The 54527-nt window shown below is 66.3% G+C and carries 56 protein-coding genes and 1 pseudogene (1 of these 57 running past the window's edge); 30 read left to right on the top strand and 27 right to left on the bottom strand.

The window, feature by feature from the left end:
• The 3 genes from FAZ79_RS06545 to FAZ79_RS06535 form a co-directional block, all read left to right on the top strand.
• Positions 1 to 1030, top strand: the 3' portion of a protein-coding gene (locus FAZ79_RS06545) for a PqqD family protein (protein ID WP_136867176.1). It extends 200 nt beyond the left edge of the window; only the last 1030 of its 1230 coding nucleotides appear in the window; its start codon lies off the left edge, out of view; the stop codon is at positions 1028 to 1030.
• Between the two features lie 110 nt (positions 1031 to 1140).
• On the top strand, positions 1141 to 1776 hold the full coding sequence (locus FAZ79_RS06540; RefSeq protein ID WP_247709513.1) for a DUF2459 domain-containing protein: 636 nt from the start codon (positions 1141 to 1143) through the stop codon (positions 1774 to 1776).
• A 192-nt stretch (positions 1777 to 1968) separates the two neighbouring features.
• Positions 1969 to 3096: a histone deacetylase gene (locus FAZ79_RS06535; protein ID WP_136867175.1), complete on the top strand. Its 1128-nt coding sequence runs from the start codon at positions 1969 to 1971 to the stop codon at positions 3094 to 3096.
• Between the two features lie 152 nt (positions 3097 to 3248).
• Here FAZ79_RS06535 and FAZ79_RS06530 read toward each other — a convergent pair whose 3' ends face one another.
• From FAZ79_RS06530 to FAZ79_RS06485, 10 genes are all read right to left on the bottom strand, one after another.
• Positions 3249 to 4709: a helicase HerA-like domain-containing protein gene (locus tag FAZ79_RS06530; protein ID WP_136867174.1), complete on the bottom strand. Its 1461-nt coding sequence runs from the start codon at positions 4707 to 4709 to the stop codon at positions 3249 to 3251.
• A gap of 305 nt (positions 4710 to 5014) precedes the next feature.
• On the bottom strand, positions 5015 to 5608 hold the full coding sequence (locus FAZ79_RS06525; RefSeq protein ID WP_247709512.1) for an SCO family protein: 594 nt from the start codon (positions 5606 to 5608) through the stop codon (positions 5015 to 5017).
• Positions 5609 to 5612: 4 nt separating this feature from the next.
• Positions 5613 to 6476, bottom strand: a complete 864-nt coding sequence (locus FAZ79_RS06520; protein ID WP_136867173.1) for a cytochrome c oxidase assembly protein — start codon at positions 6474 to 6476, stop codon at positions 5613 to 5615.
• A gap of 26 nt (positions 6477 to 6502) precedes the next feature.
• Positions 6503 to 7429 (bottom strand): heme o synthase, encoded by a 927-nt coding sequence (gene cyoE, locus FAZ79_RS06515; RefSeq protein WP_136867172.1) that lies wholly within the window; start codon positions 7427 to 7429, stop codon positions 6503 to 6505.
• The gene (locus FAZ79_RS06510) at positions 7426 to 8478 is read right to left on the bottom strand and encodes a COX15/CtaA family protein (protein WP_136867171.1); all 1053 of its coding nucleotides are present in this window, start codon (positions 8476 to 8478) and stop codon (positions 7426 to 7428) included. The genes cyoE and FAZ79_RS06510 overlap by 4 nt, the downstream gene beginning before the upstream one ends.
• Positions 8479 to 8482: 4 nt before the next feature.
• A complete protein-coding gene (locus tag FAZ79_RS06505) occupies positions 8483 to 9043 on the bottom strand; it encodes a hypothetical protein (protein ID WP_136867170.1) in 561 nt (186 codons plus the stop codon).
• Positions 9043 to 9837: an SURF1 family protein gene (locus tag FAZ79_RS06500; RefSeq protein WP_169303623.1), complete on the bottom strand. Its 795-nt coding sequence runs from the start codon at positions 9835 to 9837 to the stop codon at positions 9043 to 9045. Before FAZ79_RS06500 ends, FAZ79_RS06505 begins: the two co-directional genes overlap by 1 nt.
• A 96-nt stretch (positions 9838 to 9933) precedes the next feature.
• Positions 9934 to 11565: a cytochrome c oxidase subunit I gene (gene ctaD, locus FAZ79_RS06495; RefSeq protein WP_136867168.1), complete on the bottom strand. Its 1632-nt coding sequence runs from the start codon at positions 11563 to 11565 to the stop codon at positions 9934 to 9936.
• Complete coding sequence (coxB, locus tag FAZ79_RS06490) at positions 11562 to 12701, bottom strand: cytochrome c oxidase subunit II (protein ID WP_211238808.1); 1140 nt, start codon at positions 12699 to 12701, stop codon at positions 11562 to 11564. The genes ctaD and coxB overlap by 4 nt, the downstream gene beginning before the upstream one ends.
• Positions 12702 to 13594: 893 nt before the next feature.
• A complete protein-coding gene (locus FAZ79_RS06485) occupies positions 13595 to 13792 on the bottom strand; it encodes a CsbD family protein (protein WP_136867166.1) in 198 nt (65 codons plus the stop codon).
• A gap of 197 nt (positions 13793 to 13989) precedes the next feature.
• Here FAZ79_RS06485 and FAZ79_RS06480 point away from each other — a divergent pair, with 197 nt between their 5' ends.
• The 3 genes from FAZ79_RS06480 (at position 13990) to FAZ79_RS06470 (ending at position 16058) form a co-directional block, all read left to right on the top strand.
• The gene (locus tag FAZ79_RS06480; RefSeq protein ID WP_136867165.1) at positions 13990 to 14307 is read left to right on the top strand and encodes a cupin domain-containing protein; all 318 of its coding nucleotides are present in this window, start codon (positions 13990 to 13992) and stop codon (positions 14305 to 14307) included.
• A gap of 32 nt (positions 14308 to 14339) precedes the next feature.
• Entirely contained in the window at positions 14340 to 14900 is a 561-nt protein-coding gene (locus tag FAZ79_RS06475; protein ID WP_247709511.1) for an N-acetyltransferase, read from the top strand.
• 240 nt (positions 14901 to 15140) lie between these two features.
• Positions 15141 to 16058, top strand: a complete 918-nt coding sequence (locus FAZ79_RS06470) for a formylmethanofuran dehydrogenase subunit E family protein (RefSeq protein WP_136867164.1) — start codon at positions 15141 to 15143, stop codon at positions 16056 to 16058.
• Between the two features lie 15 nt (positions 16059 to 16073).
• On the opposite strand, the gene FAZ79_RS06465 is transcribed toward FAZ79_RS06470, so the two are convergent.
• Positions 16074 to 16925 carry an HD-GYP domain-containing protein gene (locus FAZ79_RS06465; protein WP_136867163.1) on the bottom strand — a complete coding sequence of 284 codons (852 nt, stop codon included), beginning with the start codon at positions 16923 to 16925 and terminating at the stop codon, positions 16074 to 16076.
• A 156-nt stretch (positions 16926 to 17081) separates the two neighbouring features.
• On the opposite strand from FAZ79_RS06465, the gene FAZ79_RS06460 reads away from it, so the two are divergent.
• The gene (locus FAZ79_RS06460) at positions 17082 to 18008 is read left to right on the top strand and encodes a DUF808 domain-containing protein (protein WP_136867162.1); all 927 of its coding nucleotides are present in this window, start codon (positions 17082 to 17084) and stop codon (positions 18006 to 18008) included.
• An 80-nt stretch (positions 18009 to 18088) separates the two neighbouring features.
• Here FAZ79_RS06460 and FAZ79_RS06455 read toward each other — a convergent pair whose 3' ends face one another.
• Positions 18089 to 18649 carry an SgcJ/EcaC family oxidoreductase gene (locus FAZ79_RS06455; RefSeq protein ID WP_136867161.1) on the bottom strand — a complete coding sequence of 187 codons (561 nt, stop codon included), beginning with the start codon at positions 18647 to 18649 and terminating at the stop codon, positions 18089 to 18091.
• A 372-nt stretch (positions 18650 to 19021) separates the two neighbouring features.
• Here FAZ79_RS06455 and FAZ79_RS06450 point away from each other — a divergent pair, with 372 nt between their 5' ends.
• Complete coding sequence (locus FAZ79_RS06450; protein ID WP_136867160.1) at positions 19022 to 19258, top strand: hypothetical protein; 237 nt, start codon at positions 19022 to 19024, stop codon at positions 19256 to 19258.
• Between the two features lie 106 nt (positions 19259 to 19364).
• Here the strand turns inward: FAZ79_RS06450 and FAZ79_RS06445 are convergent, their stop codons facing one another.
• Entirely contained in the window at positions 19365 to 19916 is a 552-nt protein-coding gene (locus tag FAZ79_RS06445) for an NUDIX hydrolase (protein ID WP_136867159.1), read from the bottom strand.
• Between the two features lie 4 nt (positions 19917 to 19920).
• A complete protein-coding gene (locus tag FAZ79_RS06440; protein WP_136867158.1) occupies positions 19921 to 20535 on the bottom strand; it encodes a BMC domain-containing protein in 615 nt (204 codons plus the stop codon).
• A 251-nt stretch (positions 20536 to 20786) separates the two neighbouring features.
• On the opposite strand from FAZ79_RS06440, the gene FAZ79_RS06435 reads away from it, so the two are divergent.
• From FAZ79_RS06435 to FAZ79_RS06420, 4 genes are all read left to right on the top strand, one after another.
• Positions 20787 to 21758: a sensor domain-containing diguanylate cyclase gene (locus tag FAZ79_RS06435; RefSeq protein ID WP_136867157.1), complete on the top strand. Its 972-nt coding sequence runs from the start codon at positions 20787 to 20789 to the stop codon at positions 21756 to 21758.
• A gap of 17 nt (positions 21759 to 21775) precedes the next feature.
• Positions 21776 to 22387 (top strand): arylesterase, encoded by a 612-nt coding sequence (locus FAZ79_RS06430; RefSeq protein ID WP_211238807.1) that lies wholly within the window; start codon positions 21776 to 21778, stop codon positions 22385 to 22387.
• An 89-nt stretch (positions 22388 to 22476) separates the two neighbouring features.
• On the top strand, positions 22477 to 22620 hold the full coding sequence (locus FAZ79_RS06425) for a DUF3096 domain-containing protein (RefSeq protein WP_136867155.1): 144 nt from the start codon (positions 22477 to 22479) through the stop codon (positions 22618 to 22620).
• A 15-nt stretch (positions 22621 to 22635) separates the two neighbouring features.
• A complete protein-coding gene (locus FAZ79_RS06420; RefSeq protein ID WP_169303622.1) occupies positions 22636 to 22905 on the top strand; it encodes an SHOCT domain-containing protein in 270 nt (89 codons plus the stop codon).
• A gap of 95 nt (positions 22906 to 23000) precedes the next feature.
• Here FAZ79_RS06420 and FAZ79_RS06415 read toward each other — a convergent pair whose 3' ends face one another.
• Positions 23001 to 23675, bottom strand: coding sequence for a periplasmic heavy metal sensor (locus FAZ79_RS06415; RefSeq protein WP_169303621.1), 675 nt, complete (start codon positions 23673 to 23675; stop codon positions 23001 to 23003).
• A 446-nt stretch (positions 23676 to 24121) separates the two neighbouring features.
• On the opposite strand from FAZ79_RS06415, the gene FAZ79_RS06410 reads away from it, so the two are divergent.
• Genes FAZ79_RS06410 through FAZ79_RS06400 form a run of 3 tightly spaced genes read left to right on the top strand, consistent with a single transcriptional unit; the run spans position 24122 to position 27284 of the window.
• On the top strand, positions 24122 to 24802 hold the full coding sequence (locus tag FAZ79_RS06410; protein WP_136867153.1) for a phosphoribosyltransferase family protein: 681 nt from the start codon (positions 24122 to 24124) through the stop codon (positions 24800 to 24802).
• Positions 24792 to 25439: an alpha/beta family hydrolase gene (locus FAZ79_RS06405; protein WP_136867152.1), complete on the top strand. Its 648-nt coding sequence runs from the start codon at positions 24792 to 24794 to the stop codon at positions 25437 to 25439. The genes FAZ79_RS06410 and FAZ79_RS06405 overlap by 11 nt, the downstream gene beginning before the upstream one ends.
• Positions 25440 to 25457: 18 nt before the next feature.
• Positions 25458 to 27284 (top strand): adenosylcobalamin-dependent ribonucleoside-diphosphate reductase, encoded by a 1827-nt coding sequence (locus FAZ79_RS06400; protein WP_136867151.1) that lies wholly within the window; start codon positions 25458 to 25460, stop codon positions 27282 to 27284.
• Between the two features lie 8 nt (positions 27285 to 27292).
• On the opposite strand, the gene FAZ79_RS06395 is transcribed toward FAZ79_RS06400, so the two are convergent.
• Positions 27293 to 28420, bottom strand: coding sequence for a CapA family protein (locus tag FAZ79_RS06395; RefSeq protein ID WP_136867150.1), 1128 nt, complete (start codon positions 28418 to 28420; stop codon positions 27293 to 27295).
• A 126-nt stretch (positions 28421 to 28546) separates the two neighbouring features.
• Positions 28547 to 29146: an NAD(P)H:quinone oxidoreductase gene (gene wrbA, locus FAZ79_RS06390; RefSeq protein ID WP_136867149.1), complete on the bottom strand. Its 600-nt coding sequence runs from the start codon at positions 29144 to 29146 to the stop codon at positions 28547 to 28549.
• Between the two features lie 225 nt (positions 29147 to 29371).
• Here wrbA and FAZ79_RS06385 point away from each other — a divergent pair, with 225 nt between their 5' ends.
• Positions 29372 to 30751: a GGDEF domain-containing protein gene (locus FAZ79_RS06385; protein WP_136867148.1), complete on the top strand. Its 1380-nt coding sequence runs from the start codon at positions 29372 to 29374 to the stop codon at positions 30749 to 30751.
• A gap of 384 nt (positions 30752 to 31135) precedes the next feature.
• Here FAZ79_RS06385 and FAZ79_RS06380 read toward each other — a convergent pair whose 3' ends face one another.
• Entirely contained in the window at positions 31136 to 31699 is a 564-nt protein-coding gene (locus tag FAZ79_RS06380) for a phosphate-starvation-inducible PsiE family protein (protein ID WP_136867147.1), read from the bottom strand.
• Between the two features lie 134 nt (positions 31700 to 31833).
• Here FAZ79_RS06380 and FAZ79_RS06375 point away from each other — a divergent pair, with 134 nt between their 5' ends.
• The gene (locus tag FAZ79_RS06375; RefSeq protein ID WP_136867146.1) at positions 31834 to 32565 is read left to right on the top strand and encodes a DUF72 domain-containing protein; all 732 of its coding nucleotides are present in this window, start codon (positions 31834 to 31836) and stop codon (positions 32563 to 32565) included.
• 8 nt (positions 32566 to 32573) lie between these two features.
• On the opposite strand, the gene FAZ79_RS06370 is transcribed toward FAZ79_RS06375, so the two are convergent.
• Positions 32574 to 33374 carry a class I SAM-dependent methyltransferase gene (locus FAZ79_RS06370; RefSeq protein WP_136867145.1) on the bottom strand — a complete coding sequence of 267 codons (801 nt, stop codon included), beginning with the start codon at positions 33372 to 33374 and terminating at the stop codon, positions 32574 to 32576.
• Between the two features lie 120 nt (positions 33375 to 33494).
• Between FAZ79_RS06370 and FAZ79_RS06365 the strand changes: the two genes are divergently transcribed.
• From FAZ79_RS06365 to FAZ79_RS06355, 3 genes are read left to right on the top strand one after another with little or no spacing between them, the layout of a single operon-like run.
• Entirely contained in the window at positions 33495 to 33875 is a 381-nt protein-coding gene (locus tag FAZ79_RS06365) for a DUF2173 family protein (protein WP_136867144.1), read from the top strand.
• A gap of 37 nt (positions 33876 to 33912) precedes the next feature.
• Positions 33913 to 34251, top strand: a complete 339-nt coding sequence (locus FAZ79_RS06360; RefSeq protein WP_136867143.1) for a DUF2173 family protein — start codon at positions 33913 to 33915, stop codon at positions 34249 to 34251.
• Between the two features lie 10 nt (positions 34252 to 34261).
• On the top strand, positions 34262 to 34600 hold the full coding sequence (locus tag FAZ79_RS06355) for a DUF2173 family protein (RefSeq protein ID WP_169303620.1): 339 nt from the start codon (positions 34262 to 34264) through the stop codon (positions 34598 to 34600).
• 131 nt (positions 34601 to 34731) lie between these two features.
• Here FAZ79_RS06355 and FAZ79_RS06350 read toward each other — a convergent pair whose 3' ends face one another.
• The 3 genes from FAZ79_RS06350 to FAZ79_RS06340 all read right to left on the bottom strand — a co-directional run bounded on the left by FAZ79_RS06350 (position 34732) and on the right by FAZ79_RS06340 (position 39138).
• Entirely contained in the window at positions 34732 to 35652 is a 921-nt protein-coding gene (locus FAZ79_RS06350) for a TIM44-like domain-containing protein (protein WP_136867141.1), read from the bottom strand.
• Positions 35653 to 35797: 145 nt separating this feature from the next.
• Complete coding sequence (locus FAZ79_RS06345; RefSeq protein WP_136867140.1) at positions 35798 to 36742, bottom strand: universal stress protein; 945 nt, start codon at positions 36740 to 36742, stop codon at positions 35798 to 35800.
• Positions 36739 to 39138 carry an ATP-binding protein gene (locus FAZ79_RS06340; RefSeq protein WP_136867139.1) on the bottom strand — a complete coding sequence of 800 codons (2400 nt, stop codon included), beginning with the start codon at positions 39136 to 39138 and terminating at the stop codon, positions 36739 to 36741. Before FAZ79_RS06340 ends, FAZ79_RS06345 begins: the two co-directional genes overlap by 4 nt.
• A 184-nt stretch (positions 39139 to 39322) precedes the next feature.
• Here FAZ79_RS06340 and FAZ79_RS06335 point away from each other — a divergent pair, with 184 nt between their 5' ends.
• The 5 genes from FAZ79_RS06335 (at position 39323) to FAZ79_RS06315 (ending at position 46665) form a co-directional block, all read left to right on the top strand.
• Positions 39323 to 40684, top strand: coding sequence for a sodium:alanine symporter family protein (locus FAZ79_RS06335; protein ID WP_136867138.1), 1362 nt, complete (start codon positions 39323 to 39325; stop codon positions 40682 to 40684).
• Positions 40681 to 40974 (top strand): hypothetical protein, encoded by a 294-nt coding sequence (locus FAZ79_RS06330; protein WP_136867137.1) that lies wholly within the window; start codon positions 40681 to 40683, stop codon positions 40972 to 40974. Before FAZ79_RS06335 ends, FAZ79_RS06330 begins: the two co-directional genes overlap by 4 nt.
• A gap of 409 nt (positions 40975 to 41383) precedes the next feature.
• Positions 41384 to 43903 carry an outer membrane beta-barrel protein gene (locus tag FAZ79_RS06325; protein ID WP_282097230.1) on the top strand — a complete coding sequence of 840 codons (2520 nt, stop codon included), beginning with the start codon at positions 41384 to 41386 and terminating at the stop codon, positions 43901 to 43903.
• 301 nt (positions 43904 to 44204) lie between these two features.
• On the top strand, positions 44205 to 45392 hold the full coding sequence (locus FAZ79_RS06320; RefSeq protein WP_136867135.1) for a hypothetical protein: 1188 nt from the start codon (positions 44205 to 44207) through the stop codon (positions 45390 to 45392).
• 127 nt (positions 45393 to 45519) lie between these two features.
• Positions 45520 to 46665, top strand: coding sequence for a hypothetical protein (locus FAZ79_RS06315; protein ID WP_136867134.1), 1146 nt, complete (start codon positions 45520 to 45522; stop codon positions 46663 to 46665).
• Between the two features lie 99 nt (positions 46666 to 46764).
• On the opposite strand, the gene FAZ79_RS06310 is transcribed toward FAZ79_RS06315, so the two are convergent.
• Positions 46765 to 47769, bottom strand: coding sequence for a M48 family metallopeptidase (locus FAZ79_RS06310; RefSeq protein WP_136867133.1), 1005 nt, complete (start codon positions 47767 to 47769; stop codon positions 46765 to 46767).
• Between the two features lie 11 nt (positions 47770 to 47780).
• The gene (locus FAZ79_RS06305; protein WP_136867132.1) at positions 47781 to 48377 is read right to left on the bottom strand and encodes a LemA family protein; all 597 of its coding nucleotides are present in this window, start codon (positions 48375 to 48377) and stop codon (positions 47781 to 47783) included.
• 233 nt (positions 48378 to 48610) lie between these two features.
• Between FAZ79_RS06305 and djlA the strand changes: the two genes are divergently transcribed.
• From djlA to FAZ79_RS06290, 3 genes are all read left to right on the top strand, one after another.
• Entirely contained in the window at positions 48611 to 49393 is a 783-nt protein-coding gene (gene djlA, locus FAZ79_RS06300) for a co-chaperone DjlA (protein WP_136867131.1), read from the top strand.
• A 31-nt stretch (positions 49394 to 49424) separates the two neighbouring features.
• Entirely contained in the window at positions 49425 to 49877 is a 453-nt protein-coding gene (locus FAZ79_RS06295; protein WP_136867130.1) for a CopD family protein, read from the top strand.
• A 392-nt stretch (positions 49878 to 50269) separates the two neighbouring features.
• Complete coding sequence (locus FAZ79_RS06290; protein WP_211238811.1) at positions 50270 to 51310, top strand: class I fructose-bisphosphate aldolase; 1041 nt, start codon at positions 50270 to 50272, stop codon at positions 51308 to 51310.
• 96 nt (positions 51311 to 51406) lie between these two features.
• Here FAZ79_RS06290 and FAZ79_RS06285 read toward each other — a convergent pair whose 3' ends face one another.
• Positions 51407 to 52303 (bottom strand): DMT family transporter, encoded by an 897-nt coding sequence (locus tag FAZ79_RS06285; protein ID WP_136867128.1) that lies wholly within the window; start codon positions 52301 to 52303, stop codon positions 51407 to 51409.
• Positions 52304 to 52538: 235 nt separating this feature from the next.
• Between FAZ79_RS06285 and FAZ79_RS06280 the strand changes: the two genes are divergently transcribed.
• The gene (locus tag FAZ79_RS06280) at positions 52539 to 52886 is read left to right on the top strand and encodes a 4a-hydroxytetrahydrobiopterin dehydratase (protein WP_136867127.1); all 348 of its coding nucleotides are present in this window, start codon (positions 52539 to 52541) and stop codon (positions 52884 to 52886) included.
• Positions 52887 to 52969: 83 nt separating this feature from the next.
• On the opposite strand, the gene FAZ79_RS06275 is transcribed toward FAZ79_RS06280, so the two are convergent.
• Positions 52970 to 53176 (bottom strand): dodecin family protein, encoded by a 207-nt coding sequence (locus tag FAZ79_RS06275; RefSeq protein ID WP_231505741.1) that lies wholly within the window; start codon positions 53174 to 53176, stop codon positions 52970 to 52972.
• A gap of 180 nt (positions 53177 to 53356) precedes the next feature.
• Between FAZ79_RS06275 and FAZ79_RS06270 the strand changes: the two genes are divergently transcribed.
• Positions 53357 to 54193 (top strand): ZIP family metal transporter, encoded by an 837-nt coding sequence (locus FAZ79_RS06270; RefSeq protein WP_211238806.1) that lies wholly within the window; start codon positions 53357 to 53359, stop codon positions 54191 to 54193.
• A 202-nt stretch (positions 54194 to 54395) separates the two neighbouring features.
• Here FAZ79_RS06270 and FAZ79_RS06265 read toward each other — a convergent pair.
• Positions 54396 to 54527: pseudogene (locus FAZ79_RS06265) on the bottom strand (IS481 family transposase); the annotation flags it as partial.

Below are 54527 nucleotides of genomic sequence, written 5' to 3'. Positions count from 1 at the left end.
CTCGCCGTCCTACCCCCGGGGGCTGACCCACCAGTCGCCGGTGTCGGCGGCCTGCGCCGTCGTCGCCGACGTCATCGAGCGTTTCCTCGAGCTCAACCCGCAATGGGTCGGGCTGCATTGCGCCTCGGTGGAGTTGAACGGGCGGCTGGTCCTGTTCCCGGAGACCCACCGGGCGGGCAAGAGCACCCTGGTGGCCGCGTTGGCCGGCGGGGGATTGCGGGTATTCGGCGACGACGTGCTGGTGCTCGACGACGAGGGGCCGGGCCGTACGCGGGGGATGGCGATGGGCGTGGCCCCGCGGTTGCGCCTGCCGCTGCCCATGCCGCCGGCGGTGGACGTGAGCCTGCTGCAGTACGCCGAGACGCACGCGGGGCCGGAGGACGACCGGTATCGCTACCTCGACCTGCCCGAGGGACAGCTCGCCGAGCACGGCGAGGCCCTGCCGCTCGGGGCGGTGGTGCTGCTCGAACGTGACGAGCGACTGACCGAGGCCGAGCTGGTGCCGCTCGCGCCGGGCGACGGATTGACGCGGCTGTTGCGCCAGCACTTTGCCCACGACCTGCCCAGCGAGGCCCTGATGGCGCGCTTCCTGCCGTTGATGCAGTCGCTGCCGTGCCGGTTGCTGCGCTACCCCGAGCCGCTGGCCGCGACGCGACGTCTGCTTGCCGCGATGCCCGGCGTGATCGACGGCGTGGAAGAGGCCTCTCCGGCGGCGGCCGGGGTTTCCGGTCCCCGGCGGCAAACCGCCGCCGTGGACGCCGACGATCGCTGGCAGGCCGCCACCGCCGTGCGCGAGTACGAGCTGGAGGCCGATCGCTTCCTGATCCATGTGCCCAGCGGGGCGATCTACCGCCTGAACGCCACCGGTCAGCTGGTGTGGGGCCTGCTCAAGGAAGAGGCCATCAGTGGCCGGGAGATCGCCGGGCTATTGGGCGAGCTGCACACCACCGTCCCGTCGAGCCAGATCCGGGTGGACGTGCAGGCGCTGCTGGCCGACCTGGTCCATGCGGAGCTGGTCGTGCCCGCGTGAGTTTGGCGGGGAGATGGGGTCAGAACTATTTTTTGATGCGCGATTTCCTATCACGATCAACCGGGTGGCCTACGCTGTCGTCTATCCGCACACATCGGTAACGAGTGGACATGGCACGACATCCCCGGCGTGGTTCCTGGCGGTCGGCTTGCCTCGCCCTGTTGGGTGGGGTGGCGTTGTTGATGGGCGGATGCACGACAACCATCGTGGCGCCTGCGTCGGTGGAGCGTCCGCAATCGGTGTTCGTGCTGGACCACGGTCGTCATTCGAGCCTGGTGCTGCCGCACCCGCAGGGTTTCGTTCGCTATGCCTACGGTGACTGGGCCTGGTATGCCGAGGTGGATACCGGATGGATGCAGGCCATTGATGCAGTGCTGTTTCCGTCACGTGCCGGTCTGGGGCGACGCCAGACCGACCGGCCAGCGACCCGAGAGGGACTGCGTGAGGGGTCGCGGGTCGGTATCCAGGCGATCCACGAGGTCGAGGTGGATGCCGACCGGGTGACCGCGTTGCGGGATTCGCTCGAAACCCATCACCAAGAGAACCTCGCAAGCGTGAAGGAGAACCCCACCTACGATCTCGCCTTCGTCGAGTACCCGGAGCCCTACGCGTTCTGGCACAACTCCAACCACAAGGTGGCCGATTGGTTGCGTCGGCTGGGATGCACCATCGAGGGTACGGCGTTCTGGGCACAGTGGCGGGTGATCAGGGCCGAGGATGGGCGAGGGCGAGTCCTCGGCGACTGAGCGGGTCGCAACGGTATCGTCGGCGGGGTCGGTGAGGCGCGACGGGGCCGCTTTCGTGCTACGGCCTCGTTGGCTCTCGGTCGGTCTTTAGTCAGTCCGACACCATCGCCCGTCCCGGCCGGTGAAAACCCGCTACGCTCTGTGATCGGGACGCCGCCGGCCGTTCCCTGCTCGGAGCGTCGAGGTGTGGCAATGGGAAGACGGGTGCTGATCTACTACGACGCGCGGATGCTGGGTCACGACCCGGCCGGCTGGGACGTCGAGCACCCCGAGTGGAGCGAGGCGGTCAAGGCGATGATCGCGCACCAGTACCCCGATGCCAGCTTGGATACCTACCGTTATCCCGAGGGCCCCAGGCGGTTGACCGCGATCATCGATGCCCTCGAGGACCAGCCACTGGGCGGGCTCGACTGGCGGCCGGTCACGGCCGCCTCCACGACGCAGTTGCAGCGCGTGCACGCCGGCCCGTATCTCTCCTACATCGATTCGCTCGTGGGCCAATCGGGTTGGCTGGCCCAGGACACCACGGCCGTCTCGCCCGATAGCGTGGCTGCCGCACGCCTTGCGGCGGGCGCCGGCGTGGGGGCCTGCGAGGCGGTTGCCGCGGGGGAAGGCCGGTACGCCTTCTGCATCGTCCGCCCGCCGGGGCATCACGCCCTGGTGGACCGCCCGATGGGCTTCTGCCTGTACAACAACATCGCCGTGGCCGCCGCCCACGCCCGGGCCTCGCTGGGCTACCAGCGGGTGATGATCTGGGACTGGGACATGCACCACGGCAACGGCACCCAGGCATTGTTCTACGACGACCCCGCGGTCCTGGTGATCGACAGTCATGTCGAGGCGCCGTTCTATCCCGGGACGGGCCACATCGAGGAGATCGGCGCGGGGGCCGGCCACGGCTACCACCTGAACGTGCCGCTGCCGCGGGGTTGCGGCAATGCAGCCCTGCTGGACGTGTTCGAGCACGTTGTACGGCCGGCGGCACGAGCGTACCGGCCAGAGCTGATCCTGATCTCGGCGGGGTTCGATTGCCATTATCTCGACCAGACCTGCGCGATGGACGAGACCGGCTATGCCGCGCTCGCCGCGCGGGTCAGCGCGCTGGCGGAAGAGTGCTGTGACGGGCGTCTGGTGATGATGCTCGAGGGCGGTTACAGCCCCGAGGGACTCTCGTCGAGCGTCTACGCGGTGATCGATGCCCTGGCCGGGCATGCCGTCGATACCGTCAACGTCCTGCCCGAGGACCTGGGTTGCGCCGCCGTCGCCCGGGCGGCGCGTTTCCATGCCGACACCATTGCGGCTATCGCGCGTCATCCGTAAACGGGGTCAGAACCCTTTCGGGGCGGGCCGTTGATCGACCGACGCCCCACGGCCCGCTAGAGGAGATCATCGCGGTGCCGGCAGGCGAGCGCGAAGCGATGGGAGAACACGACCCTTGCTCGGTGCCGTGATGCCGGGGCGTGGGTGGTGGGTCAGCGCTTGCCCGATAACGCCCCGAGCAGGCCGCGCACCAGGTGCCGACCGAGCTGGGTGCCGAAGCTGCGTGCGGCGCTCTTGAGGAAGGCTACGCCGGCCGAGTCGCCTCGGGAGGTGGATTTCCCCTTGGTCGTCGGCTGGGCGTCGGCCTGCTCGTCCAGGGCCTTCTGGCGTGCCTCGGTGCGCCGTGCCAGCTCCTCGTAGGCCGAATCCCGGTCATTGACCGTGTCGTACTGCCCGGCCAGTGGCGAGCGCGACAGCAGCTCGGCGCGTTCCGCGGCCGACAGGGGCCCCATGCGCGAGCGGGGCGGCACGATCAAGGTGCGTTGCACCGCCTGCGGTCGGCCCTTGGTATCCAGGACCGAGACCAGCGCCTCGCCGATGCCCAGGTCGGTCAGGGTCGCCTCCACGTCGAGGCCCGGGTTGGCCGGGAAGTTCTGCGCCGCCGCCCGGATCGCCTTGCGGTCCTTGGGCGTGAAGGCGCGCAGGGCGTGCTGGAGCTTGAGCCCGAGTTGCCCCAGTACCGCCTCGGGCACGTCGGTGGGGCTTTGCGTGACAAAGTAAACGCCCACGCCCTTGGAGCGGATCAGGCGTACCACCTGCTCGATCTTCTCCAGCAGCGCCGGCGTGGCCTGGTCGAACAGCAGGTGGGCCTCGTCGAAGAAGAACACCAGCTTGGGTAGTGCGGCGTCACCGGCCTCGGGCAATTCCTCGAACAGCTCGGCCAGCAACCAGAGTAGAAACGCGCTGTAGAGCCGCGGCGACTCGCGGTAGAGGCGGGTGGCGTCCAGCAGGCTGATCACGCCGCGCCCGGAAAAGTCCGTGCGCATCAGGTCCTTGAGTTCGACGGCTGGCTCGCCGAAGAAATGGTCGCCACCTTGTTCCTCGAGCACCAGCAGGCGGCGCTGGATGGCCCCGAGGCTGGCCGGCGCCAGGTTGCCGTATGCCTGCGAGAGCTCGCTGCGATGCTCGCCCATCCAGTTGAGCATCGAGCGCAGGTCCTTGAGGTCGAGCAGCAGAAGACCCTCGTCGTCGGCGATGCGGAAGGCCGCGTAGAGAACGCCCTCCTGGGTGTCGTTGAGTTCGAGCAGCGAGCCGAGCAGCAACGGCCCCATTTCCGAGACGGTGGTGCGTATGGGATGGCCGGACTCACCGAACAGGTCCCAGAACAGCACCGGCGAGGCCTCGGCCCGGTAGTCCGGCACCGGGATGCGTTCGACCCGTTCGTCCACCTTGGGGTGGGGCGTGGCGGCGGCCGCCAGTCCGGAAAGATCGCCCTTGATGTCGGCGGCGAAGACCGGCACGCCCAGCCGGGAGAAGCTCTCGGCGAGGATCTGCAGGCTGACGGTCTTGCCGGTGCCCGTCGCCCCGGCGATCAGGCCGTGACGATTGCTCATCCGGCCCAGTTGGTTCACGGCGTGACCGTCGGCCCCGCCTACCAGTACGTGTTCGCTCATCGCCGTGGCTCCCTGTCGACGCCTGCAATGCCATCGAACATACACCAGCGCCCCGGGGCAGGCCATCGGTCTCGATCGCCCTTGCGCCTGCGGCTGACACGGCCGCGACGGGTGCCTAAATGTAGTCGTCTTCGGGGCAAGCCCCGGAATCGCGATGGCTGGAGATGACGTGCCCGCCAACACGGAAAACCGGTTTTCCCCGGGCCTGTGGCGTGCGAAGTGGCCGGGCCGCGCGGCCGTTCTTCACTCGCCTGAGCTGACCCAGACGCTGACTCAACGACAACGGCCGCCGTGCCGAGGCCGGATCAACCGGACGATTGCTCGATCAGATTCCGGAGATCCTCGGTGATATTGGCGGTCTTGGCCTGCTCGTCGATCAGCAGGCGGACCTTGCCCTGCGGATCGAACACGAACACCGCGCCGCTGTGGTTGACGATGTAAAACCCGTCCTCACGCGGCTTTTCGTAGCTGAAGGCAACGCGGTAACGCTTGGCGACGGCTTTGAGTTGCTTCTGGGTGCCGGTCAGGCCGACGAGGTCGGGGGTGAATTCGGTGACGTAGTCGTCGAGCACCTTCTTGTCGCGCTTGGGGTCGACCGCCACGAAGAGGATCTCGACCTTGTCGGCCTGGTCGCCCAGCTCCCGGGTTGCGGCGGCCAGCTTGCTGAGGGCGACCGGGCAGACATGCTGGCAGCTGGTGTAGCCGAAGAACATCAGGGTGATCTTGCCGCGATAGTCTTCGGCGGTGACCGGTTGGCCGGTGTGGTCGGTCAGCTCGAACTCGAGGTCCGGCATGACGCCGGTGATGTCATGACCGTGCCACTGGTTGGATGCCTCCCCGCTGCAACCGAGCAGGAACAGGGGAAGTAGCCAAAGGATCAGGTGTTTGGATTGCGACACGATCTCACCTCGCACAACGAAGGGTGGGGGAAACGGGTTTCTCGACGTGACGGCTCCGGCGGTTCCATCGATGCACTAGCACCAGCCCACCGACAAAGCTCATCATCGCCGCGGGTACCCAGGTAAGCAGGCCGCCGATCGCCTGGTCCGTCAGGGGGGTGATCGGCAGGATGCGGCCGCAGGCGGCGTAGATGCCGAACAGGTCGTGATCGCTCAGGGCGATGTACGCACCGAGGGCGATCTGCGGAAACATCACCAGGAACAGCACCAGCAGGCGGTAGCCGTAATGGCGCATGTCGCTCGCGCCCGGCGCGCGCAGGTTGAAGATCATCCACCAGAACAGCAGCCCGTCGATCGCCATGCCCCAGTTCATCGTGTTGTAGAGCGGCACGTTGAGCATGGCGTAGAAGTGCACCGAGGGGATCAGCCAGAAGTAGATCAGGCCGACGAAGATCGCGCCGGCCACCAGCGGCTCCTGGATCGCGGCGTAGACGTGGCGCAGTAGCCAGTTGCGTCGCAGCGGCGTGACCACGTAACGATGGATGGGCTCGGGCAGGCCGGCTGCCAGAATCGCGGCCGGCGCCGAGACGGCAATCAGGAACGGGGCGACGTGGTGCAGCACCAGGTGCTGCAGGCGATGCATGAAGAAGCTGTGCTGGCCGTAGTAGTCGAACTGGGTCTGCAGCACGACATAGATCGCCACCAGCCCGATCCAGAACATCACGGCCTGGCCCAGCCCGCCGCCTGCCTTGCGCCAACCCCGTTGGTAGAGCAGGCCGGCCCCGATACAGACCAGCAGCACCGTTGGCGAGAAGTCGTACGGCAGGAGGAAGGCGACGCTCTGCTCGAGGATGGTTGGCAGCGTCATGATTTCCTCCCCCGCGGTCGGTCAGGTTAACCAAGCACTGCCGGCAAGGAACCGAGCGGCAGGTAGTGATCGGCCAGCATCAGGGCGAACAGCGCGGTCAGGTAGGTGATCGAGAAACCGAACAGCTTCATGGCCTGCCGGTCGCTGTCGACGTGCAGCAGCCGCCAGGCGCGCAGGATGAAACTGCCACCCAGCAGCGTGGCACCGACCAGGTAGACCGGGCCGCTCATGCCCACCAGCACCGGCAGCAGGCTGACGGGCAGCAGGGCGATCGCGTAGTACAGGGTTTGACGCTTGGTGTACGCCACGCCGTTGGTGACCGGCATCATCGGCACCTTGGCGGCGGCATACTCCTCGCGTCGGGCGATCGCCAGCGGCCAGAAATGCGGCGGCGTCCAGACGAAGATGATCAGGAACAGGGTGATGGCCTCCCAGCCGACCTGGCCGGTGACGGCGGTCCAGCCCAGCAGGGCCGGCGCCGCGCCCGAGGCACCGCCCAGCACGATGTTCTGTGGCCCGATCCACTTTAGATAGCGCGTGTAGATCACGGCGTAGCCGATCAGGGTGAACAGGGTCAGCACGGCGGTGAGCGGGTTGACCACGAACCACAGCAGGGTCAGCGACGCCGTGCCGAGCAGGCTGGCGAAGATGGTCGCCGCGCTTCTCGAGATGTCGCCGGTGGGTAGCGGCCGGGCCTTGGTTCGGCCCATTTCCGCGTCGATCTCTCGGTCGGCGATATGGTTGAACGCCGCCGCCGAGAAACCGGCGAGGGTGATGCCGGCGGTGCCGGCCAGGAGCAGCGTCCAGGGCAGATCTCCCGGCGGCGCGGCCAGGAGCATGGCAACCAGTGCCGTGAACACCACCAGCGAGACGACCTTGGGCTTGCACAGCTTGACATAGCTGTGCCACGGGAAGGCGCCGATCGCGGCAACCGTCTGGGCTCGAACGTTCATGTGCACACTCCCTTCGGTGCCTGACCCATCGCGGGGGTCAGCGGATGATTGAGGTGGTGATTGAGCGCGAGAACCGCCAGCAGCAGTAGCGCGGCGACCGCGTTGTGGGCGTCGGCCATCACCAGGGGCAGGCCGAACAGCACATTGGCCACGCCGATGGATATCTGCAGCCCCAGCAGGGTGCCGATGGCCACGGCCACTCGCGGCGCCACTGGGCTTGCCTTGATCGTCAATGTCAGCAGGGTGATGAACACCACCAACGCCCCGAGTCGATGCAGCCACTGGGTGGCGATCAGGCCGGGGCCGTGCAGGTCGTTCACTTCGTGCAGCCCGAAGACCGAGCCGTAGTCCGCATCCGGCCACCACTGGCCGTTGCAGGTGGGGAAGCCGCTGCAGGCCAGCCCGGCGTAATTGGTCGAGGTCCAGCCGCCCAGGAAGATCTGGCCAATCAGCAGCACCAGGCCGATCGCGGCGAACCAGCGCATGCCGGGGCTTATCGTCGTTGATGGCAACGGCGTTGCCCCGGCCTCACGCAGACATCGGTGGCGGTTGTCGAGCCATATCCACCAGAGCATGGACAGCACGGCCATGCCGCCCAACAGGTGGGCGGTTACCACCACGGGCTTGAGCAGCATGGTCACGGTCCACATGCCCAGCAGGGCCTGGAACACGACCAGCGCGGCGAGGGTGGACAAGAGGGCCCGATGGCGCTTGTACCACCAGCCGATCGCCACCAGCATCACGATCAGCAGGCCGAGGGTCCCGGCGGCATAGCGGTGCACCATTTCGTTGAGGGCCTTGCCGGCCTCCAGGGGCTGGTCGGGGTAGAGGGCGTTGACCTGGCTTTCATTGGCCTGGGCCGAGCTGACCGTCAGATGGCCGTAGCAGCCTGGCCAGTCCGGGCAGCCCAGGCCGGCATCGGTCAGGCGCACGTAGGCGCCGAGCACGACCACCACCAGGGCCAGCACCGTGGCCAGGTAGGTCAGGCGACGGTAGACGTGGCCGGAACCCGTGCTGTTCACACGTTGCTTTGCCGGTTTGAGGTTCATCCCGTTAACCCTCCCCGGCCAGTCGCAACAGGCGTTCCAGGTCTTTCAGCAGCCCCTGCGGATCGAATCCGGCGTCGTAGCGCAGCACCAGGTAACCCTGTCGATCGACGATATAGACGGACCCGCGTGCCAACGGCCATTGGTTGCTTTCGAGCACCTGCAGGCCCTGGTCGAAATCCGCGGGTCGGCCTGTGCCTGCCGGTTCCAGCAGGACCCGTTGCACGGCCCGCATTCCCTCGTCCTGCGCCAGGCGAACCCGGCGGAGGGTGTCCATGAGCGCGCGGCAATCCGCGTTGCAGCCGGCCTGGTTCTCGCCGGCGGGCACGTGATAGAGCAAGGTCCATTTTCCCTGGAAAAGGCTGGCGTCGACGGGCTCACCGTCGAGCGTGCTCAACCCGGCCACCGGCACCTTCTCGACGGGGGTGATCAACTCCCCGTGTTCGAGTCCGCCCCGTTTCTCGAACGGCTGCAGGGTGTACATGGTCCACGAAGCGGCCAGCGGCAGGATGAAGATCGCCGCCAGGCTCAGAAGAATGATCCATTGCCGTCGATTGGCATTCGTCATTACTGCGTCCAATTTGCGTTTCTCCCTTGTTTGCCCCGGTGCAGGCCGTGCCACAGGTAAACAATCATCAGTATCACCGCGAATCCGAACCACTGTGCCGCGTAGGCGTGATGCCGCGACGGGCCGAACTCATGCATCGCCTCGACCCGGTGCGCCGCGACCTCCGAGCCGTCGGGATAAAGCACGACCGGCCGCAACCGGTAGCCCAGTTCCTTTTCCAGCGTCCCGGGTAGCGCGGTCTGCACCACCTTGGGCCAGCCGGCGGCGAAGGTCTCGCGATCGGACAGTTCGAACGGTGGTGGCTGGGGCGTCATGGCCAGACCGGTAACCTGCACCGTTCCGGTTGGCGTCCCGACCGTGGGCAGTTGCCCGCGGCTTTCGCCTTGCGCTACCCAGCCCAGGTTGACCAGTACCGCCTCGTCGTCCGTGATGCGCAACGGGGCCAGCACCTCGTAGCCGGCGCGGCGATTCCGGACCCGGTTGTCCAGCAGGAACAGGTGCTCGTCGTACCGGCCGCTGGCCCGGGCGTGCAATGGCACGCTGGTGGGGCCGAGTGAGCCGACTGGCACCGGCGAGGCTTGCGTCGCCGCCGACTCGGCTTCGAGCAGTTGCTGCTTTTCCGCTGCCCGCTGTACCTGCCAGGTGCCCAGGCCGAGAAAGACCGGCAGCAGGACCAGGGTCGCGAGGCTTTGCACCAGGGCAGGTCGGAATCGAGGCCCGCCGGGAGCGGCGCCTTTCGCCGATGCAGCCGCTTCGGTGAGGTCAGCCGTTCGGTTGTCCCTGGCCGTTGCCATTGTCGCGCCTCGCCTTGTCGTGCTGCCGCGCGCGTCTGTCACTGGTGACGAGATTCCGTTCATGGCGCGCTGCGGCCGAGTCGTCTCACGTTCGCCTCAGTGGTAGCCGTGCGGGCCTTCCTCATGAATCGTCTGGCGCGACGGCGGCTCGGTGAACGTGTGGTACGGCGGCGGAGAGGACAGGGTCCATTCCAGGCCCTTTGCACCATCCCAGGGGCGGTCGCCCGCCTTCTTGCCGCCACGGATCGTCTGGATTACCAGCCAGATGAACAGCAGCTGGGAGAAGCCGAAGACGAACGCCCCCACGGTCGAGATCATGTTGAAGTCCATGAACTGCAGCGGGTAGTCGGGAATCCGGCGAGGCATGCCGGCCAGCCCGGCGAAGTGCATGGGGAAGAACGTGACGTTGACCGAGATGGCCGACAACCAGAAGTGCCACTGGCTGAGCTTCTCGTTGTACATGTGGCCGGTCCACTTGGGCAGCCAGTAATAGACCCCGGCGATGATGGCGAACAGCGAGCCGGTCACCACCACGTAGTGCAGGTGCGCCACGACAAAGTAGGTGTCGTGGTACTGGTAGTCGGCCGGCACGTCGGCCAGCATCAGTCCGGAAAAGCCGCCGATCGTGAACAGGAAGATGAAGGCGAGCGCCCAGAGCATCGGCGCCTCGAACGTCATCGACCCGCGCCACATGGTGGCGACCCAGTTGAATATCTTGATGCCGGTGGGAATCGCGATCAGCATCGTGGTGTACATGAACAGCACTTGGGCCTCGACCGGCAGGCCCACGGTGAACATGTGATGCGCCCAGACGATCGCCGACAGGAAGGTGATGGCGATCACGGCCCAGATCATCGACGTGCGCCCGAAGAGCGGCTTTCGGCTAAACGCCGGCACGATCTCCGAGACCACGCCGAAGGCCGGCAGGATCATGATGTACACCTCGGGGTGACCGAAGAACCAGAAGATGTGCTGGAATAGCACCGGGTCGCCGCCGTTCGTGGCATCGAAGAAGGCGGTGCCCAGGTGCCGATCGGTCAGGAGCATGGTGACCGCGATGGCCAGTGTCGGCATCGCCAGCAGCAGCAGAAAGCCGGTGATCAGCCAGGTCCACGTGAACAGCGGCATGTCCCAGAGTCTCATCCCCTTGGCGCGCATCTTCAGGATGGTGAGGATGATGTTGAGTGCCCCGAGGATCGAGGAGATGCCCATGATGTGGATCGCCATGATCACCCAGTCGATCGACGGCGGGGCGTAGGTCGACGAGAGCGGCGCGTACAGGGTCCAGCCGCCGCCGGGCGCGCCCTGGGGCATGAAAAAGCCGATCCACAGCATGATCGCCGCCGGCGGCAGCATCCAGAAGGCCCAGTTATTGACCCGCGGCCAGTACATGTCGTCCGCGCCGACCTGCAACGGCACCATCCAGTTGGCCAGCCCCGTCAGCCCCGGCATGATCGCCAGGAAGATCATGGTCAGGCCGTGCATGGTGGTCAGGGAGTTGAAGAACTGCGGCTGGGTCAGTTGCAGCCCCGGCTGGAACAACTCGGCCCGGATGACCAGCGCCATGACGCCGCCGACGAGCAGCGCCACCAGGGCGAGCACCAGGTACATGGTGCCGACGTCCTTGTGATTGACGGTCAGCAGCCAGCGCAGCGGGCCTTTTCTCGGCCCGTGATGGCTGTGCTCGTGTTCGATCTGATCGACTACAGAATCCGCTGTTTGATTCATCGTGCCGCCTCCACTGCTTCCGGGGTGACCAGGTCACCGGTGTCATTGCTCCAGGCATTGCGCTCGTAGGTGACCACGGCCGCGATCTCGCGATCGCTCAGCTGGTCGCCGTAGGCCTGCATGACCGGGTTCTTCTCGCTGCCGTGGATCACGATGTTCAGGTGTCCCTCGACAGGACCGGTGGTGATCTCGCCGCCTTCCAGCGCGGGGAAGGTGCCCTCGACGCCCTTGCCGTTGGCCTGGTGGCAGGAGGCACAGGCCGAGTCGTAGATCTTCTTGCCTTGCGCCATGGCCACCTCGCGGTTCCACGGGCCAGAGGCCTTTTTGGCTTCCTCGGCGGCAGCCTGCTTCTTCTGGGCCAACCATTCGTCGTACGCCTCTGGCATTACCGCCTCGACGACGACGGGCATGTAGGCATGCCCCGAACCGCAGAGTTCGGCGCACTGGCCGCGGTAGGTGCCGGGTTCGTCAATACGGATGTCGGCGTTGTTGAACTGGCCGGGGACCGCGTCTCGCTTGAAGCCCAGCTGCGGTACCCACCAGGAGTGGATCACGTCGTCACTGGTGATGCGTAGCCGAACGTCCTGGCCCGCCGGGACGACCAGCGGGTTGTCGACATCGACGAGGTAATTGGGGGCATCGGCCGGAGATTTCTCGGCGTTCAGCTGGCTGGCATCGCGGCTGCTGGACGAGAGGTTGCTGAAGAAGGAGATGTCCTCGTCGGGATAGACGTACTCCCATTTCCACTGGGAGCCGTGTACATCGACGACGACGTCTGGTTCCGGCGATGGAGAGTTGGTCTTCAACAAAACGGCCGTGGCGGGGACGGCCACGGCCACGAGGATCAGTACCGGGATGGCGGTCCAAACCACCTCGACCACGGTGTTTTCCGAGAACTTCGCCGCCTTCGCTCCGCGAGAGCGCCGGTGCCGGATAAGCGACCAGATCATGACGCCGAACACGCCGACACCGATCGCCACGCACACCCAGAACAGCAGCATGTGCATGTCGTAGGCGTCGCGGCTGACTTCGGTGACCCCGCGGGTCATGTTGAAGGCGCTTGATTCCTCCTGCGCAGCGGCAATGACCGCCGTGGACAGGGTGGTCAGAGCCAATAGCAGTTTTTTCCAGATCATCACGGCCCTCCTTGGCTTGAAAGCCTTCGGTATGGGATTGGCGGAATCAGAAACTGTTTCTGGTAATTTAGAAGTCCATGAAATACTTAAATGTTTGGTTTTCTCGAAAAGCGTTCGTTACAGAAATAGCACAGTTATTGGTTATTAGTACAACAGACGTTCCACGGCCACAAAATCCCCGACCGTTTTTCGTGGTTTCAGAAGCCCGGATTGGCGTGACGCGATGATCACGGCAGCCCGGTGAGAGTGCGCTTGCGGGGTGGGGCGTCGGTCCGGTTCGGATCGGCGCAGTACCGTGCTGGAGCCATCCGTCTGGCCAACAATGGCGGTGAATCCGGCGTGAATTTTCCCTGTTGGAGCGCGTGGCGGTGATGGGTTGTGACTAAAGGTCGGGAGTGGATGGTTGGTATTTCGCGAGAAACCGCGTGGTTTATGAGGTCTTTTGCCCCGGGAAATTCCACGCTGTCATTGGGGGTATTTGCCCGAGTGCCGCATGGGTATGACGATTGGTCTTTGGGAGAGTACGCCTGGTTTCACCTGGCATGGCGAAACGACGTGTCGATTTATTCGGATAATATCTGAGGCGGGTTATGTTCCCGCTGGCCGAATCGGTTTCCCCGATTGCTGTGGAGCGTCGAGCGCCTTTGTGCCCGGAGGGCGAGGGGGCGTCAATTGCCGGTTTGGCGTCTGTCCCTTACGAGAGAATACGGGTTCATGTGCCCGGGTCCTGGGACGCCCTGTCGGCGGACTATGCTGCGGGAATAGACAGGGCCAGATTGGCTGGTGGGTGGCCGGAGTATGCCCCGGCTCGTGAGGGAGGGGCGGCGCTCTTGAGCAGGGACGTGAGTCAATCGAGCCGCGGACGAGAGCAGGAGCGGAAGGCGGTAGCGCACTCAGAGCGTGTGCTCGAACGCCTCGACCTGCTTGCGTGCCTCGTCCTTGCCGATGCCGTATCGCTCCTGCACCTTGCCGATCAGGTAGTCACGGTGACCTTCGGCCTCGTCTAGGTCGTCATCCCTCAGATCTCCCCATTCCTCCTTGATACGGCCCTTGATCTGTTTCCATTTGCCTTTGATGCGGTCCGAATCCATGAGAATTCCTCCCGGTGAATATGAAAAGGCCTGCCAAGCGCGCTCGCGTCGCGGAGCGCCACATGAACGTAGTATGGATTTCGCGTGGCGATCACACGCGGCAAGAACGCGCTATCGACGAGCTGCGCATCCGTCTCCTTTGTGCCACCCATACACGTCGTTGCCGTTGCATGTTTCAACTCGGGAGAGACTGAGCCATGACCGCCAATCTGTTTGAAAACCTGCCCGCGCATCTGGCGGAAGAATGCTTCGACACGCTGCTCGAGGCCGAGCACGTGACGATCGAACGGATCGTCTCGCATGGTCATGTCTCGCCGGCCACCGGCTGGTACGACCAGCCCCGCCACGAGTGGGTGGTGGTGCTCAAGGGCAAGGGCATGGTGGCATTCGAGCACGGCGAGGACGTCCCCCTGGGTCCGGGCGACCATCTGACCATCCCCGCCCACACCCGGCACCGCGTGGCCTGGACCGATCCGGATGAGGACACGGTCTGGCTGGCGGTGCATTACGACTGAGCCCGGAATGGGCCCGCCGAGGAGGCTGCCCCGTGAACCCGGAATCGATCGAGATTCGTGCGGCTCGCCCCGATGATCGGCCGGCCATTCACGCGCTCCTGACGGCCGCGTTCGGCGCCGAGGAGGCGCCCCGGATCGTCCAGCTGGTGGACGAGGCGCTCGAAGATCCGAGTGCCCGGCCGCTGTTGTCGCTGGTGGCCGTGGACGGGACACGGGTGCTGGGCCACATCCTGTTCACCCGCGCCGAGGTCGACACGGGGGGCGAGCCGCTCGCGGCCAGCCTGCTCGCGCCGATGGCGGTGCATCCCGAGGTGCAGGGCCAGGGCATCGGAGGGCGCTTGATCGCCGCGGGCCTCGAGGCACTCGAGGCCATGGACGTCGGGCTGGTGTTCGTTCTCGGCCACCCCGGCTACTACCCGCGTTCGGGTTTCGAGCCCGCCGGCCGGCATGGCTTGTCCGCCCCGTACCCGATTCCCGACGAACACGCCGCGGCCTGGATGGTGAAGGTGTTGCGTTCCGGCCTGCTGGGGCAGGTAACGGGGCGCGTGCGTTGTGCCGCGGCGCTCGACCACGGCGATCTTTGGGTGGAGTAGGTCCGCCGCAGAGGCGGCGGTAGACGGGGTGTCGCATCGACTGATGCAACGCGCCCGTCGGGTTCGGTGGGTCGGCCGCCGCGCTGATCACGAACGCAGGCGGAAAAGGCGGGTCCCGGTTGTTTCCGGGGCCGCGCGGCCTATGCTCGGTGATGGGCAGGGTGGCGCGAGACAGGGGTGATCAGCCGCAAGACCGCACCACGATGCCGGACGCATGGACCGTCGTGGAGGGTCAGTGCCATGAAATCGAGTTGGGCAGCGTTTGCCACCGGCCTGGTGGCGTCATTGGGTGCGATTGGCCTGTGGGGGCCGTGGTCGGCGGCAATCGCCGGTGAGCCGACCTTCGAGCAGGGCCGGACGATATTCATCGAGACGGGGGTTGAGGCCCCGGATCGCGAGCCGACCTGGTACGCCTCGATGGTGGCCAAACCGCACGCGCCGGTGTTCGAGATGCTGGCCACTCGGGGCACGCAGGGGCGCTACTACCCCTACACCTACCCGGTCACGCTCAAGGACCTGGTGCGCTTTCATGGCCACGACTGCGAAGGCACCACGCACGCGGCCAACGCGGCCTGGGTGGCCTTCCAGACGTTATTCCCCGACGGGATCATCGATCGCAGCGTGCTGCGGGGCATCAGCGGTACCTCGCCGTGCTGGTCGGACGCGGTGGCCTACCTGACCGGGGCGCGCCTGCAGTACGGCACGCTGGGCTTTTTCAAGGACACGCGCTACAGCCACGCCATCCTGCTGTACCGCGAGGACACGGACACGGCCGTGCTGGCAACCTGGAAGCAGGGCATCAACAACATCCCGGGCGAGCCGGTCATGCTGCCGGGCACGATCGACTGGGAGCCCACGGTGTCGATGGAGAAGGTCAATGCCCTCAAGGCGGTGGTCAAGCAGGCCGGTGGCAACCCGACGCCCTACCAGGTCGACCTGATGCGCCACTACCAATGGCAGCACATCAACGACATCCTCGAGCACCCGCTCGAGCAGAGCTACCAGGCCAAGGTGATCGAGGACTTCCGGTGGGAGGAGTGGGTCGACCCGGGGAAGACCATTGCCGAGCCGCACCCGCGCGGCGACACCAGGCTGAAGAACTATCCCTACCGCAGCCGGCCGGTGGTGCCGGAAGACGAGGCGGCAATGCCGGAGTAGGGCAGATCACCTTCCCTAGAAAAAGTACTTGCGGATCTGGCGCTCGAGCAGCTCGCGTGAGCGGCGGGCGTCACCGCCGAAGTGCTGCTCGTGCAGACGGCGGGCGATGGGGCGAAAGGCCTCGACCACCGCGGGATCGAAGTGGCTGCCGGCATCGTCGCGGATGATGCCCCAGGCCGTCTCGAAGGACATGGCCTCCTTGTAGGGGCGCGGCGAGCACAGGGTGTCGAAGACATCGGCCACGGCGAAGATGCGCGCCGTCAACGGGATGGCCTCGCCGGCCAGCCCGCGCGGGTAGCCGCTGCCGTCCCATTTCTCGTGGTGGCAGGCGATCACGTCGCGGGCCTGGTCGAGCGAGGGGATGCCGGCGACGATGTCCTCGCCCTGCGGGACGTGCGAGCGCATCAGCGCCATCTCGTGGTCGTCGAGCCGACCGGGCTTTAGCAGGATGCGATCCGGCACGCCGATCTTGCCCACGTCGTGGAGCAGGGCGCCGGAGAGCAGGCCGCGCATGGCCGTCTTGCCCAGGCCCATGCGCCCGGCGATCGCCATGGCGATGTCGGTGACGCGGTAGTTGTGATCGCCGGTGTCGGAGTCGCGCTTGGCCACCGCCTTGCCCATGGCCTCGAGCAGGGCGACGTGGGAGCTGAGCAGGTCGCGGGAGTGGTGATCTTGCGCGTCGTTCAGGCGTACCACGAACGGGTAGATCAATGCGCCAGAGGCGATCGCGGCCAGTGCGGCGATCAGACCGGCGCTCAGCGCACCATCGCCCGGCACGGTCCACCACGCGACGATACCCGCGACGAGGGCAAGCGTGACGCTCACCACGGCGATCAGGATGGCTGCCTTGCGTCGGTAGGAATTCATGCCGCTTCCGTTGCGAAAAGACCCGTCTGGGGCAGGGGGCTATCTTCGCATGTCTTGGTCGTGCCGTGGATGCGTGGTCGGCCGGCATCGGCCGGTATGCCTGTGCCACACTGCGCCTCGGATCGAACCGGATTCGTTCACGAGGACCTCTAGATCATGGCCACAGCCGGACTGCTCGCGCTACTCGACGACATCGCCACGCTGCTCGATGACGTGGCCGTCTATTCCAAGGTCGCCGCCAAGAACACCGCCGGCGTGCTGGGCGACGACCTCGCCCTCAATGCCCAGCAGGTCAGCGGCGCCGGCACGAGCCGCGAGTTGCCGGTGGTCTGGGCGGTGGCCAAGGGCTCGTTCCTCAACAAGTTGATCCTGGTGCCGGCGGCCTTGCTGATCAGCGCCTTCCTGCCGTGGCTGATCACTCCGCTGCTGATGCTCGGCGGGCTGTTTTTGTGTTTCGAGGGCGCGGAGAAGATCGCTCACAAGTGGCTGCACAGTCCCGAGGAGGACGAGGCGCACCGCAAGGAAGTCCTCGAGGCCGCCGTCGACGGGAAGAAGGACATGAAGCAGGCGGAGAAGGCGCAGATCAAGGGCGCGATCCGCACCGATTTCATCCTTTCGGCCGAGATCATCGTGATCGCGCTGGGCGCGGCGAGCGCGGCGGGCATCTGGACGCAGACCGTGGTGGTCTCCCTGGTGGCGCTGGTGGCGACCGTGGGCGTTTACGGGCTGGTCGCGGGGATCGTGCGCTTCGATGACTGGGGGCTGGCGATGGTGAAGGGTGCCGGAGGCGATGCCTGGGGACGGTTCAAGGAGGCGGTCGGGCGCGGCATCCTGGTGGCGGCACCGAAATTCATGCGCGGGTTGTCGGTTGTCGGCATGGTGGCGATGTTCCTGGTTGGTGGCGGCATCCTGGTCCACGGCCTGCCGTTCCTGCACCACCTGCTCGAATGGATCGACCCCGGCGTCGAGGGGGGCGTCGGGTGGCTGGTCCCGATGCTGTTCAACGGGATCGTGGGGCTGATCGCGGGGGCGATCGTGCTGGCGGGCGTGACCGGTTTCCAAAGGGTTCGCCAAGCGTTGTAAGGCTGGACCCTAGGCCCTGACGCAAAACGCCCGCCGTGATGGCGGGCGTTGTCGTTCGATCGCGGTGAACGCGGTCGGCGTCAGTCGGTCGGCATCATCGAGGAATGGTGATGCACGATCAGCCAGCGGCCGTCGCGGTTCTCGTAGACGAAGGTGTAGCGGGCCGGGACGTCGCGGGTCTCGTCGCCGTCGGTGACGCGGAAGGTGTAGGTGCCGGCGTCGGTCAGCTTGTTGCAGCCGAGCTTGACGTTGCGCGTGTTGATGGTGCCGACCGGGTGCTTTTCCAGGAAGTGCTCGAAGTAGTCCTGGATTTCCGCGTGGCTGGTGCGCGGCACGTTGGAGACGGTGGGCAGCAGCACGCCGTCTTCGGCGTACAACTCGGTGACCTTGGCGGCGTCACCGGTCTGCAGGGCCGCGTTCCACTGGTTGAACAGGTCTTCGGCCAGGCGTCGGGTCGCCGGGGCGCAGATCACGCAGCTCTCGTTGGCGGGCACGTCGATCGCGTCGTAATGGCTGCCGGTGCCGGTGACCGAGCGGTAGGCATCGCGGTGGGACGAGCCCAGGCTCAGGCGCGAGTTCGGCGCATCGTCGGCGCTGAGAAAGCGGGTGCCGCTGATGCGCGGGCGATTGCTGTTGGTCACTGGTCGGTCTCCGTCACGAATCGTTGGGCCGGTGGAGCGCTCGGGGGCACGGCCCGGAAAGGGCGTCATTGTAGGGATTTGCATCGGTCCTGTCATGCCGGGAGGGCATGGCGTCGCGATCTCGTGATCCGTTGCGCTTCGATCATTTCGAAATCTCCGCCCGGCCCGCTTGCCCGCATGTGGGCGGGGCTCGCGACGGCGGATCCACGCCGCAATCGCAAGCTCGGCCGCTTCGATATTTTTCCATGACATATCGATGACGACTGGCCTACAGTGGACGAGTGGGCGCCCCGGGGTTCTCCGGGGCTGTCACTCACCACGGCCGGCCGCCGTCCCGCGGCCCGGCCCGATCACGACAAAGGTGTGATGCTCATGGCAGAGAAGATGGACGCGGAACGCGGTTTCTACCGCAACGGCAACATCCTGGTTGAACAGGCCACCGACGGCATGTACCTCGTGCAACGACCTGCCCGTCGCCCCCGCAAGGGATCGACCAACGGTCGCATGACGGTGCCGGGTGACATGGAGACCCTCTACGAGACCACGGTGTTCGATGACGCGGTCGATCGCGCCCGCGACCTGGCCCGGGACCTAGCCAGGGCAAGCTGACGCCCCTTCGGGTCGCCTTCGCGGCCCTAGGACGACGAAGCCCGGATCGATCGATCCGGGCTTTTTCGTGGGCTCCGAGACGTGGGACGGTGAGTCGCCACGGGAATCAGCGCATCTTGCGCGTCTTGTCGACCATGCGCAGGGTCGAGCGGCTGTTGTTGAGCCGCGTGACCATGGAAACGGGGACCCAGCGCAGCTCGAAGGACTCCTCGTTGCCCGGCACGGGCACGTTGTCGTCGATCTCGACCAGGTAGCGCACGTCGATGTGGTGGTGCGGCTGGGCGTCCGGGTGCGGCTCCTGGGTGGCGTGGATATCGACGTCGAAGATCTCGTCGCAGACCAGGCGAATATGCTCGGGCGAAACGCCGGTCTCCTCGACGCACTCCTTGAAGGCCACCGCGCGCATGTCGGTGTCGCCGTCGGCGTGACCGCCGGGTTGCAGCCAGCAGTCGAGCTTCCGGTGGTGCATCAACAGCACCGCCGTGCGCGAGGGGTTGACCACCCAGGTGGACGCCGAGACGTGGGCCGGCAGGTGGTCGCGGTAGAAGGTGTCGGGGTGAGTGGCGACGAACTGCCGTGCGCGCTGGACGAAGGCGGCCTCGTCGAGGTAGCGCGTCTCGTAGCGGGCAAGTTGTTCGAGCAGGTCGTTGCGATGCATGTGCTTAGGTGAACGCGGGGTTCTTCACGGCAGCGATGGCCGCGCGGGCGGCCTCGTCGACGTTGCCCTCGGTGCCGGCGATCGTCAGGCGGCCGTACTTGCCCACCGCGCGGACGTCGATCAGCGAGATGTTGGCTGCCTTCTCCGCCTGATTGGCCGCGTAGACCACGTAACCGGCCGGCTCGACCTCGAGGATGAACATGCTCTGGTCGGGCAGGATCATGTTGCCGCGGCGGTTCTGACGGTTGATCAGGACGGTGTGATCCGGCGTCATGCCGCGGATGATCTCCTGCCAGGCGATCTCGCAGGGCTGGCGCTCGGTCTGCTCGCGGCCGAGGTATTCCAGGATGGTGTTGCCGGCCTGGACCACGTCGCTCTGCACGCGGTGGTGGATGACCATCGAGCCGAAGGCCCGCTCGACCACCTGCTGGGCCAGGCGCACGCTGGAGGCCTTGAGCGCGATGTCGGTCAGCCGGTGGACGGCCATGCCCGGCGAGACCTCGACCCACAGGCAGGCGTCGCCCGGGACCGGCAGAAAGCCCTGGGACGCCGTCGCCATGTACTCCGCCACCTGGGGCTGGAGCGAGTCGATAAAGACGTACGTCCGGAGTTCGATCATCGAGCGGGGACCTTGGCGCGGGCCATTTCAAGTATCAGGAAAGGTCGAGTGGCGGCGAGTCTACCATCAGGAAGAACCGGGAGGAATTGCGATCCCTTATGGTTGCCATACGGTCGAGCGTAGCGCGGCTTGATGAGCCCGGCTGGATGCATGCGAATGAGATGCGCAGGGCGTAAGCTTGACCGCTACACTCGGGATTCCGGTCGAATGGTCAACCATCGACCCGTGTCAAAGGCTGAGGGCCTTGATCCATGACCAATGATGCCGCCGACGTCCTGCCGTTCGGGGATTTCGATGCCGCCTGCCGGGCCGTGCTGGCGCACTTGAGCGAACGCACGGGCCTCGGCTTGTGGATGATGACGCGCACCGAGGGCGAGGACTGGATCGTGCTGCAGGCCGAGGGCGATGACGAACGGTACTCGGTTGCCGGCGGGGACGTGCTGCGCTGGGCCGATTCGTTCTGTTCGCTGATGGTGGGGGGCAGGGGGCCGCAGGCGGCACCCCGGGCCGCCGAGGTGGCCGCCTACCGTGACGCCCCCATCGGTCGTCAGGTGCCGATCGGGGCCTATGTCGGCGTGCCCGTCATGCGCGCGGATGGCGAGTTGTTCGGCACCTTGTGTGCGATCGATCCCGACCCGCAGCCGGAGGCGCTCAACGCCGAACTGCCCCTGGTGCGCCTGTTCGCCCGCCTGCTGGGCAGCATCCTGGAGACCGAGCTGCGTGGCGTGGAGCTGGCGCGCACCCTCGAGACCGTCCGCGCGGAGGCGAGCCTCGACCCGCTGACCGGGTTGCTCAACCGCCGAGGCTGGGAGGAGCGCGTCGAGATCGAGGAGCGTCGCGCGCGGCGCTATGGCAGCCCGGCAACCGTGTTCATCATCGACCTGGACCGGCTCAAGGAAATCAACGACAGCCTCGGCCACGATGCCGGCGACGACTTGCTCATCCGCGCGGGCCAGGCCCTGCGGACGGCCATGCGGGAGACCGACGCGGTGGCGCGCATTGGCGGCGACGAGTTTGCCGTGCTGTGCATGGAGAGCGGGACGGACGGTGGCCGATCGATCGAGGCCAAGGTACGCCGGGCGCTGGCCGAGGCGGGCGTCGAGGCGTCCGTGGGCTGGGCGGCCCGCAACCCGCGCCAGGACATCGAATCGGCCGTGGTCGAGGCGGACCGAGAGATGCTCGACGAGAAACGGGCCGGACGAAAGCAGGAAGCCGACGAGTGATGCAGGGGGCAGGGCGAGTGATTCGATGGCTGCTGGCCGGGGTTCTGCTGGGCCCGGTCGTGCTCGGTCTGGCGGGTTGTGGCGAGCCGGCACTGGAGCCCTTGCCCCGGGGCGCGATCATTCTCGCCTTCGGTGACAGCCTGACCGAGGGGGTGGGGGCATCGGAGGAGGCGGCCTATCCCGAGCAGCTGGCCCGGCTGACGGGGCGGGAGGTGGTCAATGCCGGTGTGGCTGGCGAGACGACCGCCGATGGCGTCGAGCGCCTGCCCGAGGCGCTGGAGCGTCACGCCCCGACGCTGATGATTCTGCTGATGGGCGGCAACGACGTGCTGCGCAATCAGGATCTGGCGGAGGCCAAGCGCAATCTCGCCCGGATGATCGAACTGGCGCGCCAACGGGACGTGGCCGTGTTGCTGGTGGGCGTGCCGGAAAAATCCCTGTTCTCGCAGTCGGCGCCCCTCTACCGTGAATTGGCCGACGAGCACGACGTGCTGCTGGTCGACGACCTGGTCGCCGGGCTGCTGCGCCGGCCGAGCTACAAGTCGGATGCCGTGCACCTGAACGCCGAGGGCTACCGCGCCATGGCCGAGCGGCTTGCCGAGGTGTTGCGCGACGAGGGGGCCCTGTAACGGCTCCGGGCGGCTGAACGGTGGACATTGCCGGGTCCGCGCGGCACGATCAATGGCAGGTAACCGGTCGTCGAAACAAGGAGCAAGACATGACCTTCCATATCGAAATCGTTCCGCTTCTCTCCCTGGTCGCGGGCATCGCGATCCTGATCGTGCCCAAGCTGCTCAACTACATCGTGGCGATCTACCTGATTGCGCTGGGCGTGCTGGGTCTCTTGGGACACGGTTTTTAACCCTTTGCCGATTTCATGGAGGCAGGTATGTACGACTGGGGTTACGGCTGGATGCCGCATGGCGGCATGTACGGTCTGGGATGGGTGCTGATGGTGCTCTTCTGGGTCCTGCTGATCGTCGGCATTGTCGTGTTGATCAAGTGGCTCATTTCCTCGGGCCAGCCGCGGTCATCCGAGCCGCGTGAGGGTCGGCGCACGGCACTGGACATACTCAAGGAACGCTATGCGCGTGGCGAGATCGACCACGAGGAATTCGAGGAGCGTCGACGACGACTGGATGATTGAGCCCGGTCACACCGTATTGATCGAGACAAAGTAAGAAAGGCCGCCCGTTGCATGGGCGGCCTTCTGGTTTTCGGTCGGCGTGGTTGGCCTCGGGCTTACTCCTGTTCCAGGGCCTCGCGCATGCGCCGGTGCATCTCGATGCGCTCCTCGGCCATCTCCTGCTGGAGCTCGCCGATTTCGCGCGATTTCTTCTTGATGGCGTCGTAGTCCGGCTCGTCGGCCAGTTGCAGGCGCTGGAGTTCGCGCTGGCGTTCCTGCATTTGCTGCATGCGCTCCCAGTGCTCCTTCTGCTCTTCCTGCTGAAGCTCACGCACCCGTTCGCGCTGCTTTTCCGAGAGCGGCTGGCCGCCCCATCCCGGGCCGGAACCGTTCATCATCGGTCCGTAGCCAGCGCCGGGGCCCATCATTCCAGGGCCCATCATTCCGGGACCCATCATTCCGGGGCCGTAACCGGGTCCCATCATGCCCGGGCCGTAACCGCCTCCGTATCCGCCATAGCCGGGCCCCATCATTCCGGGTCCCATCATGCCGGGACCATAACCCGCACCTGGCGTACAGGGCGCGCCGTTGGCCATGCCGTAGCCGTGGCCGTATCCCTGGCCATAACCGTAGCCAGGGCCATACGGGCCGGACCCATCCATCATGCCCGGGCCAACCATGCCGCGGCGCGGCTGGTCGTCGTCGGCGGCGAGGGCCGCGGGCGCGGTCGTCACCATGGTGGCGGCAAGACCGCAGGCGGTCAGTTCTCGCAAGAGTCGTTTCCTGATCATGGCGCTTCTCCTCCCTGGTTGGAATGAAGGCCTCGGACCACGGGTTCGATCCGCGCGTCGGAAACAAGCCGATGCCGCGCGGCATTCCCCGTGGTCCGTTTCGAGGTGCGTCGGGCGGGGCTGGTGTCGACCCGCTCGGCGAATTCCCCGTGTTGCGATTCATCCGCTGCTGCGGATGTCCCGGAACGCGGTCGACTCGGGCGAAGGCGATGCCCACAGCGATCGGTAACCTCATCACTGGGGCTTGCTGCTTGAGCCGGCCCCGGAGCCGAGTGATCCACGTTCCAGTGAAAACATAGCACAGCGAACCACCTCCTTATCGTTCGCAACCTACTGTTTGGGCGTGAAAAATCCGCTCCTGGGGCAAGCGTTCGGGCACTGAATGGCTATAGTCATGTCAGGTGCGACGAGTGGATTGCCGACACGGGGTGTGATGGGAGGTAGCCATGCGGTTCAGCGATCGACGTGAAGCCGGCCGCCAGTTGGCCGAGGCCCTGGAGCGCTTTCGGGGGCAGCCGGGTGTGGTCTACGCGCTTCCCCGCGGCGGGGTGGCGCTGGGGGTGGAAGTGGCGCGGTACCTCGACATGCCGCTGGACGTGCTGATCCCGCGCAAGATCGGTCACCCGATGCAGCCGGAATACGCGATCTGCGCGGTGCCGGAGCAGGGCGAGCGCGTCTGCAACCCGCGCGAGGAGGCCGCCGTCGATCCCGGCTGGCTGGCGGATGCCGAGTCGCGCGAGCGGGTCGAGGCCTCCCGGCGACGGGCGCTGTACGGGCGCGCCGACGCCCCGTCGGTGGACGGCAAGCTTGCCATCATCGTCGACGACGGCATCGCCACCGGCCTGACAATGCGCGCGGCGATTCGCGATGCCGATGCACGCGATCCGGCGCGGGTCGTGGTCGCCATCCCGGTGGTGCCGGCTTCGACGGCAGCGACGCTAGAACGGGAGGCCGACGAGCTGGTCGCCCTCGAGATCACCGACCAGTACCTCGGCGCCGTGGGGGCCTACTACGACCATTTCCCGCAGGTCACCGACGACGAGGTGATCGGCATGCTGCAACAGGCGGTCGGCCGGGAGGCGGGCCGCGGGGCGATGGGTCATGGGGGAACGGACCATGGGTACTGATACCGAGTGCAACGTCGAGATGTGGCTGGGCGGGACGATCCACGAGGGCATCCTCGGGATGCCGGCCGAGCCACGCGGCCTGGTGGTGTTCGCCCATGGCAGCGGCAGCAGCCGTCACAGCTCGCGCAACCAGTTCGTGGCGCGGCAATTGCGCGAGGTGGGACTGGCCACGCTCTTGTTCGATCTGCTGAGCGAGGCCGAGGACCAGGTCTACGAAAACCGCTTCGACATCGACCGGTTGGCCGAGCGCCTGGTGCAGGCCTCCGACTGGGTGGCCGGTGAACCGGAGCTTGCCGACCTGCCGCAGGGCTATTTCGGCGCCAGCACCGGGGCCGCGGCGGCGTTGAATGCGGCCGCCCAGTTGCCCGACACGATCCGTGCAGTGGTCTCGCGGGGCGGTCGGCCGGATCTTGCCGGCGAGGCGTTGCCCCGCGTGGCGGCACCCACCCTGTTGATCGTCGGCGGGGCGGATACCCAGGTGCTCGGGCTCAATCGTTGGGCCCGCGAGCGCATGCAGGCGCCCACCGAGCTTGCCGTGGTGCCCGGCGCAACCCACCTGTTCGAGGAGCCGGGCACCCTGTTCCAGGCCGCTCGGCTGGCCGCGGAATGGTTTAGCCGCTGGCTTGGCCGGCCGTGAGTGTGGTCGAGGCGTTGCATGTCAGTCGAGCCGCTTGTCGAACCCCTTGATACGCCCATTGCTCAGCATGTTTGGGCCAGTCGCTATCGCTATGGTGACGAGCCGGGTATCGACGCCACCTGGCAACGGGTGGCCCACGCGCTTGCGACGGTCGAGGCCGAGCCGGCCGTCTGGGAGCGACGCTTCGCCGAGCTGCTGACCGATCTGCGCTTTCTGCCCGGTGGCCGCATCCTCGCCGGCGCGGGCACTCCGCGCCAGGTGACGCTGTTCAACTGTTTCGTCATGGGCGCGATCGAGGATTCGATGGACGGGATCTTCGAGGCGCTCAAGGAAGGCGCGATCACCATGCAGCAAGGGGGTGGCGTCGGCTACGACTTCTCCACCCTGCGACCGGCCGGCGCGGTGGCGCATCATGCCGGCACGATCGCCTCGGGGCCGGTCTCGTTCATGCGTATCTGGGACAGCATGTGCGCGACCATCCTGTCGACCGGTGCCCGCCGTGGCGCGATGATGGCCACCCTGCGCATCGATCACCCCGACATCGAGGCGTTCATCGACGCCAAACATCGCTCCGGCGAGCTGACGCATTTCAACTGCTCGGTGCTGGTCACCGATGCCTTCATGGCCGCGGTGCACGCCGATGCCGACTGGCCGCTGGTCTTTCCCGCCTCGGCGATGGACGGGGCAGTCGACGGGGCGAGCGGAGAGGGCGAGACGCTCCGGCGCGACTGGCCCGGCCACGAGGCGCCCGTGGTCTGCCGAGTGGTTCGGCGTGTGCGCGCCCGCGAGCTCTGGGAGCACCTGATGCGGGCCACCTACGATCACGCCGAGCCGGGCGTGCTGTTCGTCGACCGGATCAACCAGTGGAACAACCTCGGCGATCGCGAGCGCATCACCGCCACCAATCCCTGTGGCGAGATCCCGTTGCCGCCTTACGGGGCCTGCGATCTGGGCTCGATCAACCTGACGCGATTCGTGGCCGACCCGTTCACGCCGCGCGCGAGCCTCGACCGGGACGGGCTGGCCGCCACGACGCGGCTGGCGGTGCGTTTTCTCGACAACGTCATCGATGCCTCGTCCTACCCGTTGCCGGCCCAGGCCGAGCAGGCGCGTGGCAGTCGGCGGATCGGACTGGGCGTGACCGGATTGGCCGACGTGCTGGTGATGCTGGGACTGCACTACGACAGCCCCGAGGCACGCGAACAGGCTGGAGCGGTGATGCAGACGATCACGCATGCCGCCTACCGCGCGTCGATCGATCTGGCACGGGAAAAACGACCGTTTCCGTTCTTCGAGGCCGCCCGTTTTCTCGACCGACCGTTTGTCCGCGCCCTGCCGGGCGACATCCGCGCCGGGATTGCCCGCGATGGCATCCGCAACAGCCACCTGACCGCGATCGCCCCCACGGGCACCATCAGCCTGCTGGCCGGCAATGTCTCCTCCGGGATCGAGCCGATCTTTCGTCGCGAGCTGTGTCGCTCCGTGCTGACGGGGGGCGGTGAGCGCGAGTCGTTTCGCCTCGAGGATCACGCCTGGCGCCGGTGGCGGGGTCGGCACCCGCACGGGACGCCGCCCGACACCTTCGTCGAGGCCGAGGCCCTGTTGCCCGAGGCCCACCTGGCCATGCAGGCCGCCTTGCAGCCCTTTGTCGACAGCGCGATCTCCAAGACCATCAACGTGCCCGAATCGATGCCGTTCAACGACTTCGCGGCCATCTACCAGCGCGCCTTCGAGCTGGGCCTGAAGGGCTGCACCACCTACCGGCCGAACCCGGTCACGGGGGCGGTGCTTGAAGGGGTGGACACGGCGACGCCTTGCTGCGGGATCGAGCGCGAATCGGATTGAGCGGGCGCTTACTCCTCCCAACGGCAGGTCAGGTGGGCGCCGGAATCGATGACCCGTCCACCAAAGCGTTGCGCCTGTCGGTCGATCACGCCCAGCAGCCAGTCCCGGTCCGGTGGTATACAGGCCTGCAACTGCAGGCGGCGGATCGCGAACGGATCGAGTTCGAGGCGCTCCAGGCGTCCGCGGCGCAGGGTGGGCCGATAGAGCAGGGCCAGGTCGGATCGATACGGGGTGGTCTCGCCGATGCCCTCGTAGTCGTTGATCAGATCGCCGCAGCCGTAAAGGATCAGGCGATCGTGGTGCACTTCGAACGCTCGCGGGTGGTGCGAGGAGTGGCCGTGGACCAGGTCGACGTGCGCCTCGTCGACCAATGCGTGGGCAAACCGCCGATGCGCCTCGGGGATCGAGTAGCCCCAGTTGCTGCCCCAGTGGATCGAGAACACCACCGTGTCACCCGGTTGGCGATGGGCGTGGATGAGGCGCGCCAGTCGCTCGATCGCCGCCTCGTCAAGCGCGGGCAGGTATTGCACGCCGGGGTTCGATTCGCCGGCCGCCCAGTCGGCCGGGACGCCGCTGTCGCCGTGACCGGCGGCGAACACGAGCAGGCGTGCACCGTGTCCGTCGGAGAGGATGGCGGGACGCTCGACCTCCGCACGGTCGCGGCCGGCGCCGACCGAGGCAATGCCGGCGGCATCCAGGGTGTCGAGCGTCTCGACCAGTCCAGCGCGCCCCCAGTCGAGCACGTGGTTGTTCGCCAGCACGAGGCAGTCGGGGGTGATCTCGGTCAGGCAGCCGATGTTTGCCGGATTCAGACGATAGTGGATGCCTTTCCCCGGCCACGGCGTGTCGTTGGTGGTGATCGCGTTCTCAAGGTTGAGGATGCGTCGTCGCGCCCTGTCGGCGAGCATCTCCCGCGCCGCGCCCCAGACGTAGCGGGCGTCGACGCCACGGGGCACGGGGCCGTTTTTCCGCTCGGCCAGCCGGACGTACTCGCGCGCGTCTCGCACGTAGCCCTCGAACAGGATGGGATCGGAGGGCGTGGCCAGGATCTGGTCGATGCCGCGCCCGAGCATGACGTCCCCGCCCAGCAGCAGCGGCAAATCGGCAGGCGCATTCGTGGAGGATGGATGGCTCATCGTGACACGTGACCGACCTCCTCGAGCGGCAGGAAACGGTTCGGCCGGTCAGGCAAGTAACACCCTTGGCCGGCTCGAGGTCGACTCGTGGATACTCTCTCAGGCGGCCAACGCCGCCGGCCGCTCCTAGCGGCAGAGTTTGCTGGTGATCTCGGCCACGTGCCGGCCCTGGTAGCGAGCAATGGTGAGTTCGCGTTCGCTCGGCTGACGGCTGCCGTCGCCGCCGGCCAGTGTGCCGGCGCCGTACGGGCCGCCGCCGCGAGCCTCGGAGATATCGAACATTTCGGGGATGCCGTAGGGCGTGCCGACGATCACCATGCCGAGATGGGCCAGCGTGTTCCAGGTGGAGGTGATGGTGGTCTCGTTGCCCGCGCCGGTGCCGGTGGAGGTGAACACGCTGCCCACCTTGCCGATCAGCTTGCCCTCGGCCCACAGGCTGCCGGTCTGATCGAGAAAATTGCGCATCTGTGCGGCCATGTTGCCGAAGCGCGTGGGCGTGCCGATGATCACGGCGTCATAGTCATCCAGCTCCTTGGGGTCGGCGATCGGGGCGAACTGGTCGAGCTTGGCCCCGGCCTTCTTCGCCGTCTCCTCGTCCATCAGCTCCGGCACGCGCTTGATGGTGACGTCGGTGCCGTCGACGTCGGCGGCGCCGCTGGCAACCGCCTGCGCCATGGTCTCGATGTGGCCGTACATGGAGTAGTAGAGAACGAGAACCTTGCTCATGCATTCACCTCGGTTGGTGGTTGACGTGGAGGACGGTTCATCGACAGCCCGGCGACGGCTTGAACCGAATGTCCGCAAGGGTAGACCACGAGGACGCGCCCTGGGTGATGGGGTTGGGTGCAGGGATTGGCCCGGGCGCTTATTTCCGCGCAGATCAAGGGGTTATTAATCCATCACGGCATGCTAATGTTCCGCGTCAAAACGCATATAAGGACGGGAACAGGGATGAGTTTCTACCGATCAAAGCATGTCTTTCGCGCGTTGGCCTGGGGCATGGTGTCCTTGGGGGTTCTCACCGGCGCGATCTTTCCGCTGGTGGCCGTTGAACTGGGCGTGTCGGCCGAGCTGGCACTGTCGCCCACCTTCGTCGGCACCACGTTGGCGGCCGGTCTGATCGTCGGCGGGCTGAACTTCGCGCTCGCCAGTCGGATCGTCCGTCCCCGCCTGCGTCGGTTGACCGGCAAGATGCGCCAGGTCCGGTCGGCGATGGATCAGGCCACCTACACGGGCGACTGGTCCGAATGCGACCCGGCCGTCTGCCAGTTGAAGGAGCAGGCCGAGGATGAACTCGGTGACGTGGCCGACAGCTACAACGCCCTGTTGCAGGCGCTTCACGCGGCCCACCGCGTCGAGGAGCGCATCCAGAACTTCAACAACACCCTCTCCAGCCAGCTCGACCTGCATGATCTCAGCGAGCAGGCCCTGTCGCTGTTGATCGAGCATTCCGAGGCCGACGGCGGCGCGATCATCCTGGAAAAGCAGGGCGAGTGGACCATTCCCGCGTCCACCGGCCTGATCGAGCCCGAGGCGATCCTCAAGAGCCCCGCCTTGCAGGCCGCCCACGAGCAGGCCGAAGTGCGCCGTTTCGACCTGCCCGAGGAGGTCCGGGTCGATGCGGTGCTTTCGCACTTCACGCCCAGCGATGTCCTCCTCTTGCCGATCAAGCACCATGGCCTGCTGCTGGGCTGGGTGGTGCTGGCCGCAGCCTCGCCGTTCAGCGACAAGACCACTCGCCTGCTGCCCCTGATGATCCAGGGCCTGGGCCTGGCGCTGAACAACGCCCTGCTGCACGACGACCTGCAACGCGTCGCGGCGCTCGACCCGCTGACCGGTCTCTACAACCGCCGTTTCGGCATGAAGCGACTCGAGGAAGAGCTGGCCCGCATCCAGCGCAACCAGACGCCGCTTTCCCTGATCATCGTCGACCTGGATCACTTCAAGCGTCTCAACGACACCTATGGTCACCTGGCGGGCGACAAGGTGCTGGTCCGCGCGGCAAGCGTCATCCGCGACATGCTGCGCAAGGGCGACGTGGTCATGCGCTACGGCGGCGAGGAGTTCATCGCCATCCTGCCGGGCTCGGATATCGAGGACGGCGCGGACATCGCCGAGCGCATTCGCTTTGCCCTGGCGCAGAGTCGGGTCGAGGTCGCCGGCCATACCCTGTCGGTGACCGCCAGCATCGGCATCGCCTGCACGGCCGATGACCGTCTCAGCAGTGCCGAGCCGCTGATGAAACTGGCCGACTCGCGTCTGTATGCCGCCAAGTCCGGCGGTCGCGACCGGGTCATTGCCGAGGGGGCCGGCGAGGCGCTTGCCAGTTAGGGAAGCTCTGCGCGATGCGATGGCATCCCTGGCTGGCGGATTTGTTCGCAATCAAGGCGCCGGACCGAAGACGGGCCCAGGGTAATCACTCGGGCCCGTCGCGGGGCGGAAACGCCGAGTGCGAGCAACCCCGCGAGCCCCGTTCGGGCGGGCCACCAAGGGCCATTTTCGGCGTCGCGGGTTTCGCCCGTGAACCCCGCCCTTCGGGTCGGCTCGCGCCGGCCGGATCGGCGTCCTGCCGATCCGGTTCAGTCCTTGCAAAGGGCGACGGCCCTTCACGGCGGGCTGCGCCTTGCATCTGGAGCCCTTGGAGGTCCCGCCGAGACGCCATCGAATCGTGCAGCGCTTCCTTGGGTTTCTTAGGTTCGGACACGACGGCCCTAATCACGCCCCATTCCCGTCACGGGGGTGGGGCGCTTGCGTTCGTGCCCGAGTCCCGTTCGACCCGGTGACGGTTGGCGTGGCCTCCTGGTCGATGCGAATGGCGTCGCGTTGCTCGATCAGCCAGTAGACCGCCCCCAGTGCCACCACCCCCACCGACAAGGCCAGCAGCATCATCGGCGTCGTACTCGACATGTCGAGAATGATGAACTTGCGGGCCAGGGCGAGCAGGGCGATCAGGATGACGATCTTGGTCTGGATGATGTGCTCGCGCCTTTCAATGACCTTGATGATCGAGTGTTGGAATTCCATCGCGATCAACAGGGTCAGGATCGCGCCGAACAGCTTCTGGAACACGCTGTGATCCAGCACGTTCTGGTGCTGAAGCACGAGCGTGTTCACCACGAGTCGCAATAACTCCCAAAGCGCCAGCAGGATCACCACCGCAACGATCACGCCCAGTACGGCGGCGATGACCTGTTCGAATCGCTCGGACAAGGTCATGACCTTCCAGTAGCGCCGCAGGTCCGAGGTGTGTCGGGTTCGACGAAGGTGAATATGCGCCATGTGATTACCCCCTGGCGGATCGATGAGGAGAGCCTGGCGATTCCACGCCTATCTCACCGCGAACAGTGGGGGCGTGTCGTTGTCGATTCAAGGTCGTCTACCCTCGAACGACACGCAATCGACGAGGGCAAGGCATGGCGCTCTACATCGGCACCTCGGGATGGAATTACCCGCATTGGCGTGAGGCGTTCTACCCGGCCGGGTTACCCTCGACCGACTGGCTGGACTTCTACGCTCAGCGGTTCTCCAGCGTCGAGATCAACGCCAGTTTCTACCGCCTGCCCAGCCCGACAACCGTGGATGCCTGGCGTGAGGCGGTCGGCCCGGACTTCCGGTTCGCGGTAAAGGCCAGCCGATACATCACCCACCTCAAGAAACTCAACGACCCGGCGGCGAGCACGGCCGACTTCGTCGAGCGCATCGATCGCCTGGGAGAGCGACTCGGGCCGATCCTGTTCCAGTTGCCGCCCCACTGGCACGTCAATGTCGAGCGTCTCGCCGCGTTTCTGGAGGCGTTGCCCAGCGGGTATCGCTACGCCTTCGAGTTTCGCGACCGCAGTTGGTGGGACCCGGCCGTCACCGACCTGCTGGCCGCGCACGGGGCCGCCTTCTGCGTCTTCGACCTCGACGGGCGGACCACCCCGTTCCTGGAAACGGCCGATTTCGTCTACCTGCGCTGGCACGGGGCCGACGGGGCGTATCGCGACGGTTACGGCGAGGCCCGACTCGAGGCGCTGGCCCGCCGGATCCGGGCCTGGCGCGATGACGGGCGGGATGTCTACGCCTATTTCGACAACGATGCCGACGCACAGGCACCGAGGGATGCCGCCCGGCTACGCGAGCTCCTCGGTTGCGATCGGGCGTGATGGTCGCCTCATCGCCCCGGGTGAGGCCGGAGACGACCCACGCGTAGCGTGAGTGGCCATTGCACCGGTCTCGGCTTCGAGGGAGGTCCCCATGGCGGGGCGATCCGTTCGGCCAGGTCGGTGACGGGGTCGTGACCGGTCGCCTGTCGGTAGCGTGCCGTGGCCGACCAGCTGCGCAGGTAACCCAGCAGATCCTCGAGGGTCCATGCCGCTTCCATCGAGAATGCCGGTGCGGGCGTGCGCTCGAACGGGAAGTGCAGGTCTCGATAGCCGGTTTCCACGTGGCGGCGTTCGGGTGGCCAGTATGGACCGACCACGTCCCGGTAAAACGTCGAGATTTCGGCGTCGATCGACGCCACGCCGGTTTCCATCCCTCCGTAGCACCACTGCGCCATCAGCCCGTCGGGGCGAAGCACGCGCTGTGCTTCCCGGTTGAAGGCCTGCACATCGAACCAGTGCAACGCCTGTGCGACCACCACCAGGTCCACGCTCGCGGTGGCCAGCCCGGAGGAATGGGCAGGGGCCCGGCGAAAGGCCACCCCGTCGAGGGCGGGCGCCTGGGCCAATTGCGCGGGGCTGATGTCGGTCGCGACGACCTGATCGACGTGCGGCGCCAACAATCGGGCCACCTGTCCGTTGCCGGTGCCGCAATCCCAGGCAAGCCTGCGGCCCGGTGCGCGATCCACCAGCCAATGGATCAGCGTCTTCGGGTAACCGGGGCGGTGACGCGCGTACGTCGACGCAATCGGGTCGAAGTGGCCACGCGTGGACGATGTCGGTGGCGAATCAGGGGGGGAGTTCCGCGTCATTCTGCACTCCGTATAAGCCAGAACACATTGAAATCAAAAGATTCAATATAAGAAACGCCGCTTTTCCATCGCCGTGGGGTCTATAACCATGATACTGAGTCCAGAAGAGGGGCGACATTTATGAGTTTGGTAAGCGATCTGATGGGCCAAACCGGGGTCGTGGCGGCCGGCAACTTCGCCTACCGTGGTGACCAGTATTACCACCACAAGGGCGATCTGTCCGAAGTGGAGACCAAGCTGGTCTCGACCCTGTGCCGGGCGAATACGGCGGCCGTGCGCATGGAAGGCGACATGCTGGCGTTGTTCTCCCGCGTCTGTCAGCCCAGTGCCGGCGGCTGCGGTTTCGAGCCGACCAAGGGCTGGGTGGTACACGGCAAGTCGCGCAGCATCTGCGTAATCTCGAACGTCTATTGCGTGCTCGACAACGAACGGGCCTCGTTGACCAAGGTGCTCGGCCTGATGCGCGAGCGTCTGGCGAATGCCCCCGATGTGCTGATCTGATGACGGCGGGCGACCGTCCCACCAAGGAGGAATGACCATGTCCGATCTCAAGACACTCAGTTCGATGCCCGGCGCGGTTGCCGCCTTTCAGTTCGACGATGACGGCCGTCTCGAGGACGCCGTGATCACCGACGAGGCCGCCATCGATCGAGACACCCTCGACCTGCTGGGTCATCTATGCATCGCCAACATGGCCATCGGTGCCATGCAGGCGCGTGGCTGGGAAGGCATGAGTGACGTCAAGGGCTTCTACCCGGTCGAGGGCTTCACCTTCGTCGGGCTGGATTGGTCCGCCGTTTCGCGAGGCCGGCAAGGTGTCGTGTTGTCCAATGACCGGGCCGACTACGACGCCGCCTACAAGGCCCTGGCGGGGTGAGGAGGATGTCATGCTCAAGCAACTGCTCGATATCAAGGGCGTGGAGGCCGTGGCCCATTTCCGCGAGGAATCCGGCGAGCCGTGGCAGGTGCACGGCGACTTGTCCGAGGCCGAAGCCAACCGCCTGACTCGCCTGGCGCACGACTTCAAGCGCATGACACAGGGGCATGCTGACCAGCTGGCCCTGTTCGTCAACCAGCCGGGCTGGACGCCGGCCAATGGCTGGATCGTCCATGGCGGCCAGCGCACCGTCTGCGGCGTGGCCAGCATGGTCGCGGTGGTCGACAGTGCCGAGGCCAATCTCACCGAGGTGATGAAGGGGCTGGCCCGCGAGGCCTTCTTCCTCTGACGCCCAGGCGACGCCCAGGAGCTTGCTACCGGCTCGACGTGATAACAAGAAACCCCGTGCATCGCTCGATGCACGGGGTTTCTTTGGTCAATGACGTTCCGACCGACAGGGGGTGTGTCAGTGATTCCGGGTCAGGTGTTCTGGCGGATGCCGGCGATCAACCAGTTGGCATCCTCCTCGTCGAGGTGGCGGGTCACGAGCCAGGTCTCGTCGAGTGCCTCGGCGCTTGCGTCACGCGCCTCGCGCACCTGCCCGGTAAAGCGCACGGCGGCGACCAGCTCACGGCCTTCCTCGCCCAGGTCTTCCAGCGAGACGTCGAGGTCGACCACCTCGGTCACGTTCTCGGCATCCCCCAGGGCGGCGCGTTCGCGGACCAGCTCACGGAACAGCTCGGGCGTGACGAATTCGCGGATCTCGTCCATGCGGTTCGCGTCCCATGCCAGCTGCAGGTTGGTGAAGTGGGTGCGCGCCGCGCCGAGAAAGCGGGTCTCGTCGAACCAGGCGGGCGGCTGGTAGTCGCCCGATCCACCGAAACGGAACTCGTCCATCAGCGATCCCGGACGCACGCCTTGCGTGCCCGTGCTCGAACGATCGAATGCCTCGTTGCGGGTCCGGGCCTGGGCGAGTGAATCGTCGGTCGGCGCCGGGTCGTTGCCGCCGGCATAGGCAGGACGGCCGCGCGCCATTCCGTTGGCCCCGCCACGCAGGTGACGGATCAGGAGAAACGCGCCGACGGCCAGCAACAGGATCAGCAGGAAGTCCATCGGCTGGAGCCCCTCGAAGGCACCGCCCATGAACATCCACGCCAGCAGGCCGCCGGCGGCCAGCCCCGCGAACATGCCGCCCAGGCCGGCGCCCGGGCTGCGGGTGGCCTTCTGGTCGGTCGTGGCCTGACGCTGCGTGGTGGTCTGCGAGCTCTTCTGGCCCTGGAAGCCGAAGCTCTTGCCGCCACCGAAGCGCTTGGCCTCGGCCGGCGAGCTGAGCGTCACGGCCAGCAGGGCGCTGACCGCGAGCAGAACCAGGGTGCGGGCGAGGGATTGGCTGGACGTCATGGGGTCTCCTGCGATCCGGGTGATGGGCCGGTGATGGGCCGGGGGTGTTGGTCACTGACTCACGCGGCAAGGCCGCGTGTCGGCAGCAGGGGATGCTACCACGCGGCTTGTCGGTCGGTGCCCCGTTTGCGCGCCGCGACGAGCCCTATACCGGGGCAGACGGGACCAGGATTACCGGGTGGTGGATGTCGGCAATCAGGTCGGCCAGCGGTCGGCCAATCGTCGCACCGGCGTCGGCGGCGAGGACGACCACCGACGCCCGGGTTTGCTGCAGGGTGCGCAGCAAGGTTGGGTCGGGTGCCGATTCGACATCGGCCGATGGGGCATCGATCAACTCCAGGACCAGCGGCGGTTCGCCCTCCTGGCGCCAGGCAACCAGCGACGGCAGGGTGGCCGGGTCGATGCCCGGGTGCATGAACAGGTGGCAGGGGCGGTCGGTGGCCACGGCGATGGCGTGCGCGGCGAGGACCACGGTCTCGGCGGCCGATTGGGAGGTCAGCAGGGCGACAACCGGCGCACGTCGCTCCTCGGTCCGTTGTGGGGTGCGGGCGGTTGTCGATCGGCCTACCGGGTGGGCGGCGGGTCGGACGATCCGCCGGACCGGTTTCATCTCGCTCTCGGTGGTCGCCTGCCAGAGCAGCAGCCGGCGACACCCGCTTTCCAGCAGGCGCCGGGCAACCGAGCCCAGTCGTGCCCCGTGGCCGGCCGACCAGCCGGTCTTGCCCATCACCACCCAGTCGGCGGTCTGGGCGGCGGCGCGGACACTCTCGAACACCGGACCGGTGATTACCTCCAGGCGCCAGCGCAACGGGGCATCGTGGTCGAGCTCGGCCAGCATCGTCTCGATCTGGCGGCGTTGCTGGGCCAGGCGCGTGAGCAGGGTCTCGCGGTCGAAGGGGCGCGACTCGCCCGACAGCGCGCTGATCTCGCGGGTGAAGGGGTGGCCGGCCGAGGCGTGCAGGTCCTGGTCCTCGACGAACAGCGCGACCAGTTCGCCGTGCTGCTGTCGTGCCAGCCGGGCGGCACTGGCCAGCGCGGCCCGGCTGGTCGGCGAGGCGTCGATCAGCAACAGGACCTGCGGGCCGCTCATCCCGGCCCGACCCCGTCAGGCTCGTGTCGATCCCGCCCGCGATCGTGACGCGTGGCGCGGGCGAAGCGAGCGAGGCGTTCGACGACGCGGCCATTGAGGCTCTCGGGCGGGAAGTTGCCGTGTGTATCGCGTTCCCCCGGCTCCAGCCCGGTGAGTAAGTCGAGGGCCTGCTCGACGTGCTCGATCGCGTGGATGGCGAAGCGACCGGCCCCGACCGCGCTACGCACCTCCGGGTCGAGCATCAGGTGCGGCCGGTTGCTCGCCGGGATAATCACCCCGTGCGAGCCATCGAGCCCTCGGTCGCGGCAGATGCGGAAAAAGCCCTCGATCTTCTCGTTGACCCCACCGATGGCCTGCACCTCGCCGAGCTGGTTGATCGAGCCGGTCACCGCGAATGACTGGCGGATCGATACCCGAGCGATCGCCGAGACCAGGGCGGCGACCTCGGCCACCGAGGCCGAATCGCCGTCGATCGAGCCGTACATCTGTTCGAAGGCGAGGCTGGCCGACAGGGACAACTCGCCATCCGGGGCGTAGCGGCTGGCGAGATAGCGCGAGAGGATCATCACCGCCTTGGCGTGAATGTTGCCGCCGAGCTTGGCCTCGCGTTCGATGTCGACCACCTGGCCGCGGCCCGGGCGGGCGGTAGCGGTGATGCGCGTGGGCAGCCCGAAACGGAATCCCCCCAGCTCGCTGACGGCAAGCCCGTTGACCGCGCCGACCCGTTCGCCCTGGCTGGGCACGTTCAGCGTGCCGCGCAGGATCGCCTCGACCGCCCGCTCGCGCAGCCGCTCGGCGCGCTGCTCCTGGCGGCGGATGGCCATCTCGACGTGGTGACCGGCGATGTGGTTGGCGTGACTGGTGCCGGCCAGGTGGTTGGCCTCCGCGAGCAGGTCGGCCATCGGGCGGGTCCCGGCGGCGAGCTTGTCGCGATCGTCGGCCAGGCGGCTGGCGTGCTCGATGCTGCGGGCGACAGCGCCCCGGTCCAGCGGCTTGAGACCGTCCCGTCGGGCGATCGCGGCCAGCGTGCGGGCGTAGTCCATCTCGCTCTCGGCGGCGCGGGGCAGGGTGTCCTCGAAGTCGGCCTGGACCTTGAACAGCTTGGCGAAATCCGGGTCGTACTCGGCCAGCAGGTAATAGAGCAGGCGGTCGCCGATCAGCACCACCTTGACGTTGAGCGGGATCGGGTCCGGCTCGAGCGTGATCGTGGTGAACACCGCGTAGAGCTGCTCCAGCGACTCGATCCGGACCTGCTTGCCGTAGATCGCCCGCTTGAGCGTTTCCCAGGCGAATGGCTGCATCAGGATCTGGCGGGCGTGCAGGATCAGGTACCCACCGTTGGCCCGGTGCAGGGCGCCGGCCCGGATCAGGCGGAAGTCGGTGAGCAGCGCGCCTTCCCGGAAGTAGTGCTCGATGCGCCCGATCAGGCGTGCGTGGGTAGGTAGGTCCTCGTAGATCACCGGCGCGCCGTGCAGCTCGGCGTTATCGACGATCAGGTTGATCTGGTACTGGTTGAGGATCTCCTCGGGAACGGCGCTGCTGTCGTCCTCGAGGTCGTTGACGTGCGAGATGATGTCGTCCCGGATCGAGCCGATGAACCGGGTCACGTCGGGCAGGCGCGCCCAGCGTTCCTCGAGGGCCTGCAGTTGCTGACCAACCGCCACGCGCAGCATCTCCTCGTTAAGCGCCTGCAGGCGCTCGCGCGCCTCCTTCTGCCATTTCGGGATCTGCTGCAGCGTCTGTTTGAGTTTGACCTCGAGCTCGTCGATGGCCGCCTGCCAGGCCTTCTGCTCTTCCTCGGGCAGCTCGCTGAACGCCTCGGGGTCGAGGATCCTTCCGTCTCGATAGGGACCCAGCGTGAAACCGTTGGGGGTGCTGACCATCGCGATATGCCGCGCCTCGGCCTCCTTGCTGATCGCGGCGATGGCCTCGTGCTGGCGGCGCTTGTAGGTTTCGCGCAGTTCCTGGATGCGGTTGTGGTACTCGTCGCTCTCGAACACCGCCGGAATGGCCGTGCGGAACTCGTTGACCAGGTTGTCCAGCTCCGTTTGCAGGTCGCGCCCGGCCCGGGCGGGCAGTTTTAGCAGGCGGGGCTTGTCCGGGTCGTCGAAGTTGTACACGTAGGCCCAGCTCGGCGGCGGGGCATCCCGGCGCGCGCGCTGCTCGAGGAAGTCGCGCACCACGGCGTACTTGCCGCTGCCGGTCGCGCCGAGGGCATAGAGGTTGAAGCCCCCGTCAGCGATCTCGGTGCCGAAGGTCAGGGCCTCGAGCGCCCGCTCCTGGCCCGGCGGGGCGGCCGGCGGATCGAGCTCGGCGGTCGTCTCGAACGGCAACGAGCTCGCCGGGCAGGGGCGGTAGAGTTGATCGGCTTCCAGCCGGGTAGGCGCGTCGGCCATGAGTGCCTCTCGAGTCCGTGGGGACGATGCAACCGAGACTAGCATGCGCTCGACACCGTGGTAGCGGTCAAACGGGCGTCAGGTGCCCATCGCACTGGCATATCGGCGGGAAAACCGGTTAGGGTTTGCAGCTATTGCGCGCGAACCACCCACGCGAAATCACCAAAGGGAGTGAGCAGACACGATGGACGCAGTGACCGAGTTTCTTGGCAGCATCAGTGGATTCGTCTGGGGGCCGGTGATGTTGGCCCTGTTGCTCGGCACGGGGGTGTATCTCACCGCCGGGCTGCGCGGCATGCCGATCCGTCGCATCGGCTACGGCTTTCGCCAGCTGTTCCGTGGCCGTCACGCGGGCAAGGACGACCGGGGCGACATCACCCCCTTCCAGGCCCTGGCCACGGCGCTCTCGGCGACCATCGGCACGGGCAACATCGCCGGGGTGGCCACCGCGATCGCCCTGGGCGGGCCCGGCGCGATCTTCTGGATGTGGCTGACCGCGCTGGTGGGCATGGCGACCAAGTATTCCGAGGCCGTGCTGGCGGTGCGCTATCGCGAGGTCGACGAGCGCGGTCGCTACGTGGGCGGGCCGATGTACTACATCAAGAACGGCATGGGCGCGAAGTGGAAATGGCTGGGCGCGGCCTTTGCCCTGTTCGCCATGATCGCCGCCTTCGGCATCGGCAACACCGTGCAGGCCAACTCGGTGGCCGACGTGCTCGAGTCCAACCTCGCCATTCCCGACTGGGCCACCGGTCTGGTGCTGGCCGCGCTGGTGTTCGTGGTGATCATCGGCGGCATCCGCCGCATCGCGCACCTGGCCGAGTACCTGGTGCCGTCGATGGCGATTCTCTACGTCGGCTTTGCCCTGGTGATCATCCTGCTGAACATCACCGACGTGCCGGCGGCCCTCGCGCAGATCGTCAGTGACGCCTTTACCGGCACGGCGGCGACCGGCGGGTTCGCCGGGGCGGCCGTCTGGGCGGCGATCCGCTTCGGGGTCGCCCGCGGCATCTTCTCCAACGAGGCGGGCCTGGGCTCGGCGCCGATCGCCCACGCCGCGGCACAGACCAACGACCCGGTCCGCCAGGGCACCATCGCGATGCTGGGCACCTTCATCGACACCATCATCATCTGCACCATGACCGCGCTGGTGATCGTGCTTTCCGGTGTCTGGGAGACTGGCGAGAGCGGCGCGGCGCTCACCTCGGCGGCCTTCGCCCAGAGCCTGGGCGGGGGTAACTGGGTGGTCACCGGCGGGCTGGTCCTGTTCGCCTTCACCACCATCGTGGCCTGGAGCTACTACGGTGAGCGAAGTGCCGAGTACCTGTTCGGCGTGAAGGTGATCAAGCCATACCGCTACGTCTGGGTGGGGGCGTTGTTTATCGGGGCGATCGCCAACCTCGAGCTGATCTGGCTGGTGGCCGACATCCTTAATGCCCTGATGGCCATCCCGAACCTGATCGCGTTGATCGCCCTGTCGGGCACCGTGTTCGCCATCACGCGCGAGTACTTCGCCCGCGCCGAAAACCGGGAGACGAAACCATGAATCGAGTGGTGACCGGCCGCCTAGCCGTCAGAGGGGCGATCCTTGCGGGGTTGGTGTTCCTTGCCGGCTGTGCCATGACGGGTCCGGGAGGCGATCAACGCACGGTCATCATCCACCCGGGCGGTGATCCCTCGCTCACCCCGGTGAGCATCCCGGCCGGCCATCTGCCGCCACCGGGCGAATGCCGTATCTGGTACCCGGATCGCAGCCCGGGCGACCAGCCGCCGCCGGGCAATTGTCGCGATCTTCAACACCACGTGCCGCCCGGCGCCGTGCTGGTGCGCGGCTGATCGGGGGTCATGCACGGGTTCGATGAGCCATCACGTCAGCTGGCCACCGGGCCCGGACGGGGCGGCGCCGATTGACTCGCCCCCGTGGAGATCGTGTAAGGCCGAATCGTCCGCGTGTCGCGACGTTGCAACGGTTGCTTAACAACCTAATCGACATTTCACCTCATCAGGCGTATCTAAGTGGGCATACAGGCGAGTGATCCATGAAGGGATCCGTCATCTCGACCGCCTGCGCAGAAGGAGGTCTGCCATGTCCACACGCCTTTCCCGGTCGATTGCCATCGCCCTCGGCGCGGTGTCCGTCGGTCCGCTGACCGTTTATGCCTAGGACGCGGCTCCACTACCGGCCAAGCCCGGTGCGTCGGCAGCGGAAAACGCGTCGAGTGAAACGCCGTCCAGTGGCCACGCCCTGGGCGGTTTTCTGTTCTTCCCCCAGCTGACCGTGACCACGCTGTACGACACCAACATCTACGGCGTGAACGGGTCGGTGCCGGTCGACAAGGACGACCCCCGGGGCCCGATCGAGGACGAGACCGCGGATACTGTCGGCATCCTCTCGCCCAGCCTGGCGGTGCGTTCGGACTGGGACAGCCACGAGCTGAACTTCAACGCCGGGGCCGACCTCGCGCGCTACCGCGACAACAGCGACGAGAACTACGACGACTTCTGGCTCAATGCCGATGGGCGCTACGACATCAACACGGTGTCGAACGTCTTCGGTGGCCTGGGCTATACCCGGACGCACGAGGATCGCACCTCGCCGGAGGGCGCGGCCGGGATCGAGCCGGTGACCTACGACAGCCTGGATGCCCACGGCGGTTACGCCCGGCGCATCGGCCGGACCGTGCTGCGCCTCGGCGGCACCGCCCAGCGCCTCGACTACGACAGCGGTATCACTGTCGACGGTGTACCGATCAACCATGACGACCGCGACCGGGATATCTACGCCCTCGGCGCGCGACTGACCTACCTCCACTCCCCCCGGGTGCAGCCGTTCGTCCAGGCCTCGACGGAGACCCGCCGTTACCGGGATTCACGCGACGACCTGGATTACCGCCGTGATTCGGATGGGCAACGGCTTGCCGTGGGTGCCACCTTCGATTCCGGTTCGGGGGTCAGCGGCGAGGTATACGGCGGCCTGCTTTACCAGGATTATGACGACCCGCGTTTTTCCTCGATCACGACGCCCGACGTCGGAGCGCAGGTGAACTGGCAGGTCACGCCATTCACTCGCCTGCGCGGTGCGATCGATCGGTCTCTCGAGGAGACCACCTACTGGCAGATCGAGGATGGGGTGCCGGTGGTGTCGTCTGGCTACCTCTACAGCCGCGCCGAGGCCAGTGTCGAGCACCGCTTGACGCCCCGCACGACCCTCTCCGCGCTGGCCTCCTACGGTCAGGTGGACTACCAGGAGGTCGATCGCACCGACGACCTGATCAGTGCCGGGGTGGGTGTCGAGTACCGGCTGACCCGGAACCTCCTGCTGCAGTTCGACTACCGCCACTTCCAGCGCGACTCCGATTTCCGCGCCCCGTTCAATGAAAAGCAGGATCAGTTCAACGGCGACCTGTTCGACGGCAACTACCAGCGTGACCAGTTCTACCTGCGCTTGAAGGCATTGCTCTACCCGGTGCGTGAGCCGGCGGTCGTTGCGGGCACGTTCTCCGGGTTGGCCGACACGCGCGGTTCCGGACTCGGCGGCGGTTTCTACGCCGGTGCGCAGGCCGGGGTGAGTGGCATGGCTACCGACACCACCGGCCCGCGCGGCGAGCAAGGCACCGATACCGCCACCATGGTCGGCAACGGCTGGAACACCGGCTTGTTCGCCGGCTGGGGCCTGACGACCGCCAACCACTGGTATGGCGGTATCGAGATCGAGGGCGCCCGCAGCGGTGCCGACTGGGATCATGCCAAGGACAAGTCGACCAGCCGCACCTTTTCGTTGGACATGAACGACAGCTGGGGGGCGAGTCTCCGCGGCGGTCGAGTGCTGGCCAACGGGGCGCTGCTTTACGGGCAGCTCGGCATGGTCCGTAGCGAGTTCGACACCTTCTACCAGGCCAACGACGCCCCGCAGAACGCCGCGGACGAGTCGGACGACCAGACCGGCACCAGCTACGGGGTGGGTGTCGACGTGCCGGCGGGCAAGCACCTGTTCTGGCGCATGGGTTACAGCATCACGGATTACGATGGCTACGACGTGGTCTACAACACCACGCCCGACGGCGTGGAGCGGTTCGAAACCCGGGAAGGGCTGTTCCGCCTCGGCCTGGGTTGGCGCTTCGGCGCCCAGGACTACGCACCGGTTGATCCGACGGAGGGCGATATTGGTGGCTTCTACGCCGGTGCACAGGTCGGGCACACCCTGCTGCGCTCCGATCTCGATGCGATTCATAACGACGGTGGCTCCAACCCGGGCCGCTCTCGCCTGCAGGCCAGCTTTGGCAACGACGGCGTAAGCACCGGCGTGTTTACCGGTTACGGCTGGCAGTGGGATCGGATCTATCTCGGCCTGGAACTGGACGTCGAGAACAGCGGCGCGGAATGGGAGCACCTACGCGAACCCACCGGTCGCGATTTTTCCGTGGAGCAGAAGGGCGGCCAAGCGCTATCGGCGCGGTTGGGTTACCAGCTGGACAACGGCACGCTGCTCTACGCCCGGCTGGGCAAGGCGCGTAGCCAGTTCAACTATCGCTATCGCAAGGGCGAGAACCCGGACAACGACATCAATCGCGATGTCAGCGAGATCGGCACGCGCATCGGCCTGGGTGCCGAGCTGCCGCTGACGCCCAACACCTTCGTGCGGCTGGACTACAACCGCACGGACTACGGTGACATCCGGTTCGCGACCACCCACGACAATACCGACACGGTGAAAGTGGACAACGAGATCGATCAGTTCCGGCTCGGGGTAGGCTTCCGTTTCTAGCCCGTTTCCGCCCTGGGGCGGTTCCATTTGACCGCGCAAAAATAACCCCGCCGTCGAGCGGGGTTTCGTATTTCCGGGGGATGTTGGGCGCTGAGTCCTCAGGTGAAAACGGCGGTGGAGGGCCCAAATGGCGCCAGTCGCGCGATCAGGTAACCGACTGTTTTTCTGTGGATTTATTCGGTAGTTGGTTTGATAAATCCGTGTTGGTCTGGTCTGTAAAATTTGATGGGCTTGCCACCTTGTCACAAGAAGTTTATGGGCATATGAGTGAATTGGGAAAGCTGAGAAAGGAGGCTCCCTCATGAACACGAAATCGCTTTTTAATACCAACCGCAAACGCCTGACCGCGAGCCTGGTGGCGGCCGGTGTGTTGGCAGTGCCGATGCTGGTCGGTAACACCTACACGCACAACCTCATGCCGATCTCGTCGGTTCATGCGGCTTCCGACCACGGTCAGGGTGGCCAGGGTGCCGGTGGCGCCATGAAAGGTCAGGGTGGCATCGGTGGCGCCGGGGGTATCTCCGGTGGCCAGCAGAGCATGGATGTCAACGACGTGCTGCGTGGTCAGGGGGCTGGCGGTCGTGATGCCGTCGGTGGAAGTGGTCGCCCGGACGACAAGGGGCCGCCGGAAGGCGATGGTCCGAGCACGGACATGGGTGGAGGCAACCCGAACGCCGGTGACCGCATGGGTGACTTGTACGGGGATCTGTACGTCGTCCTGCGCGACCCGCTCACGGGGGCGCCGATTCTGGATGACGAAGGCCGCGTGCAACTCCTCGATGCCGAGGGCAACGTGATTCCGTACCTCTCCGATGATCCGGAAGACGAGGGCTTCACGGAGGTGGCCGACGAGTCTCTGCTTCAGGAAGTCGCGTTTGACCGCCTGAACCTCGCCCGGTCTCCGCAGGCGGTGCTGAGCCACTCGCTTGACACGGCACTCGAGACGATCGCGCTGGATGCCGATGGTGTGTTCGAGTTCGACGCGGCCGGTCGCATCGTGATCGAGGACGCTGACGGTGTGGTTTACACCATCGACTCCCCGCTCGAGAACCTGGCGCTCTACCAGGACGCGATTATCCGCCTGAACGACGACATCGATGGCAACGAGACGTTCACCCTGGACCAGACCGACTCCCTGCTGGCCGCCGCGGCGAGCAAGTTCGGCAACGTGACGCTCGACATGGTGGTCTACCTGAACACCATCCTCGGCCTGAACCAGGAGGTCACGGATCCGGACACGGGCGCCACCACCATGGATTGGGTCGACCTGGCGAGCTTCACCTACGATCGCCTCGAGGCGTATGACGGTGTCATGGTGAGCTACCTGACCGATCCGGAAGGTGACGGGACCTACATCACGGTCACCGAGCCGCTGGTCGATGCCGTGTTCGATGGCGAAGCCGCCACTGGCGAGGGCGCCACGGGCTACGCCTTGTCCACGGACGACGCCGTGCAGGTCATCGAGTTCATCCACGAACCGATTCACTGATTCGCCTGGTGAGGTGGAATGGCTGGTAGCCATCTTGAAGACCCCCGTACACCGGGGGTCTTTTTTCGCCATTGCTCTCAAGAAAGACGAGCAATCAGCACAAACGGGTAATCCCGAGGGGATTCAAATGACGATCACGAATTCGGTCAAGACCACGTATCGACCGTTGTTTGCCAGCCTGGCCGTCGCCGGGCTGGTTTCGGGGTCGATGTTCATCGACAGGGGGCCTGCCGCGCCGTTTACCGCCGTCCCGGCCGTTCAGGCGGCCGAGGGCGGTCATTCCGGGGGGCATGCCGGTGGCGGGCATTCGTCCGGCGGCGGCCACGATACCGGCACGACGCACACCGATGACCACACGGACGATCACGCCGACAGCGACCATGGAAAGAAAGGTCCGGGCGGCAAGGGTGGCACCGGGGGCAAGGGCGGCGGCCATGCCGGGTCCGGAAGTCAGCACCTGGTCGATAGCGTGTTCCGCGGCCAGGGGCGAGACAGCCTCGATCGCATTCAAGGCGGTTCGGCGGGCAAGGGCAGCCTGTACGGGGATCTCTACGTGATCCTGCGGGAACCCGACGGCTCGCCCGAGCTGGACAACCTGGGGCGGGTGCAGTTCGTGGATGCCGACGGCAACGTGATCCCCTACGCCTCCGACGACCCCGAGGCGGAAGGCTTTACCGAGGTGGTCGACGAGAACGCGTTGCAGGAAGTGGAGTTCGAGCGGCTAAACGTCGGCCGTGCCCCGCCATCCGTGCTGGACCACGCGTTCGAGGAGGCGCTACGCACGCTGTCGCTGGATGCCGATGGCGAGATCGAGACCGATGCCGCCGGTCGGTTCCTGGTGGTGGATGCCGATGGCAATGAACTGACCATCGACTCGCCGCTGGCGAACCTGTCGCTGTACCGGGCCGCGCTCACCGAGGGCAGCTGGACGTTGCAGGAGGCCGCCGCGTTCCTGGGGGGCGCCGCGTCCAAGACGAAAGCGATCACGGTCGATACGGTGGTCTACCTCAACACCATTCTCGGTATCAACAATGCCGAGGACGGCTATTACGATCTATCCGGGTTCGCCTATGATCGAACCGCGATTCACGGCGGCAGCGTGACCTACCTGACCGACCCGGACGGCGACGGCGTCTTCGTGGAGCGGACCGAATCGATCATGGATGCCGTGTTCGGTGGTTCGACCTACAGCGGTACCGGCGCCGATGCCTTTGCCCAGGCAGCGGATGACGCCCGCGCCGTGATCGAGTTCACCCACGAACCGATCCACTGAGAACGGCGACGACCGCCAAGCCATCGTGCCCCGTAGGAGCGCCTTCAGGCGCGATAGCTTGATGTTGCCACCTGTGCGTTTCGCGGCCAACAGCCGCTCCTACGGCGACGGCTGGCCTTCCAGCCGCCGAATCCGTTCGTCGAGCGGCGGGTGGGTGTCGAACAGGCGGGCGCCGCCGGCGCGGAACAGGAAGGCGTGGTTCATCTCCGCGGCGGCGTCGGACTCCACCCGGGAGGAGGCGCCGCCCTTGAGTTTCTCGAAGGCGCTTTTCAGGCCGTCGGGATAGCGGGTGAACTGCACGGCGGAGGCATCCGCGAGGAACTCGCGCTGGCGGCTGACGGCCGCTTGCAGGATGCGACCGAAGAACACGGTCAGCAGCCCCACCAGCGCGATGGCCGCCGCGCCCACCAGCATGGCGATGCGCAGGCGGGCGTCCCGCCGGCCCGGGCCCACGCCGACGTGGAACCACCAGCGGGCGACGAAGAACAGAAAGGTAAAGCCGAACACCATCGCCGCCACGCGCACGGAGAGCTTGATGTCGCTATTGGCGATGTGGCCGAACTCGTGGGCGACCACCCCGGCCAGCTCGTCACGACTCAGGTTGTCCAGCGCGCCCTGGGTCACGGCCACGGCGGCGTTCTCCGGTTTCGTGCCGGCGGCGAAGGCATTGATCCCGGCCTCACGGTCGAGCACGAACACGCGCGGCCGGGGCAGGGCGGCCGCGATCGCCATCTCGTCGACCACGTTCAGGTACTGGCGTTCGGCCGGGCTGAGATTGGTTTCGCCCGCGCCGGTGAGCTCTCGCCCGCCGAGCGACTGGGCGACCTTGGCGCCGTCCGAGCGCGTGAACCACCGAAACAGGGTGACCAGGAGGATGCCGCCGCCAGTCAGGCCGGCCGCCCAGGCGACGGCCTGCCACGTGGCGTCGGTCGGCAGGCTGGATACGGCACCCGGCTGGTTGGCCTGGGCCTGCTCGCCGAGTGTCAGGGCGAGCCAGACCAGCCCGCCCACGGCCGCCGCCGCGACGATCAGCAGGAGCACGTACAGTCCCACGAGTATCCGTGTCTGTCGCCGCGCCAGGTCCTGTTGTTCGCGAAAATCCATCGTCGGTCGACTCAGAAGCTGACCTCAGGGGCCTTCTGGATGGCCTCGCTGTCCTCGAACTCGAGCAACCGGGCGTCTTGGCCGTGGCCGACCAGCTTGCCGATCATCACCGGCGGGAAGGAGCGGCGATACTCGTTGTACTTCTGCACCAGGTCGTTGTAGGCCTGGCGGGCGTAGGCGACCCGGTTTTCCGTGGTGGCCAGTTCCTCGGAGAGCTGGCGCATGTTGGCGTCGGCCTTGAGATCCGGGTAGGCCTCGAAGGTGGCGTTCAAGCGGCCCAGACCGCTGTTGAGCGCGGATTCGGCCCGGGAGAGCAGGTCCATGGTCTCCGGGTTGCCCGGGCGGTCATGCGCGGCCTCGACGGCCTTCTCGGCCGCGGCGCGCGCCTCGGTCACCTCCGTGAGTACCGAGGCCTCGTGCTCGAGGTAGCCCTTGGCCGTGTTGACCAGGTTGGGAATCAGGTCGTGGCGGCGCTTGAGCTGGGTTTCGATCTGGGCGAAACCGTTCTCGTACTGGGTCTGGTACGAGGTCAGCTTGTTGTAGACGTGGATGACGTAGACGACGGCGATCGCCACGATGCCGATCACGATCCAGGTTTCAGTTCCCATGGCGGCAGTCTCCCTGTTGAGCGCGACGCGGGTCGCGGGCCGTGTGGATCCGGGGTGGATGGACCCGCCCGAGTGTACCTGTCTCGCGGGACGGTTGGGATGGGATTCGGGCATCGATCCGCCCCGCCGGGCGGGGGTGGCATGTCAGCGGGACGTCGGAACCTGGGCGGTGGCAGGACCAGGCGCACTCGTTTTTGGCACACTGCACGTTCGGTTCACTAATGGGATGACGCATGTCCTGGATTGGAAAGCTGGCGGGGGCCGGCATCGGCTACTGGATCTTCGGGTGGATTGGCGCAGGCATCGGGCTGTTGCTGGGGCACTTTCTCGATCGTTTCGTCGGCCGGATCAAGCGCGTCGGCGGGCGACTGCTCGAGGTGCAACAGACCTTCTTCGAGACCACCTTCACGGTGCTCGGTCACGTCTGCAAGGCCGACGGCCAGGTCACGCAGGCGGAGATTCGTGCCGCCGAGCAAATCATGACGCAGATGCGCCTGACCAAGGGGCGTCGCAAGCGGGCGATCGAGGCGTTCAACCGCGGCAAGGCGCGTGACTTCGACCCCGACGAGAGCATCCGTCGCTTCGTGCGCGTTTGTGGCAGCCAGCCGACGCTGCTGCGCGTGTTCCTGGAAATCCAGATCCAGGCGGCGTTCGCCGACGGTCAGATCGCGCCGGCCGAGCGCGAGGCTTTGTTGCGCATCGCCCACGCCCTCGGCGTCTCGGATGCGGACTTCTCCCGGCTCGAGGCACTGTTGGCCGGACATTACCAGCGTGGCCCGGGGGCGCCGACCACGGCCGCGGCGCTGGAAAACGCCTACCAGGCGCTAGGCGTGACGCGCTCGGCGACCGACGCCGAGGTCAAGCGTGCCTATCGGAAGTTGATGAGCGAGCATCACCCGGACAAGCTGATCGCCAAGGGGCTGCCCGACTCGATGGTGGAGCTCGCCAAGGAGCGCAGCCAGGAAATCCAGAACGCCTACGAGACCGTCCGTCGGTCACGACAGGCCAACACCTGACACGACCCCATAAACGCAGAGGAATGACGACATGACCGGTTTGCTCAAGGTAATCCATCTGTTGGCCGCGGTCCTTTGGATCGGCGGCGTGTTCTACGCCTACGTGATTCTGCGCCCGTCGGTGGGCTTTCTCTCCGGCCCCGAGCGGGTCTCGCTCTGGGATCGGGTGTTCACTCGTTTCTTCCGCTGGGTGTGGGTGCTGATCGCCGCCCTGTTGATCAGCGGCTACGGCCTGCTGTTCTCCAGCTTCGGCGGGTTTGCCTCGCCGGGCTACCTGCACGGCATGCAGCTGTTCGGCTGGCTGACCATCATCGCCTTCGTGGTGCTCGCCTTCGGGCCGTACCGGCAACTGCACCTGGCCGTGGCCGCCGAGGACTGGTCGCGTGCCGGGGAGATGATCCCGCGGATCCGCCGGCTGGTGCACATCATCATGTGGCTGGGTCTGGTGAGCATCGCGATCGGCGGGGGCGGTGCGTACCTCTAAGGTGGCGCGTGGCGCGTGGCGCGTGCCGGATTGAAAAACCGGCCCGCGAGGGGCTATTGTCTCGGGAAACTCTTCACGATTCGATGACGTCTCTGCGGGACCTCCAAGGGCCCAGATGCAAGGCGCAGTCCGCCGTGAAGGGCCGTGGCCCTTTACAAGGGCTGCAACGCCGCAGATGGGCCCTTGGAGGCCCGCCCGGACGGGGCTCGCGGGTTTGTTCGCACTCGGCGTTACCGTCCCTCGACGGGCAACGAGCCCGTCTTCGGTCCGGTGCCTTGATTGCGGACAAACCCGCAAGCCAGAGATGCCATCGAATCGTGAAGAGTTTCCCTAGGGCGGTCACTTTTCACGACACGATTTCATTCACGGAATCAAGGAGTTCGCGCATGACCATGTATCGTCCCGAGAAGGCCGACGAGTTGATCCAGACAGCCAAGGCGATGGTCGCCCCCGGCAAGGGCATACTGGCCATCGACGAAAGCAACGGCACCTGCAACAAGCGCTTCGAGGCCGTCGGCATCGAGCCCACCGAGCAGAAGCGGCGAGAGTACCGCGAGCTGCTGCTGACCACGCCGAACCTCGAGGAATACGTCAGCGGGGCGATCCTCTACGACGAGACGATTCGCCAGTCCACGGCGGACGGCAAGTCCTTCATCGACGTGATGCGCGAGCGAGGCCAAGTGGTCGGCATCAAGGTTGACACCGGTGCCAAGCCGCTCGCCGGTTCGGACGGCGAGAAGGTCACCGAGGGCCTCGACGGGCTGCGCGAGCGCCTCGCCGAGTACTACGAGATGGGCGCGCGCTTTGCCAAGTGGCGTGCGGTGATCGCGATCGACACGGCGAAGGGCCTGCCGACCCGTGGCTGCATCGAGGCCAACGCCCACGCCCTGGCGCGCTACGCTGCGCTGTGCCAGGAGGCGGGGGTGGTGCCGATCATCGAGCCCGAGGTGCTGATCGACGGCGATCACGACATCACCACCTGCGAGCGGGTCACCGAGGAGGAGCTCAATGAGGTCTTCCGCCAGCTCTATCACCAGAACGTCATGCTCGAGGGCGTGATCCTCAAGACCAGCATGGTGATCTCGGGCAAGGGCGCCTCGAACCGTGCCGGCGTCGACGAGGTGGCCGATCGCACCGTCGAGACCCTGCGTCGCACCGTGCCGGCCGCACTCGGTGGCGTGGTGTTCCTCTCCGGTGGTCAGGGCGTCGAGGAATCCACCGCGCACCTGAACGCCATGCACACCCGCCACGGCGATCGCCTGCCGTGGCCGCTGACCTTCTCCTATGCCAGAGCCATCCAGGGCCCGGCGCTCAACTACTGGAAGGGCGAGCCGGGCAACGTGGCCGAGGCACAGCAGCGCGCCTTGACGCGGGCGAAGTACAACGGCCTGGCGAGCCTCGGCAAGTACAGCGAGGACATGGAAAGCGCCTGATACGGGCGGTCCCTCAACTCAATACGACAATCCCGCCATCTGGCGGGATTTTTTTGGTCTGCGCAACGGCTTTCCTGCGCGTGTCTGGTGGGGCGGTCAGGGGTGCGCCTCGACCGGCCGCTCGCGGATCACCACCAGGCCCGCGGCAACGATGATCAGGCCGCCGAGGATCGTGAAGGCATCCGGCCATTCACTGAAGATCAGCCAGCCGAGCAGGGTGGCGCCGAAGATCTCGAGGTACTGCAGCGGCGCGAGCAGGCTGGCGTCGCTGCGGGCGAAGGCCATCGCGATCAGCACGTGGGCAAAGGCCGCGAGCACGCCGGCGGTGGCCAGCCAGACCCATTGTGAGGGGCTGGGCATCGCCCAATGGGTGAGCGACCAGTCGAAGCCCTGGCCGAACAGGATGAAGCCCAGCATGATCGCTGATGCGGCCGCGCCCACCCAGAATTGCAGCACCAGGGCATCCCGCGGGCGAGGGGCGCTGGCCCAGGCGCGGGTGGCGGTCAGATAGCCCGCATAGCAGGCCGCCGCCGCGATGGGGAGCAGGGAGGCCAGCCCGTAGGCGCTCCAGTTCGGACGCAGGATGACCACGGCACCGGCCAGTCCGCCCAGTACCCCGATCCAGCGCCGAATGGTGATGCGCTCGCCCAGGAACAGGGCGGAGAAGATGACCAGGATCAACGGCTCGACAAAGAACAACGCGATGTTGTTGGCAAGCGGCAGGTGGGCCAGCCCCCAGAACAGAAACAGGATCGAGGCGGCAATCAATGTGCCGAGCAGTAGATGGAGGGCCCGAAGGCGACCGCCGGCCCGATAGATGGCGAGGAACGGCAGCAGGAAAAGGGTCTGGAACACGAATCGCAGCCAGGCGATCTCGCCGACCGACAGCTCGGCCGAGAGCCACTTGGCGATGGTGTCCGACATCGGGATGGTCAGGACGGCGAGGGCCATCAGGATCAGGCCCAGCCGATGGTGGTGTTGTGTTTCGGTCATCGTGCACCTCGGTGTACGGAGAGCGGCACGACTTCAATATCACTGGGGCCAACGAAGGGAATGAGTGGCCGCGTCGTGCCGCAATTGTTTAGATAGCTATACAAACTAACACGCCGTGTCGAATAAGGACAGCGATGGACGAGGGCACTGCCGTTGCCTACAGTCCGGTGACGTTGTTGCCGCCCCGAATTGGGCGGCGCGTCCCGAGTTTCGACGTCGACGAGGTAAGAAACGCATGAGCGAACTGGCAGCGAACCACTGCGAGGCCTGTCGGGCCGATGCGCCCACCCTGGACGACAACGAGATCGCCTCGTTGCAGAAGGAGTTGCGGGATGACTGGCAGGTGGTCACACGCGACGGGGTACGGCAGCTCGAGCGCGTGTTCCGTTTCGACGACTTTGCGAGCGCCCTGGCGTTTACCAACGCGGTGGGCGAGATCGCCGAGTCGGAGGGACACCATCCCGCGTTGCTGACCGAGTGGGGCCGGGTGACCGTCACGTGGTGGAGCCACAAGATCCGCGGCCTGCACCGCAACGATTTCATCATGGCCGCGCGCACCGACAAGGTGGCCGCCGAACAGTAGGGCGGTGGAGGGCCTGATCGACGCACGAAAAAACCGGCCCCCAGTGCGCAGGGCCGGTCGGTCCTTTCGCTTCGCCTTTTCGCTCAGTCGAGCTCGAAGGTGATCTTGGCGTTGATCCGGTACCTGGTGATGCGGTTGTCCTCAACCTTGGCCTCGAAGTCCTTGATGTAGATCGACTTGATGCCGTGGATGCTGCGGCTGGCCTTGGCGATCGCCTGGTTGGCGGCGTCTTCCCAGGACTGCTCGGATTCGGCCAACACTTCGATGACCTTCAGCATGTCGTTGCTCATGGCTCACCTCCTTTCATGTGGGTTTGGCGAGTACCATCAATAGCTTAGACGACAAGGCGGGATCACGTGCGTGGCCGGTCGTCGTAACGCGTCGGGCTGCTCGGCTATGATGTTGACGAACTAGGGGAGGGATCGGATGCGCGGCGAATGCCGGTGTGAAACCAATGCAGGGCAGACGGTGTGATCGACTGGCTTCTCGCGCCATGGCAGGCCTTTCTGAACGCCTCGCCGATCATGCAGGCCCTGGTCGCCACGCTGTTCACCTGGGGCATGACCGCGGCCGGCGCCTCGCCGGTGTTCTTTACCGACCGGGAAAACCGGCGTTTGCTCGACATCCTGCTCGGTTTCACCGGGGGGGTGATGATTGCCGCCAGTTTCTGGTCGCTGCTGGCGCCGTCCATCGAGATGGCGGGCGAGCTTGCCGTGCCGGCGTGGTTTCCGGCGGCGGTCGGCTTTGCGCTGGGGGCGGCGTTCCTGCGTGGAGCCGACTGGATCCTGCCCCACCTTCACCTCAACGCCCCCATGCACGAGGCCGAAGGCGTCCCCACCACCTGGCGGCGAACGACCCTGCTGGTGCTGGCGATCACCCTGCACAACATCCCGGAGGGGCTGGCGATCGGCGTGGCCTTCGGCGCGCTCGCCCACGGACTTGACCAGGCCAGCCTCGGTGGTGCGATTGCCCTGGCCGTGGGCATTGGTATCCAGAATTTCCCCGAGGGCATGGCGGTTGCCATGCCGCTGCGCCGCGAGGGGATGAGCCGGAGAAAGAGTTTCTGGTACGGGCAGCTGTCCGGCGTGGTCGAACCCATCGCGGGGGTGATCGGCGCGGCCGCGGTGCTGTTCTGGCAGCCCATCCTGCCGTACGCGCTTGCCTTTGCCGCCGGGGCGATGATCTTCGTGGTGGTCGAGGAGGTGATCCCCGAGGCGCAGCGCAGCGGCCACGCCGATGCCGCCACGCTGGGCGTGATCGGGGGGTTCATCGTGATGATGGTGCTGGACGTGGCGCTGGGTAGCTAGTAGGGAAACTCTGCACGAATGGCACGCCGCTCTGCGTGCCTTGATCCGGCCAGATGCAAGGCGCGCCCTATGGGGCCTGTCGAGCCGCCATTTTCCGCGTTGCGTCGCCTCGATGTGGCCACGGAGCGTACCGGCGACGACTCGTCTTGTTCTTACAACGGCTCGCCAGGCCAGAGTGGTATGGCATTCGTGCAGAGGTTCCCTAGATGTGGAGTCTCATGAGGTTGTCCTCGGGTAACCCAAGGACGCTGATGGGCGGTTTATGGTCAAGGCTGCCATGTTGCCGGTGCCAATTGTAGTCATGCAGCCATCTGGGTAAGTGCTGAGCACGTTC

The organism is Guyparkeria sp. SB14A (assembly GCF_005096345.1).
GTDB lineage: Bacteria > Pseudomonadota > Gammaproteobacteria > Halothiobacillales > Halothiobacillaceae > Guyparkeria > Guyparkeria hydrothermalis.
Note: the sequence above shows the minus strand (reverse complement) of the source record. Positions and strands in the feature narration are given on the sequence as shown.

Excerpts from the sequence above, each read along its gene's own strand:
- FAZ79_RS06500 (WP_169303623.1), bottom strand. The coding sequence starts at position 9,837 with ATGGCAACGGCCAGGGACAACCGAACGGCTGACCTCACCGAAGCGGCT.
- FAZ79_RS06410 (WP_136867153.1), top strand. The coding sequence starts at position 24,122 with ATGCGGTTCAGCGATCGACGTGAAGCCGGCCGCCAGTTGGCCGAGGCC.
- FAZ79_RS06505 (WP_136867170.1), bottom strand. The coding sequence starts at position 9,043 with ATGACGAATGCCAATCGACGGCAATGGATCATTCTTCTGAGCCTGGCG.
- FAZ79_RS06345 (WP_136867140.1), bottom strand. The coding sequence starts at position 36,742 with ATGAGCGGCCCGCAGGTCCTGTTGCTGATCGACGCCTCGCCGACCAGC.
- FAZ79_RS06305 (WP_136867132.1), bottom strand. The coding sequence starts at position 48,377 with ATGGGAACTGAAACCTGGATCGTGATCGGCATCGTGGCGATCGCCGTC.
- FAZ79_RS06275 (WP_231505741.1), bottom strand. The coding sequence starts at position 53,176 with ATGAGCAACGACATGCTGAAGGTCATCGAAGTGTTGGCCGAATCCGAG.
- FAZ79_RS06510 (WP_136867171.1), bottom strand. The coding sequence starts at position 8,478 with ATGAACCTCAAACCGGCAAAGCAACGTGTGAACAGCACGGGTTCCGGC.
- FAZ79_RS06315 (WP_136867134.1), top strand. The coding sequence starts at position 45,520 with ATGACGATCACGAATTCGGTCAAGACCACGTATCGACCGTTGTTTGCC.
- FAZ79_RS06400 (WP_136867151.1), top strand. The coding sequence starts at position 25,458 with ATGTCAGTCGAGCCGCTTGTCGAACCCCTTGATACGCCCATTGCTCAG.
- FAZ79_RS06460 (WP_136867162.1), top strand. The coding sequence starts at position 17,082 with ATGGCCACAGCCGGACTGCTCGCGCTACTCGACGACATCGCCACGCTG.
- FAZ79_RS06480 (WP_136867165.1), top strand. The coding sequence starts at position 13,990 with ATGACCGCCAATCTGTTTGAAAACCTGCCCGCGCATCTGGCGGAAGAA.
- FAZ79_RS06485 (WP_136867166.1), bottom strand. The coding sequence starts at position 13,792 with ATGGATTCGGACCGCATCAAAGGCAAATGGAAACAGATCAAGGGCCGT.
- FAZ79_RS06360 (WP_136867143.1), top strand. The coding sequence starts at position 33,913 with ATGTCCGATCTCAAGACACTCAGTTCGATGCCCGGCGCGGTTGCCGCC.
- FAZ79_RS06365 (WP_136867144.1), top strand. The coding sequence starts at position 33,495 with ATGAGTTTGGTAAGCGATCTGATGGGCCAAACCGGGGTCGTGGCGGCC.
- FAZ79_RS06330 (WP_136867137.1), top strand. The coding sequence starts at position 40,681 with ATGAATCGAGTGGTGACCGGCCGCCTAGCCGTCAGAGGGGCGATCCTT.
- FAZ79_RS06440 (WP_136867158.1), bottom strand. The coding sequence starts at position 20,535 with ATGATCGAACTCCGGACGTACGTCTTTATCGACTCGCTCCAGCCCCAG.
- FAZ79_RS06540 (WP_247709513.1), top strand. The coding sequence starts at position 1,141 with ATGGCACGACATCCCCGGCGTGGTTCCTGGCGGTCGGCTTGCCTCGCC.
- cyoE (WP_136867172.1), bottom strand. The coding sequence starts at position 7,429 with ATGAACGTTCGAGCCCAGACGGTTGCCGCGATCGGCGCCTTCCCGTGG.
- ctaD (WP_136867168.1), bottom strand. The coding sequence starts at position 11,565 with ATGAATCAAACAGCGGATTCTGTAGTCGATCAGATCGAACACGAGCAC.
- FAZ79_RS06395 (WP_136867150.1), bottom strand. The coding sequence starts at position 28,420 with ATGAGCCATCCATCCTCCACGAATGCGCCTGCCGATTTGCCGCTGCTG.
- FAZ79_RS06290 (WP_211238811.1), top strand. The coding sequence starts at position 50,270 with ATGTATCGTCCCGAGAAGGCCGACGAGTTGATCCAGACAGCCAAGGCG.
- FAZ79_RS06535 (WP_136867175.1), top strand. The coding sequence starts at position 1,969 with ATGGGAAGACGGGTGCTGATCTACTACGACGCGCGGATGCTGGGTCAC.
- FAZ79_RS06340 (WP_136867139.1), bottom strand. The coding sequence starts at position 39,138 with ATGGCCGACGCGCCTACCCGGCTGGAAGCCGATCAACTCTACCGCCCC.
- FAZ79_RS06350 (WP_136867141.1), bottom strand. The coding sequence starts at position 35,652 with ATGACGTCCAGCCAATCCCTCGCCCGCACCCTGGTTCTGCTCGCGGTC.
- FAZ79_RS06425 (WP_136867155.1), top strand. The coding sequence starts at position 22,477 with ATGACCTTCCATATCGAAATCGTTCCGCTTCTCTCCCTGGTCGCGGGC.
- djlA (WP_136867131.1), top strand. The coding sequence starts at position 48,611 with ATGTCCTGGATTGGAAAGCTGGCGGGGGCCGGCATCGGCTACTGGATC.
- FAZ79_RS06375 (WP_136867146.1), top strand. The coding sequence starts at position 31,834 with ATGGCGCTCTACATCGGCACCTCGGGATGGAATTACCCGCATTGGCGT.
- FAZ79_RS06445 (WP_136867159.1), bottom strand. The coding sequence starts at position 19,916 with ATGCATCGCAACGACCTGCTCGAACAACTTGCCCGCTACGAGACGCGC.
- FAZ79_RS06450 (WP_136867160.1), top strand. The coding sequence starts at position 19,022 with ATGGCAGAGAAGATGGACGCGGAACGCGGTTTCTACCGCAACGGCAAC.
- FAZ79_RS06280 (WP_136867127.1), top strand. The coding sequence starts at position 52,539 with ATGAGCGAACTGGCAGCGAACCACTGCGAGGCCTGTCGGGCCGATGCG.
- FAZ79_RS06385 (WP_136867148.1), top strand. The coding sequence starts at position 29,372 with ATGAGTTTCTACCGATCAAAGCATGTCTTTCGCGCGTTGGCCTGGGGC.
- FAZ79_RS06310 (WP_136867133.1), bottom strand. The coding sequence starts at position 47,769 with ATGGATTTTCGCGAACAACAGGACCTGGCGCGGCGACAGACACGGATA.
- FAZ79_RS06355 (WP_169303620.1), top strand. The coding sequence starts at position 34,262 with ATGCTCAAGCAACTGCTCGATATCAAGGGCGTGGAGGCCGTGGCCCAT.
- coxB (WP_211238808.1), bottom strand. The coding sequence starts at position 12,701 with ATGATCTGGAAAAAACTGCTATTGGCTCTGACCACCCTGTCCACGGCG.
- FAZ79_RS06380 (WP_136867147.1), bottom strand. The coding sequence starts at position 31,699 with ATGGCGCATATTCACCTTCGTCGAACCCGACACACCTCGGACCTGCGG.
- FAZ79_RS06530 (WP_136867174.1), bottom strand. The coding sequence starts at position 4,709 with ATGAGCGAACACGTACTGGTAGGCGGGGCCGACGGTCACGCCGTGAAC.
- FAZ79_RS06470 (WP_136867164.1), top strand. The coding sequence starts at position 15,141 with ATGAAATCGAGTTGGGCAGCGTTTGCCACCGGCCTGGTGGCGTCATTG.
- FAZ79_RS06335 (WP_136867138.1), top strand. The coding sequence starts at position 39,323 with ATGGACGCAGTGACCGAGTTTCTTGGCAGCATCAGTGGATTCGTCTGG.
- FAZ79_RS06405 (WP_136867152.1), top strand. The coding sequence starts at position 24,792 with ATGGGTACTGATACCGAGTGCAACGTCGAGATGTGGCTGGGCGGGACG.
- FAZ79_RS06415 (WP_169303621.1), bottom strand. The coding sequence starts at position 23,675 with ATGATCAGGAAACGACTCTTGCGAGAACTGACCGCCTGCGGTCTTGCC.
- FAZ79_RS06465 (WP_136867163.1), bottom strand. The coding sequence starts at position 16,925 with ATGAATTCCTACCGACGCAAGGCAGCCATCCTGATCGCCGTGGTGAGC.
- FAZ79_RS06320 (WP_136867135.1), top strand. The coding sequence starts at position 44,205 with ATGAACACGAAATCGCTTTTTAATACCAACCGCAAACGCCTGACCGCG.
- FAZ79_RS06420 (WP_169303622.1), top strand. The coding sequence starts at position 22,636 with ATGGAGGCAGGTATGTACGACTGGGGTTACGGCTGGATGCCGCATGGC.
- FAZ79_RS06435 (WP_136867157.1), top strand. The coding sequence starts at position 20,787 with ATGACCAATGATGCCGCCGACGTCCTGCCGTTCGGGGATTTCGATGCC.
- FAZ79_RS06520 (WP_136867173.1), bottom strand. The coding sequence starts at position 6,476 with ATGACGCTGCCAACCATCCTCGAGCAGAGCGTCGCCTTCCTCCTGCCG.
- FAZ79_RS06295 (WP_136867130.1), top strand. The coding sequence starts at position 49,425 with ATGACCGGTTTGCTCAAGGTAATCCATCTGTTGGCCGCGGTCCTTTGG.
- wrbA (WP_136867149.1), bottom strand. The coding sequence starts at position 29,146 with ATGAGCAAGGTTCTCGTTCTCTACTACTCCATGTACGGCCACATCGAG.
- FAZ79_RS06370 (WP_136867145.1), bottom strand. The coding sequence starts at position 33,374 with ATGACGCGGAACTCCCCCCCTGATTCGCCACCGACATCGTCCACGCGT.
- FAZ79_RS06285 (WP_136867128.1), bottom strand. The coding sequence starts at position 52,303 with ATGACCGAAACACAACACCACCATCGGCTGGGCCTGATCCTGATGGCC.